Raw genomic sequence first — 57,671 nt, 5'->3', positions numbered from 1 at the left:
CGGCGTCGCGGTGCTGCTGGGTTCCGCGCTGGGCGCGGCGCTGTCCAGTTACCTGACCCAGGCACAGCTCGAAAGCTGGGGCTGGAGGGTGCCGTTTCTGATCGGCACGCTGATCGGACCGGTCGGTTTCTATATTCGCAGCCGGGTTGACGAGACACCTGCCTACAAGGCTGCAAAACCGGTCGAATCGCCACTGCGCGAAGTGATCAAGACCTACCCGCGACAGACCCTGATCAGCTTTTCGCTGGTCGTGCTGTGGACCGTCTGCACCTATGCCATCCTGTTTTATATCCCCTCCTACGCCCAGCGCGTGCTCGGCCTGCCGTCATGGATGGGCTTCAGCGCTGGCATGATGGGCGGCGCGGTACTGATCGTCGCCACACCGATTGTCGGCGCTATGGCCGACCGCAGCGGGCATCGCCCCTGGCTGCTGGGCTCTGCCATTGCCATCTTCCTCAGCGCCTACCCGATGTTTCTGTTCATCAACCAGATGCCGGGGCTGTTTTCACTGTTGATCTTCGAGCTGGTGCTCGGTCTGCTGATTTCCGGTTACATCGGCTCGATCCTCGCAGCCTTCGGTGAATTGCTGCCAACCCACGTGCTGTCCACCGGGCTTTCGGTGGCCTACAACTTCGCCGTCACGATCTTCGGCGGTTTTGCCACCTTCACCATCACCTGGCTGATTGCCTCGACCGGCAGCAACCTGGCGCCGGCCTTCTACATCATGTTCGCCGCCATCGTCAGCGGTATTGGCGCACTGCTTTATCACGACCGTGCGCCCGCGGCACACCAACCCTTGTCTGGAGCTTACCAATGAGTACCACTGAAGCCACACACCTGATCCTGCGCAACGGCCGCCTGCTGGACGTGCAACAAGGACAATTGATTTCAGGCCAGGAGGTCGTGATTGAGGGTGAGCGCATTGTCGCGGTGCGCGCCGAGGGTGAACCGGCCCCGGCGGGCGCTCAGGTCATCGATCTGGGTGGCAGAACACTGATGCCCGGCCTGATCGACTGCCATGTGCACGTGCTGGCTTCCAACGCCAACCTGGGCATGAACGCCCTGCAACCCAACGCAATCATCATGTACCGCGCCTTGCCGATTCTGGCGGCGATGCTCGACCGTGGTTTTACCACCGTGCGCGATGCCGGGGGTGCTGACTGGGCGTTGGCCCGTTCGATTCAGATGGGGCTGATTCCCGGCCCGCGCATCTTCGCATCGGGCAAGGCACTGTCGCAGACCGGTGGCCATGGCGACATGCGCGCACGTGGCGAACTGCTGCTCAACGAGCCCTGCTCCTGCTGCTTCCGCGCCGGGGCCATCGCCCGCGTGGTGGATGGCGTCGACAACGTGCGTCTGGCAGTACGCGAAGAGCTGCAGCAAGGCGCCAACCAGATCAAGATCATGGCCTCGGGCGGTGTGTCCTCGCCAACCGACCCGATTGCCAACACCCAATACAGCGAAGCTGAAATTCGCGCCATCGTCGATGAGGCCGCAGCCGCTAACACCTACGTCATGGCCCACGCCTACACCGCTCGGGCGATTCGCCGTGCCATCGAATGCGGCGTCAGGACCATCGAACATGGCAATCTGGTCGATGCCGACACCGCGCGGCTGATGGCTGAGAAAGGCGCATTTGCGGTACCTACCCAGGTCACTTACGAAATGCTCGCCGAATATGGCGAACGCTTTGGGCTGCCGGCTGACTCGGTCGCGAAGATCGAGGATGTGCGCCAGGCCGGGCGCAATGCCCTGTTACTGTTCGCCGAAGCGGGCGTTCCGATGGGCTATGGTTCGGATTTGCTGGGGGAAATGCATGAGTACCAGACTCATGAATTGAAGATTCGCGCAGAACTGCTGGGTAATCTGGCAGCGCTGCGCAGTGCGACAAGTGTGGCGGCGCAGATCCTTCAGCGTGAAGGCGAACTGGGCTGCATCGCCGCCGGTGCGATAGCCGATCTGCTGGTGGTGGATGGCGACCCGCTGAGCGATATCAGTTGCCTGGTCGGTCAGGGCGAGCACCTAGCGATGATTGTTCAGGGCGGTCATGTGCGCAAGAACACCCTGGTCTGACGCCTGATCAGTGCGTGTCGTCAGTGCGCGTTGTGGTCCCAGATCCAGCTCCACGCACCGGGCAAGCTGACAGGCTCGCCCGCCGCCTTGACCGTGCGGACCAGTGCCGCGCGCTGCAACTGCGCGCTGTCGTCATAGAACGGCTTGTCGGCGAGCCGCACGCCGGTCTGCCCGGCACTGTCGACCAGAATCTGCAGGTACTCCCGCGCATGCCGCGCGGTGTAGCGGTTCAGGTCATGGAAGGTCACCACCACCGGAATCACGCCATCCACCGCAGGCAGCTCGCCGGCGGCAATGCGCTCGCGCACCTGCGAGAGCTGGCTGACCATGTTGGAACGGCGGCGCAGGCTGAAGTTATAGCCCCAGATCTTGCCGTCATTGGCACTCAGGTCAGTGAGCAGTACCTGCAGATGGCGGCGCTGATAGGCGCTGAACGTGCGTTTGTCGTAGTTCCAGAACGGCGGACGCAGCAAGGTGGTCGGCACTCCGGTGATCGAGGCAATGATCGCGCAGCCCTGGGTCAGGGATTGCTCCAGTTCCTCATCGCTCAGCGAACGGTGGTTGGTGTGGTGCGGCGTTGCGGTGTGAAAGCCCAGCAGGTGCCCCTCTTCATGTTGACGATGCATGATCGCCCGGCCCTGATCACTGTTACCCGCACCGGTTGCGCCGGTCTGCACGAAGAACACCGCCTTGATGCCTGGCTGCAGCGGATTGTCGGCCAGGCTGTCGAGCACGGTGATGCTGGGGTTGTAGAACGTCGAAGCACTCGGACCATCGTCAAAGGTCAGCAGAAATCGAACCGGTGGCTGTTGCTGCAGCTGCGCGGCGGTTTTCGCGGTCAGCGAGATCGGCGCACTGATGCAGGCCGACAGGCTTGCAGCGATGGCCAGTACGCAAAAAGCCTTGAGCACGAACTTAATCACGGTAGGGAATCCTGTGGCCGGTCTGCTGAAGCGCACGCATGATCATCCACAGGCGCGGCAAACACAATCACTGCCGCCCGAAGTTTATCGGCACCGAAACAACTCATGCGATTGAAGTCGGCATGGCTTACCGGCATATGCTGGCAGTCGATGGCCTGCCGATGCAGGCTGTGATCAATATCGGGATCGTGCAGGTAGACAAAATCGCTATCGCAATCGGTAACCATCACCCAGTGCGGTGCCTTGGAACGGGTCAGGCGGTAACTGCTGATCAGCACCAGAGGCTTGCCACCGTCGGCCAGCAGGCCTGGCAGGTTCAACGAGCGATTGGGCAGTGTCTGCACTCCTGCGGTTTGCAGCGCATCACAGAATTGCTCGTGAACCAGGCGAATCACCTGTTTCTTGTTGTCACTGCGCACACCGCCCAGAAACAACGGGCCCGAAACCGATACCAGCAGCTTCACCGCGAAGCCCCGTTGAAGAGCCGCCAGCGCAAGCCCCTGAGGGCTGCAACCGCCGTGGCCGGAGGTCATGAACACCGTGGTCGCCTCGCGCCAGATCTGCAATTCTTCGCCACGGCCCATCGAGCGCGCAGGTTGCAGGGCTTTCATGGCCATCAGCAGACAGGCCGGGCCACAGGTGAACTCCAGGGTCTGCTGGTAGTAAGGCACTGAGCGACTGTCCAGCCTGGCGTGTTCAACGATGCGTTTTTCGTAGCGCAAGGCCGGGGCATGGTCCTGGTAATAGTCGTCGACCTGGGCGAAACGCCGATAACCGCTGCGCTCGTAAAGCGCGATGGCAGCGCCGTTATCGGGGCGCACCTCAAGGCGCAGGTAAGCGCAGTCGCGGCCCACGGCCTGCTGCTCGGCACGTTGCAACAACTGTCTGCCCAGTCCCTTGCCCCGCGCTGCATCGGCAATCGCCAGCGAATACAAGCGCCCCAATGAGGTGCCCCGATGAAACAGCACCAGCGCATAGCCGGTGAGCTGTCCGGCCTGCTCGGCGACGATCAGGCTGGCATTGGCGCGGCGGATCATCCAGTGGAAGCTGCGCGCGGTCAGACGGTCGCCGTCAAAACACTGGTTCTCCAAAAGCAGCAAGTCGTCGACATCGGTTTCAACTGCATCTCGAAATATAAAGTCCATCTGCACCGCCGTAAAAGTTGTGTAACGAAACGGGACATTTCAAAAAGCACATGCTTAATAGAAAGGACTTGTTTCCCATCGGATCGATTACACATGTCAGCGGCACAGGTGAAGATGAACGAAGTATCTGCGCAACTTGCGCTTTCAGCAACAACCCGACGTGCAGACCCCACAACACTCTTTGCAGCGCAGAGGCAACTGGTGATTATTGTCGAACGTCTCGAAGACTGGGCATCGTACTTTCCCAGCGAAGACCTGATCAGCGCCCAGGACTACCTGGAAAAACCGCTGAAAGCCACGGCAGGCAGGCGTGTGCAAGTCATCAACCTGTGCCGCAGCTACAAATACCTGGGCCACGGTTATTACTGTTCCCTGCTGGCCGAAGCGCGCCAGCACAATGTCATTCCCTCGGTAAAGACCATCAGCGAGTTGACCCGCAAGTCACTCTACGGCCTGGCCCTCGATGACCTGGACAAGTTGCTGGAAACCGCACTTGAGGATCATCCGTATGACGACACTGAAGGGTTTACCCTGACACTGTACTTCGGCCAGACCACACTTGAGCCGTTGAAGGATCTTGCCCGTCAGTTGTTTGAAGTCTTCCCCTGCCCGATCCTGATGGTGGAGTTTCGCAAGCGCGACAATTGGCATATTGCGGGTATCAAGGCCGGCGCTCTGCCGCGTTTGCGCGAAGATCAGCAGGATGAGTTCGCCACGGCGCTGGAAGGCTTCAGCCGCAACGTCTGGCGCCAGCCCAGTTCCCGGCGCATGGCCCGCTACGACCTGGCGATTCTGCATGACCCACAGGAACAGCTGCCGCCGTCCAACCCTGAGGCGCTGGCCAATTTCATCCGCGTCGGTCAGCGCCTGGGCATCGATGTCGAGCTGATCGAAAAGAAAGACTACGCCCGGCTGGCCGAGTACGACGCGCTGCTGATTCGCGAAACCACCAGCGTCGACAACCACACCTATCGCTTTGCCAAGAAGGCCGAAAGCGAGGGGCTGGTGGTCATGGACGACTCTACCTCGATCCTGCGCTGCACCAACAAGGTGTACCTGACCGACCTGCTCAAAAGCCATGATCTGGGCATGCCGCGAACGGAAATCCTTTACAAGGACCGCCCGGAAGAACTGCAGCACGTGGCCACACGCCTGGGCTTCCCGCTAGTATTGAAGATTCCCGATGGCTGCTTTTCCAGAGGTGTGATCAAGGTCAGCACGCCCGAGGAAATGCATACGGCAACGAACCAGTTGTTCGAGCACTCGGTATTGCTGCTGGCTCAGGAGTTTTTCTACACCGAGTACGACTGGCGTATTGGCATTCTCAATCGCAAACCGATATTCGCCTGCCAGTACTTCATGTCCAAGGGGCATTGGCAGATCTACAACCACAAGGCGATCGGTGCCGAGGTGATTGGCGAATGCCGCACGCTGGCGGTACACGAAGCGCCGCGCGCCGTGGTCGAACTGGCGCTCAAGACCGCCAACCTGATTGGTGACGGCTTGTATGGCGTGGACTTGAAACAGTCAGGCGATCAAGTGGTGGTGATCGAGGTCAACGACAACCCGAACCTGGATGCCGGCATCGAAGACGCTTATCTGCAGGATGATCTGTACAGCCTGGTGCTGGAAGAGTTCGTCCGCCGTCTGGAGCTCAAGCGCCTCGGTCAGGCATGGTGAAACGATGATTCAGGGCCTGAAACTCGACAACAACCAGTTGCTGGCATGTGATCCGCAAAAGGCCCAGGTGCTGTGGTTCAGCAAACCTGATGCAGGGGAACGCAGATTATTGCTGGAGCGATTCCACCTTGATGAGCACGCCGTTGCCTCGGCACTCGACCCGGACGAAATTTCGCGCATCGAGTTTCACCCTGATGCGTTGTTCGTCATCTGGAAACGTCCCGAGAACTATTCGGGCAAGGACAGCTTCTCGTTCGACGTTTCGTCCTTTGGCGTGCTGCTGAGCCGGGACCAACTGGTGCTGATCTGTGATGACGAGCAACCCTTGAGCGCGCTGGGGGCTCACCGCCCGTTGAACCAGCCGCTGGATATCCTTCTGGAACTGCTGTTCAACAACATTCATCACTATCTGGGTCACTTGAAAGTCATCAAGATGGTCGCCCGGGAATTGCAGCAGAAATTCAACTCTTCCCTGGAAAACCGCCATTTGCTGCAGATGTTCAACCTCAGCGAAAGTCTGGTGTATTACATCAACGCCATCCACAGCAACGGTGCGGTCCTGACGCGTCTGCGCAATCATGCGCAAGGCAGGCAATACGCCGCCGACAGCCTGGCGCTGATCGACGACATGATCATCGAGAACGACCAGTGCTACAAACAGGCGGAGATCTATTCCACGGTGTTTGCCGGTCTGATGGATGCGCGTGGCAATCTGGTCAATAACAGCACCAACACCCTGCTGCGCAAACTGACCTTGATCAATGTGGTGTTTCTGCCGTTGAACCTGATTGCCGGGATCGGCGGCATGTCGGAGTTCAGCATGATGACCGCCCCGCTGCACTGGTGGGTGGCTTACCCGGCACTGCTACTGGCCATGCTCGGAATGGGGGCGGTGATGGTCTGGGGGCTGCGCAGAATGGCGCGCGCGGCCTGAGCAGTTATCGCTCCCAATCAGCCTTGGCGATTTGCAGACCGTGCAGGCCGTTATAGGCCGCGCGCTCGGGAGACTGCCAGCCGTCCAGCAGCGACGCGTCGAGGTCATAGATCTCGATGCCCAGCGGCCGGCAGACGCTCAACGGGTCCTGCGCATCAGGCCCCCACATCGGCAGTGACAGGTCGCCACCCGGACAGGTCGACAAGGCGCACAGCAGGTCGATTTCCGCGAAAAACTCCAGATAGTCGCCCTTCTGCGCGGGGCAGGCTTTCATGAAATAAAGGTCGTCATGGTTCAGACCGGTGCACTGAAAGATGTTCAGCACATCGTGCACATCGAACTCGGTCAGCCCGTGCGGCAGCACTGCGCGGGTCAGGTTGGAATGGCAGTGATGGTGAAAGTCTTCGCCGGTCAGCATCTTGTTGACGTAGGGATCACAACGCGTGCCGAGCAGGTCATGCAGGCGGCCGCCGTGCTCGTCGGTTCCGTAACTGGCCAGACTGTCATCGGTGATGGTTACCATTGGCCGCAAAAACGGCAGGTTCGACCACAACCGGTCATGGGTGCTGACATGCGCACCCTGCAACTGCCGCGTGCGCGCAGCCCACAGGCGCTCGCGGGGGTCGTTGGCGTTCCAGACATTGAAATCGCCGACTTGCGGGCCCGACGGTGTGGTGACCCGAAACACCTGACCGGCCTTGACCTTCCAGGCCCGCCCGGTACGAATCGGTACTTCGAACTGTTCGACGAGGGTGCGTTGCTGCGCATTCGTGCGGATGCGCTCATAAAAGGCAATGTCGACTTGCAGCGCCGCGCCTTTGCTGACCTGGTAAGCGGCTGGATAGTCTTTGTACATACTGGGCTTCTCGGTGGCAGGATGTACCGGTTGATACTGCAAATTACAGGCCCGATTACTGGAAATCCCGGCTGCGCACATCCAGCCCGGTGAGCAACGGCGTCAGGTCATACAGGCGCTGGGCAATCAGGTGCCGCACCCCGCTTTTCGATTCCAGTCGCCCGAACACCTGCAGCAATTGCGAGCCCACCAGCACCTTGCGCTGACGCTCGGCCAGGTCGCGCCAGACCACCACGTTGACCATGCCGAACTCATCTTCAAGGGTGACGAAGGTTACGCCACTCGCAGTGCCCGGTCGTTGACGACCAATGACCAGCCCCACCACGCTGAGGGTCCGATCGTTTTCCAGGCTTAACAAGTCTTGTGAGCTGCGAAAGCGCTTGGCAGCCAGTTGCCGACGCAGCAAGGCCAGCGGGTGTGGGCCCAGGGTGGTGCCCAGCGTTGTGTAGTCGGCCACCAGGTCTTCGGCCACGGTCGGCAGTGGCAAGATCACCTGGGTTTCTTCGCTGGGCAGGTCGTCGAACAGCGGGCGCTGGGCCTCAACTCCGGCCACTTCCCAGCGCGCCCGGTGCCGATGGCCGATCAGACCGCGCAAGGCACCGGAATCCGCCAGGGCTTCGGCGGCGCGCGAGTCAAGCTCGGCGCGCAACGTCAGGTCCGTGGCATCGACAAACGGGCGTTTCGCGCGCGCGGCTTCGATGCGCAAGGCATCGTCTTCACGAAAGCTGCGGACCATGCGCAGCCCGAGACGAATCGCCAGATTACGCGTGCGGTCAGGATGATCGAGCGGCTCCAGCGAGCAATCCCAGTCGCTGTAACGCACATCCACCGGGCGAATTTCAATGTGATGGCGGCGTGCGTCCTGCAACAGCTGATCCGGGCTATAGAACCCCATCGGCCAGCTGTTGATCAGTGCGCAGGTGAACGCTGCCGGTTCATGGCACTTGAGCCAGCAACTGGCGTAGGTCAGCAAGGCGAAACTGGCGGCATGGGATTCGGGAAAACCATAACTGCCAAAGCCCTTGATCTGTTCGAAGATCCGGTCGGCAAAGTCCGCTTCATAGCCGTTTTTCAGCATGCCCGTGCGCAGCCGTTCGCGATGCGGCTCGAGGCCGCCGTGACGTTTCCACGCGGCCATCGCGCGACGCAACTCGTCCGCTTCGCCCGGCGTGTAGTCGGCGGCCAGAATGGCCACTTCCATGACCTGCTCCTGGAACAGCGGCACACCCAGGGTGCGCTTGAATACGGATTCAAGCTTGGGCGGATAGGTGACCGCCTCTTCGCCATTGCGCCGCCGCAGGTACGGGTGAACCATATCGCCCTGGATCGGCCCTGGCCGGACGATGGCGACTTCGATGACCAGGTCGTAGAATTTTTCCGGTCTGAGGCGCGGCAGCATGGCCATCTGCGCACGCGACTCGATCTGGAACACGCCAACGGTGTCGGCCCGGCTGATCATTTCGTAGGTTTTCCGGTCGTCGCCCGGAAGACTTGCCAGGGTCCATCGTTGGCCACGGTGCAAATGCACCAGATCGAACGTGCGGCGCAAGGCACTGAGCATGCCCAGTGCAAGAATGTCGACTTTCAGCAGGCCGACCAGATCCAGGTCGTCCTTGTCCCACTGGATGATGGTGCGGTCGGCCATTGCGGCGTTCTCGACCGGCACTAGCGTTTCAAGCGGGTGTTCGGAAATCACGAATCCCCCCGGGTGTTGCGACAGGTGCCGGGGAAAACCGATCAGTTCGCCGGTCAGCGCCAGCACGCGCTTGAGGATCGGCGTGTCGGCATCGAAGCCGTATTCGCGCAAGCGTTCAGGCGACGGCAATGAATCGCTCCAGCGGCTGAAGGCTTCGGCCAGGGCATTGATCTGGTCTGGCGGCAAGCCCAGCACCTTGGCCACGTCACGCATCGCGCCGGAACCGTGATAAGTGCTGGCTACGGCCGTCAGCGCGGCCCTGCCCCGGCCATAGCGCCGAAAGATGTACTGAATGACTTCTTCGCGGCGGTCATGCTCGAAATCCACGTCGATGTCCGGTGGCTCGTTGCGCTCTCTGGAGATGAAGCGCTCGAACAGCAGGTTGCTCTGTTCCGGGTTCAGTTCGGTGATCCCCAGCGCATAACACACTGCCGAGTTGGCCGCCGAGCCGCGTCCCTGACAAAGGATGTGCTGGCTGCGGGCAAACTCGACGATGTCATGCACGGTCAGAAAATAGCTGTCGAACTTCTTTTCCGCGATCAGCGCCAGTTCCTTCTCGACCTGCGCACGGGTGGCCGGTGTCAGCCCGCCCGGCCAGCGCCTGCGAACACCGCGCTCGGTCAGTTCACGTAGCCAGGACGTAGAGGTCTGGCCCTTGGGGACCAGCTCATGCGGGTATTCGTATTTCAAATCGCCCAGGTCGAACGTGCAGCGCCGGGCAATACGCACCGACTCGGCGAGCAGCCAGTCCGGGTAATGCTCGCTGAGCGCATCCAGTGGCCGCAAATGGCGCTCGCCATTGGCAAACAGCAGATGACCTGCCTCGGCCACTGTGGTGTGGTGGCGGATGGCAGTCATGGTGTCCTGCAGGGCACGCCGGCCACGCGCATGCATGTGCACATCGCCACTGGCCACTGCCGGAATACCCAGCGATTGCGCCAACGCCAGCAGGTCGGCCAGCCGCTGCTCGTCATCCGGGCCACGGAGCAGCCCGACACCCAACCACAGGCGCTCGGTAAATCGCTCACGCAACCAGCGTCCGCCCGCCAGACAGGCTTGAGCATCCCCGTCGAGGTCCGGCAGCCAGAGGGCCAGCAACCCGTCCGGCGCAGGCTCGAAGTCTTCGCGCAACACGCGGTATTCACCTTTTTTGGCCCTGCGGCGCGCGACCGTGATCAGTGTGCACAGCGCCTCATAGCCTGCCTGGTTTTCCACCAGCAAGACGACTTTCGGGCCGTTTTCGATGTGCATTTCGCTGCCGACGATCAACGGCAGACCGGTGCTTTTTGACGCCTGCCAGGCGCGTACGATGCCGGCCAGGGTGCACTCATCGGTGATTGCCAGCGCCTTGTAGCCATGGCGCACCGCCCGTTCAAACAGTTCGCGTGCGCTCGAGGCACCCCGCTGAAAGCTGAAGTTGGACAGGCAATGCAGCTCGGCGTATTCGCTGGTCATGCGAACCAGCCATGCAGCAGCAGTTCACCCTGCTCGCCAACCGCGCGATACGCCCAGGCGCGTTGGCCACTGGCGGTTTCGACCAGGTAATAGTCGCGGCGCACATCGCCGCCGTCCCACCACCCGGATTCGATTCGCTCGGGCCCGGCCACTATGCGGGTCGCCTGTACCGGCAGTGGCTGAGGCTCGCGCAGCAGCCAGCCCGGACGCGTGAAGCCTCTGGCAGGCAGGACCGGTTTGCTGCTGCTGTGCGCTTGCCAGGCACATTCGGGACGATAGTCGGCCTGGGCGCGCAAGCCATTGACCGACTCGTCACCCAGACGCGCTCGCAGGCGCTCGCGCAGTTGCTCCCAGGGCAAGGTCTGCTGCACGCGCTCATCGAACAACTGACGGTGCGCCGGGACGAAATCCGGCAAGTCTCGCGCCAGCAGGCGCACGGCACGTACCGGCGACGCGACCAGCACCTGCTCCAGCCTGCCGCGTGCCAGCTCGAAGAGCATCGACGCATCGCGCTCGGCGCTCAGCAGCCCGACTGGTACGACAGTCTCCGGCACGACGGTTTCCGGCCCTGGCACATGCTCGAGGTGCAGGGAAAATCGCTGCACACCGCTGTCGCGTCCGGCCAGGAACAAGACCAGATCGGCGATCAGCCGCTTGAGCGGAAACAACAGGGCCTGATGGGACTCGACATCGAAATTCAGCTCGATGCGTACATCGAAAAAGTCCGGCGGCGTGTAGCACTCCAGCGCCACGGGGCGCTCGCCGAGCAAGGTGTCGAGGTGCTGCAGCACGCTGGCCGGAAACCGCCGTGCCAGCGTATCGCGGGGCAGCGCCAGCACCTGCCGCACACTACGCAGCCCCATGCGTGTCAGGGCGGTAGCGGTTTCGCGGCTCAGCCCGATGCGTTCCAGTGGCATCTGCTCCAGACGGCGACGCAATTCATGCGGACAGTCGATGCTCAGCCCGTCATGCATGTTGGCCAGCATTCGCGCGGCTATCGGGTTGGGCGCGACCACGATGCGATGGCGAAAACCCTGCGTGGTCAGCTCTTCACGCAAACGCGCCTCGAACACCGGCCAGGGGCCGAACAGCTTGAGGCTGGATTCGATTTCCATCAGCAGCACCCTCGGGTACTTGAGGCTGACATTGGAACTGAAACCGTAGGCCCAGGCCGCGAGCAGTTGCTGCAAATGCTCGATATCGGCCGGGTCATGCTCGATCGTGGTGAAGTTCGGCACCAGCGCCTGTGCTGCGGTCAGCGACTGCCCGGCTTTCAGACCCAACGCACGCGCAGCCGGATTGACGCTCTGCAACACGCGACGTTGAGCGCTGCCGCTGATCAGCGCCAGCGGTTCATCGGGGTTGCCGTGACGACGCATGACGCCGTCCAGCGCCAGTTGCGGCAGCAAGACACAGGCCCAAAGCATAAGAACCTCAAGCGTCGGTCGGGAACGGAATGGGGAAAGGCGGCGCAAGTCCGCCTCGGCATTTGAGCACCCGCAACTGTGCGGGACGGGTATCGAGCGCTATGCGCAGGGCCGCAGGTGAAGGGTTGGCGGCGGCCTGCTGCGGGCGACAGGCAAAGGCCAGGGTCTGCCCGGTTTCGGCCGCCACCTGCAAGCGTCGCAGTGCACGGTCATCGACCATGCCGGGCCAGCACACGACCGCGCCACAGCTGCCGGAGCGCAGGCATTGCTCGGCGGCCCACAGGGCATCGCGGGGACTCGCCTCGATCACCACCAACTGGCGCAGATCGACGCCGGCGGACAGCCACGCCTGTGGGTAAGGAATATAAGGCGGTGCGACCAGCACAATGCGCTCGGCGATTGCGGAAAGCCGTGCCAGACTCGGCCATAGCAGGCGCAGTTCGCCGCTGCCATTGGCCGGAATGAGGATTTCAGTCAGGGCCGCAGCAGGCCAGCCGCCGGTGGGCAAGGCAGCGTCCAGCAACGCGTGGCCACTGGGCTGCGGGCTGACCTGTGGCGCGCTCTGCTGACGCCCTTTCCAGACCCTGCGCTCATCCAGCAAGGCGTCCAGGCTGACCACCGCGCCCATCATTCGCGACGCACCAGCCCGCAGAACACGCCTTCGATGGCGAAGTCCTGATCGGGCGTAACGATGATTGGTTCATAGGCCGGGTTGCGCGGCAACAGGCGTATCTGATCGGCGCGGCGTTGCAGGCGTTTGATGGTCACCTCGCCGTCCAGACGGGCAACCACGATCTGCCCGTCACTGGCCTGCGGGTTACGGTGCACGCCAACCAGATCGCCATCGAGAATACCGTCCTCGATCATCGAGTCGCCCTGCACACGCAGCAGGTAGTCCGGCACACGGGTAAAGGTGCTGCGGTCCAGGTGCAGCGTGGTGTGTATATCGAGATCAGGTCCGATCGGTACGCCCGCCGCCACGCGCCCCAGTACCGGGATTTCCAGTAATTCGGGCCGTGGCTCAGTGTTCAGCAGGCGAATGCCCCGTGCCTGATGAGGGACGACTTCGATCAGCCCGGCTTCAGTGAGGGCCACAATGTGTTTGCGCGCCACGCTGCGTGAAGCAAAACCGAAAGCCTCGGAAATTTCCGCCAGGCTCGGTGATTGCCCCTGCTGCGCGATGCGATCGCGGATGAAGGTAAGGATAGCGCTGCGTCGAGGAGATAATGTGCTCATGGAGTACATTTGTACTCCATTCGGCATTGTGTGACTAGCGCGCTTTGTCGGATTCAAGAGGCGCTGTGTTGCATGCCCCACGACAGGCGATGCACACCGCTATGGGCGACATTGTTTGGATTTCAACAACAGTGAAATAAGAAACACCCGGTTTATTGAGCCCGGCAAAGAGGCGAAACTCGACCGTTCTTTCAACGATCAGGAGCACTCATTGTGATCACGCGCCAATTGGGTAACCACGGTCCGCAGGTTTCTGCCCTCGGGCTGGGCTGCATGGGAATGTCGGACTTCTACACCACTGGCATCGACGAAAAGGAATCCATCGCCACCTTGCAACGCGCGCTGGAGCTGGGTGTCAGCTTTTTCGATACGGCGGACATGTACGGCCCGTACACCAACGAAGCCTTGCTTGGCCGTGCCCTCGAAGGCAAGCGTGAAGGTATCTACCTGGCCAGCAAGTTCGGCATCGTGCGTGGTGACGACCCGCATGCACGTGGCGTCAATGGCAGCCCGGCGTACATTCGCCAGTCCATCGACGCCAGTCTGAAGCGGCTGAACACCGATTACCTTGATCTCTATTATCAGCACCGCGTCGACCCCAACGTGCCCATCGAGGACACCATTGGCGCCATGGCCGAACTGGTCAAGGCTGGCAAGGTTCGCCACATAGGCATCTGTGAAGCCAGTGCAGCGACCATCGAAAAGGCCCACGCGGTGCATCCATTGGCGGCCGTGCAGAGCGAGTACTCACTCTGGTCACGCGATCCGGAACAGGATGGCGTGCTTGCCACCTGCCGTCGTCTGGGCATTGCCTTCGTGGCTTACAGCCCGCTCGGTCGGGGGTTCCTGACCGGCGAATTGCGCACCCCGGACGATTTCGCGGCCGATGACTATCGTCGCTTCACCCCACGGTTCCAGGGCGAAAACTTCAATCGCAATCTGCAATTGGTCGAGAAGGTAAAAACACTGGCTACGGCCAGGGGCATCAGCGCATCACAACTGGCGCTGGCCTGGGTGCTTGCCCAGGGCGAGGACATTATTCCGATCCCAGGCACCAAGCAGCGCAAGTACCTGGAAAGCAATGTGGCCGCAGCTTCATTGACGCTGAGTGCCGATGACCTTGTCCAGCTGGAAGCGATTTTCCCGGCCCAGGGGTCGGCATCCGGGGAGCGTTATAACGCGGCGTCGATGAAGTCGCTCAACGGCTGAAAACCGTTGCGGTTCGACATCAGGTCGCTTCAGGGCAGGTCTGGGTGCCGTTGTCGAGGCCCTGCTTTTGATTCTTGTAATCGAGCGTGGCTTTACCATCGACCCATTTCAGGGTGACGACAACCACTGAGTCGAAATCGTCGTTTGTCCAGTCATCCAGCAGATTGATGCTCTTGCCGGACGCCTCTTCAGCAACCTTGTTGATCAGCTCCGGCAGGTAGCCGTGCGACCAGGCGGTGTAGATGACTGCGTTGTGGTACTTGTCCTGCATCAGTTCATCGGCCAGGTCTGCGGTGTCATTGGCACCGAAGTCGAGGTTGACGGGCAGACCCAGTTTGATTGCGCTGGGGCCTACCGTCATCAGCGGACGAACATAGCTGTAGGACTGGTCGCCCTCACCCTCTTCCACATGTCGGCTCGGGTTGGCAGCGAAAATGAAATCAGCCTTGCCGAATTCTCTGGGCAGGACTTCCGACAATTCTATCGCCCGATTGAGCCCCTGGCAGTTCAGTTGACCCAGCCCCATGGCCGGCTTTTCGGCGTGACGAAGGAATACCAGTGTCTGGGTACCATTCTTGGGTTCTGCATGGACGCCTTTGCCCATGGTGAACAAGACCAGGGCAGAAGCCACCAGCACGGAGGGGAAGAAGCACCACGCGAGCCGGTGCTGAAGTCGGGTGAGGGAAGGCATTTTCGGCATATTCATTATTTTCTGAGTCCGGTGCGCATTTGAAAGGGGACAGCCATCTGGCTGGTGCGAATACGCAGGCTTATGCAGCTCGCCCTGGAAATTTCTGCGGATCAGTCAAAAAGGGTCACGCGCGAATCTTAGGCTCTGTACGAAAAGTGGCTGCGCTCGGTGATGCTTCGTTAAAAACAGGCTCGGAATGCTCATTTACAACACGTAGACTCCGCTTCCTCGCCTGTTTTTGCCTCGCCTGACCTTCGCTCGCCGACTTTTCGTACAGAGCCTAGTGCGCACATGTTTCGAAATTAAGAATGTGGACGATTAAGAGTGTCAAAAAACGATTCTGTTGCAATGCCGGCAAAAAAAATCGTCTGACAAACAGAGAAAATGTCAAAAAATCGTCGAAAGAGGAGTCATCAGACCTGACTGTTTGCCTGGCAACAGCCATTCAACAGACCGTTGTCAGATCAACATCACGGACGCCGGAAAGCCGCGTAAAACCCTTGAATTCAAGCACTCTGGTGTTTGGCATAGAGCGTGCAATATTCCTTTTCTGAATTTCACGCCCTGCGAACTGCCTGTTTTGGAATATACCAACCGGTCGCTGCGGCTCTAGTTTTCCTGACCTGGATGCCACTATGCCACAACCCCCCGTTTCTTTTCGGTTGCTGTCTCCCCGCGCGCTGATTCGCTGGATGGCGAGCACCTGTGTATTGGCGTTGAGCCTCAACGGTGCAGTTGAGGCCGCCGAGACCGCGCCTGCCGAAATCCGTCTGGACTACGCCTACTATTCGCCGGTCAGCCTGGCGCTCAAGCATTTTGGCTGGCTGGAGAAAGCCCTGCCGGATGCGAAAGTCACCTGGGTGTTGAGCCAGGGCAGCAACCGCTCGCTGGAGTACCTGAACAGTGGCAGCGTCGACTTCGCTTCGTCGGCCAGCCTGTCTGCGGTGCTGGCCCGAGCCAACGGCAGCCCGATCAAGTCGGTGTATGTCTACAGCCGGGCAGAATGGACGGCGCTGGTAGTGCGCAAGGATTCGCCGCTGCAATCGGTTGCCGAGCTCAAAGGCAAGAAAATAGCCGCCACCAAAGGCACCGACCCTTATCTGTTCACCTTGCGCGCGCTGCAGAAGGCCGGGCTGAAAAAGGATGATGTCGAGCTGCTGCACTTGCAGCATCCCGATGGGCGCACAGCCCTTGAAAAAGGTGACGTAGATGCCTGGGCAGGGCTTGACCCGCACATGGCGGCCAGTGAAGTACAGTCCGGCTCGCGCCTGCTTTACCGCAACAGGGACTTCAACAGCTATGGCGTACTGAGCGTCACGGAAACCTACGCCAAGGAACATCCACAGGCGATCAGGACAGTATTGAGCGCTTATGAACAGGCTCGAGAATGGGCAGTGAAAAACCCTGATGAGCTGGCCAGGCTGCTGGCGACCGAGTCGGGCCTGCCGCTGGAAGTCGCCAGGCTGCAATTGACCCGCACAGACCTGAGCAACCCGCAACTGAGCGCGCAAGACGCCGAGGCGTCCAAGGCCGCAGCGCCGATTCTGGTCGCGGAGGACCTGGTGCGCAAGGGCGTCAATGTCGAGCAGGTCATCGATCAACTGATCACGCCTGAGTTCTCCAAAGCCGTGATCGCCACACCATGACCAGCCGCAACAAGTCGTTGCCTGCCTCAGCGCAGGCAACGGTGCCGGACAAGGCCAAACGAACGCTTTGGCAGCGCTACAGAGCACCACTCAAGGGTCTGGTAGTACCGGCAGTGATCATCGTCCTGCTGGAAATGATCGTCCGCATCGGTTGGCTGCCTGCCTATCAGATGCCAGCACCCAGCGAGATCGTGCTGACTCTGCGCGACCTGGCGGACGGTGCGTTGTGGAAACACATCAGTGCCAGTCTGTTGCGTGTGCTCAGCGGGTTTGCGATCGGCGCGAGCCTGGCCCTGGTGTTTGCCGCGTGGGTGGGGCTCAGTCGTGAGGCAGAGGCGTATCTGGAGCCGACATTCGCCGGCCTTCGCTCCATTCCGAGTCTGGCGTGGGTGCCGCTTCTGCTGCTATGGCTGGGCATTGGCGAGACATCGAAAATCGTGCTGATTGCCATTGGTGCGTTCTTTCCGGTGTATCTAAACGGCGTGGCCGCGATTCGAGGCATTGACCGAAAGCTGGTGGAAGTCGGCCAGATGTATGGTTTGAGCCGCTATCGCCTGACCCGGCGCATTCTTCTGCCCGCCGCCCTGCCCGGCCTGTTTACCGGTTTGCGCAGCGGCATGAGCCTGTCGTGGATGTTTCTGGTGGCCGCCGAGCTGATCGCGGCCACCAAAGGCCTGGGCTACCTGCTCAGTGACGGGCGCGAAACCTCGCGCCCGGACATCGTGCTGGCGGCCATCATCATTCTGGCGACCCTGGGCAAACTCAGCGACGGCCTGCTGGCAAGCCTGGAAAAACGCTTCCTGGCCTGGCGCGATACATTCAACGGGCAAAGCCGTGAGGGTTGATACATGCCGGAATCACTGATGGATATACGCGTCGAGCACAAGGCGTTCGCGGGCAATACCGTGCTGCACGGCATCGATCTGTCGCTGCAGTCAGGTGAAATCGTCAGCCTGCTGGGCCCCAGCGGCTGCGGCAAAAGCACGCTGTTGAGGATTGTCGCCGGACTGGAGCAGGACTTTCGTGGTTCGGTGCAGCGTATTCAGGGCGAAGTGGCGTTCGTGTTTCAAGAGCCGCGCCTGATGCCCTGGCTGACCGTCGCACAGAATATCGGTTTCAGTGACGATGACCGCTACGACCGCCACTGGGTCGGCCAATTGATCGAAGAAGTGGGCCTTTCCGGTTTTGCCGACGCCTTGCCCAAAGCGCTGTCAGGGGGCATGGCGCAGCGCGTGGCTATCGCGCGCGGCCTGTACTCGCACCCGGCGGTGTTGCTGCTGGATGAGCCGTTCAGCGCAGTCGATGCGTTTACCCGGATGAAGCTTCAGGACCTGCTGCTGCAACTGGCCGCGCGCCACGCCATCACCCTGTTGCTGGTGACTCATGATGTCGACGAGGCGTTGTACCTGAGCGACCGCGTGCTGGTGATGGGCAGCCGTCCCGGCACAATCACCCACCAATTGCCGGTCGGGCTGCAGACGCCGAGGGATCGTCGCGATCCACTGCTGGCCCGCTTGAAAGCTCAGGCGCTGACCGAACTGCAGCAGACCCATGTCATCTGAACAGCGTTACTTGTCGGCCCTGAATGTGTCCCAGAGCTTCTCGCGCAACGTATCGATAGTTTCGGGGACCTGAGACATCACGAACAGGCGGCTCAACATATCGGCGTCCGGGTATACCGTGGTATCGGTCCACAGGCCTGGGCCGATAAGCGCGTCTGCCTTTTCATTGCCATTGGCGTAATGCACGGTATTGGTGATATTGGCGATCACTTCGGGGCGCAGCAGGTAATTCAGGAACGCGTAGGCACCCTTGGTATCGGTGACGTCAGCCGGGATGGCGGCCATATCGAACCACATGGGCGCGCCCTCCTTCGGAACGACATAATCGATGGTGAAGCCATTGCCTTCTTTCTGCGCCTGCTCCTGAGCCTGGGAAATATCCCCGGAATAGCCCACCGCGACACAAATCTTGCCCTTCGCGAGGTCGGCGATGTAATCGGCAGAACTGAAATTGCGTATGTACGGCCGCACGCTGTCCAGTACCGCCTTTGCCTGGCGGTAGTCGTCAGGCACTTCGCTGTGTGGCGGCAAGCCAAGGTAATTCAAGGTGATCGGCAGCAGAGCCGGCGCGCTGTCGAGAAATACCACACCGCATTGGGCGAGCTTTTTCATGTTTTCCGGCTTGAGCACCAGATCCCAGGAATCGAGCGGTGCATCCTTGCCGAGGATGGCCTTGACCTTGGTTGTGTCATAGCCGATGCCGGTACTGCCCCACAGATAAGGGAAGCCATGCTGATTACCGGGATCACTGCCCTCCAGCGCCTTGAGCAGGACCGGGTTGAGATTTTTCCAGTTGGGCAACTGCCGCTTGTCGAGGGTTTTGAGCAGCCCGTTCTGGATTTGTCGTCCCATGAAATGAATGGACGGAAAAACCACATCGTGACCGGAGTGGCCAGCCAGCAGCTTTGCGTTCAGCGCCTCATTGGTTTCAAAGGTTTCGTAAGTGGTCTTGAAGCCGGTGGCGACTTCGAAATTCTTCAGGGTGTCCGGCGCTATATAGTCCGTCCAGTTGTAGATATTGACCGTCTCCGCCGCGTGACTGGTCGAGGCCAGCAACATCAGTGCGGCAAGGGAGTTTCTCAGCATGTGCGGTTCCTCGGGTCAATAGCGACAGCTTGCCCCAGACCCGGCACGAAAACCATCTTCGTCACGGCAAATTCATTCCATTGAAAGGACTTGCGGCAGCGGCTCGGCAAATGCATGGAGCGTGCCCATTAATACCTTCTAATGACACCGGTCATATAATTGATTTTTTTGTGCTGCGTCATAAAAAATTTTTCCAGAACGGTGCTGGCAAATGCTATTTTCAGTGTTCGTCAGACCGCTCAGCGATCCTGCTGGAAAGCAACTTGACCGACCGATGATGCGCACCGCTGGTCATCGTCTCGTCATCTCGGCTTTACCGGACGCATTCTGGCTGTCTGCCTACCCATTGGAGCAAGGGAAGTGCTCGATTGATTCAGGTGGGCCATCGTCATGACTAAAGTCACATTCCCCAATGCATGCCAACTGATGCGCTGGCACTTCCACCCCGTTGGCTTTGAAGCCTCGATGGATGCGCCAGGGAGCATGATTGCGCGACTTTTCGACCGTGCCAGCGGTGAAACCGTGGTCGCCATTGCCGGCCTGCCCTGTTCTACGGTGATGAATGCCGCAGACGTGGAGCGCATCATCGAAGCCATCGAGGATGAGCTGGAGTTATTCGGCACTCATACGCAACGACAGATCGCCGGTTTTATCTGACATGAACGCCTCAGCCGACACGAGCCTTGTTGCGCAGGTCTTCGAAGAAAGGCTTGTCGCGGGCAATCCGGTCTGACGCTTTGGGCATCTGAACAGCGTCTCCTGAAGTGGCGCTTTCATCGATATACCAATAACAGTGCCGCGCCGAACGAGTAATGGCGACATAGGCCAGACGCAAGACTTCATCCTTCTGTGCCGTATCGAATGGCTGAAGATCATTCGTATCACCCAGCCCTGCCAACCGGTAAACCTGATTCTTGTAGGGCGAGACGGTCAGATGCTGACAATCGCCCAGCAAAAATACGGCATCCGCCTGCAAGCCCTTGGAACTGTGGTACGTCAGCGTTCTGATGCGACGGTTCTGCGCGCCATTTGCCGAATCGGCGTCAATCAATGCCTGCAGACGCGCCGAGAAGCGCGCCTTCTCGCTGCTCTTGCGGTACAGCAGCAGGATCGAGTCGCCATCGTGGTAATGCTCGGCGACCCGCTCGGCAAGCTCGTCCTCATCGCGATCCAGTACCTTGACCGGCAGCAGCTCCTGAAGCAGGCCGCTGGCGCGGGCCTTCTTGCCCGGAATGGCCGGAGCCGCCCGGACAATATGCTCGGCGGCGTCGATGATGTGCTGATGACTGCGGAAGTTGTCACTGAGCATGACCCTGGTAGTCGCCGGGGAGGAAAACTCCTTTGCGAACTCCATGAAGTACTTCGGCGAACTGCCGCGCCAGCCGTAGATCGATTGCCAATCGTCACCAACACACAGCAGCGACGAGTGCTGAGCGATGCGGCCTGTGTGCAATGCCGGACCACGACGCCTGATTTCGCGCAGGCTTGCGCGTAGCCATGACACGATCTGCGGCGAGACATCCTGGAACTCGTCGATCATCAAATGCGCGAGAGGTCTGAGCATCGGGTCACTGACGTGCTTGAGGTTCTCGGGAGACGTTTCGCCGAACAAGGCAAACATGCGGTTGTAGGTCATGATCGGCGGCGATTGAGCCAGCAGGTGCGTTTCGAAGGCTTTCCAGAACAGACTGAGCGCTTCGAAGAAGAAACGGTCCGGGTCATCGCTGGCAAAACTCATCTCGGACACGGCGCTCGGCACATCCAGCCCGAGGTTCTCGATAAAGCTGGCAGCCGTGACAAAACAGTCCAGCAAGGGTGCCGCACCGAGCTCGCCCTTGACCCGGTAGTCGAATCCGGGCCCCGCGGCGGCTTCCCCTGCCAGCGATTGCAAAACCTCGCTAGCCGACTGGTAGTTATCCATCCATATCAATGGCTTACTGCAGAAAGCTTGAAACAGGGTGCGCTTTATGACGCCTTCTGCCCACACCGGCAATTTGGCGCCGGGCCGCTTGAGTTGCTGATCCTCACTGGCATCAAGACCCAGCACGACCCACGCATCCAGCTCGGCGATATAACCGTGAAATGAAAACGAAAAACCATTTATTTCAACAGCTTGGCGCATGGGTTCAATGCCCTTTATAGGCCAGGCGCCGGCGCGAATCCATAAATCCTCAACCGTGTCGCACCACTCTTCATCGCGTTTCGAGGACAGCTCGGTCACCGCGACGCGTTTTTGCACATCAGGGTGATCGCGGTCCAGCTCCTTGAGCTGCAGGGCCTGGCGATACAGCGGCGCCATGACTTCGCGAAAACGCTCGTTACCGGCGTACAGATCGCGATAGCAGAGATTGAGTTGCTGGCGCTGCGCATCGTTGATACGCAAGTCGAAGGGGTTGCTGTCCACCTCTTCCAGCCCGGACGACTGGCTGCTCAGGTTCTCAAACGCGCGCAGTTGCTCAAACCCCGGCAGGCTGCGCACCAGCGGCAGAATGCGCGAATGGAAGGTGCGTACCAGCTCGCGCGCCTGCTTTTGCTCCAGCACATGCCCCCACAGGGCCATGACGTCGATCAGTTTGCTGATGAAGTCCTTGCGCGACTCACGGGTAAAGGTCACCACCGTCATGGCGTTCAGTTCGAAGCCCAGGTAGTGATGCAGCAGCAGAATCCGCAGGACCAGCGACGTGGACTTGCCCGCGCCTGCCCCGGCAATCACGTAGGTAGACGGCGTATCGCTGAAAATCATCTTCCACTGCGCCGCGCTGGGCTGGGCATGTGCGGGGAGTTTTTCGGCGACGTCGGCCTTGATGCGCTTTTTCAGCTCAGGCGTAAGCGCCAGCCGCCAGTCGTCGAACAAATGATCGTCGACCTTGGGGCCACGATGCCGGGCTGGCCGGGTATCGTTGATGACCAGCACCTGACGGCCCGACTCCTGGCCATCCAGATAACCCTCTTCATAGCCTTCACGCACGCCTTCGATGTGGCCGTTCAGATAACCGTCGGCATGCCCCTGCGACCATGAGGGCGCGTGCTGCGAGCGCAGTCCGGTAAGACCACGCCCCATCAGCCGCGCCAACAGGCGTCGAAAAAACGGCAATTGCCGGGGCGGTACAAGGTCGACATCCAGGTCATGAGGAAGCGCAGAAGGCAGGTCGTCAGGCACGCAGACTCCGGTGGTGGGCTCGCAGGCGAAAAGGTCGCCTATGGTGGCCGGATTTTCGCGCAGGTTCCAGCGAAATGCTTGTCTGTCAGTGTGTTAGCCGATCAACTGCATGTTCCTTGGCAAGTGCCATCAGACTGGCATGACCGACTTGGGTACCAGCGCGCCTGGATGCTGGATCACGATACTGGCCAGGCGATGCCCTGCTTCCGCCGCCTGTAGCGGGTGGGCACCCGTGAGCCGGGCCGCGAGATAGCCGGCACTGAAGGAATCACCCGCAGCCGTGGTATCGACCACACGCTCGACCTTCTGCGCTGCGATTTCGAAACGTTCGCCGCCAGCCTCTACGAGGCAACTCTGCGCGCCACGCTTGACGATGATTTCACCGATGCCGCGCCCGCGATAGGCGGCCAGCAGCTGTTCGCTGTCGGCATAGCCATACAGTGCCTGCTCGTCGTCTTCGGTCAGCAAGGCCAGGTCTACATGCTGCAGACACGCAAGGTAGGCTTCGCGGGCCTGCTCGACACTGGCCCACAGCCGCGGACGATAGTTATTGTCGAAGGCGACCCTGACTCCGCGCTGACGCGCACGCGCCAATGCCTCCAGCAGTCTGGCACGCCCCTGCTCGCCAAGCACTGCCAGGGTGATGCCACTGAAATACAGCACGTCATAGCTGGCCAGCGCTGCCAGGATAGGCTCGGCCGCCGGGGTCATGAAGCAGTCCCGCACGGCAGCTTCGTTGCGCCAGTAGAGAAAGCGCCGCTCACCATTGGCGTCGGTCTGGATGCAGTAGAGTCCCGGCAAGCGTCCGGGCAGGCGCTGCACCTTGCCCAGACCGATGCCCTCGTCCGCCCAGATCCGGCACATCGCATCGCTGAAGCTGTCGTCACCCAGTGCCGTGACGTAGTCGACCTTGGCACGCTCACCCAGCAATCGGGAAAGGTAGACCGCCGTATTGAGCGTGTCGCCGCCGAAGCTCTGGCGCAGGCTGCCATCAGCATGCTGTTGCAGTTCGATCATGCATTCGCCGATCAGGGCGACCCGTGGAAGGCTCATGTGAAGATACTCCTGCAAATACTTATCTAGAAATACGTACTGAAAGGTTCTATCACCCGCAGATCATTATCCACCAGGCAACCTGAACGCCACTTGTCGAACGTCAAACACGGGTGCGAGGTGCCGAAGGAAATGATATCGCCGACCTTCAACTCACATCCGGGTGCGACAGTCATGAATGCGTGCTGGTCCATGACGGCCGTCACCTTGCAGGTGCTCACATCGTCGCCAGCCGATTGCACGCCTGGCTTGTAACGCAGCAGCGGGTTGGGCAACCCGGCGTCGTAGGCCACGTCGCGCTTGCCCATGGCAATCACTGCAAAGCCCGGTTCCGGCATGGATTGCACATGCGCCCAGACTTCCAGGGCCGGGCGCAGCGCTTCGCTCAATTCGGCGCGCCGATCCAGCACGCAACACTGCGCGTCCTTGTAGATGCCGTGGTCATGCACCACATAGCTGCCAGGTCGCAGCACGCTGAGGAAGCGCTCGCGAACAGCCTGGGCGTCGAATGCTTCGGCGATCAGGTCATACCAGGCAGAGCCGGACGCAGTGACGATCGGGCGATCCAGAGCGAAGGCGCCCTTGTCCTGCAGGTCGACAGCCAAGCGCACCAGCGATGCGGCAAAGGCCTTGATGCCTTGGATGGCGTGGTCGCCGTGGATGACGCCCTCGTACCCTTCAATCCCGGTCAATGCCAGCGCCGGTTGAGCCAGAACAGCGTCGGCCAGCGCCAGCACCTGTTCTTCGCTACGGCAGCCGCAGCGCCCGCCGGGTACGCCGTATTCGATCATCACGTTCAAACGCAGGCCACGCGCAGCGAAAAACTCGCCCAGCGCGGCGACATTGTCCGGATGGTCGACCATGCAGTGAAACTCGAACATGGGGTCAGCCAGCATGTCGGCAACGATTGCCATGTTCGGCGCACCGACCAACTGGTTGGCCATCAGCACCCGGCGCACGCCATGCGCATAAGCGGCCTGCGTCTGGACTGCCGTGGCGAGGGTCATGCCCCATGCGCCCGCGTCCAGTTGCCAGCGAAACAGCGCGGGCACCATGCTGGTTTTGCCGTGCGGTGCCAGCTCTGCACCGCTGTCGCTGACAAACTGCTGCATCCAGCGAATATTGTGTTGCAGCGCGTGATTATGAATCACCAGTGCGGGCAGGCTGACATCACTGACCAGGCTGTCACCCGGCTGCGCAGTACCCTTGTCCATTACGGCGGTGCTCATCGGTAATCTCCTGCGTTTATTCATTGATACGCCGAGCCAGGCCATTGGCGCTGTCGATCAGCACCCGCCGGTAGTCGTCGTAGTGGGTCTTGGCGTCGGCACGCGGCGCGACGATGCACAGCGTGGCGATGCACTGACCGTGTTCGTTATTCACGGGGGCGGCGAAGCAATGGGTGAAGGTGTCAGCCACGCTGTTGAAGGAAAAGAAGCCCTCCTCGCCGGCTTTGCGGATTTCCCGAAGAAAGGTCTCCAGCGGCAGACGTTCGCCACCCGGCAGAATGAAATCGTCGGGGTCGATCAGGTCGATGATTTGCTGATCGCTCAAGTGGCTGAGCAAAAGACGCCCGGACGCCGTCCATGGGATGGGCGCGTTTTCGCCGATGTCCGAAGAAATCCTGAAATGACGCTCACCCTCCTTCATCAGCGCCACGGTGTATTTGCGGCCATTGAGCAGGCACATCTGCGCAGTTTCCCGCGTCTGGCTGACGATCTCGCACAGGCAGGCTTCGGCCTCGCGAGTGAAATCGAAGTGCCGCAAGTGTGCCTGCCCCAGGAAATACAACTGACGGCCAAGATAGACATGCCCGTCCTTGCCCACTGTCTCCAGAATCCGCCGTTCCAGCAACGATGCCACCAGCTCGTAAACCGTCGATTTGGGGCTGCCGATCCCGCTGGCAATCTCATTGGGGCGCATGGGCCTGGCCTTTTCCTTGAGAAAATCCAGGATATCGAACGCCCGGTCCAGTCCACGTGCCCGGCGCTTGATAGTGTCTTCGGTCATGAGGCTCATTCCTTGGGAAAGCGGCAAGCCAAAAGCCTCAGGTGATCGGGCTTCTGGCTTGCAACGTGTGGCTGCACGTGCTATTTGCGCTTGTAGGCAATACAGTCGATTTCGACCTTGCAGTCGACCATCATGCTCGCCTGAACGCAAGCGCGTGCCGGTGCATACTCGGGGGTGAAGTACTCACCGAACACCTTGTTGAAACTCCAGAAGTCCCGTGGGTCCTCCAGCCATACGCCGACCCGGATCACATCCTTGAGCGCATAACCGGCCTCCTCAAGAATTGCGATCAGGTTGCGCATGGTCTGATGCGTCTGCTCGACGATGCCGCCGACGATGATCTCGCCATCCTGCGCAGGTACCTGGCCGGAAACGTGTAACCAGCCGTCAGCCTCGACTGCGCGAGCGAATGGGCGTGGCTGGCCGCCTCCTGCTGTGCTGCCAGCGCCATAACGGGTAATAGTCATGAGTTTTTCCTTGTCTTGAAGCATTAAACGTAATGAAGGTTTAAAAACGGATGTTCTTGAGAAACTCGCTCAAGCGCGCCGACTTCGGCTGTTCGAACAAGGCCTTGGGTGGCCCCTGCTCTTCGATGCGGCCCTGATTCATGAACACGATCTGGTCCGACACTTCGTAGGCGAAACGCATTTCGTGCGTCACCAGCAGCATGGTCATGCCCTCCTCGGCCAGATCCTTGATGACGCTCAGCACTTCGCCCACCAGTTCCGGATCGAGTGCCGAAGTGACTTCGTCAAACAACATCAGGCTGGGGTTCATGGCAATGGCACGGGCAATCGCCACACGCTGCTGCTGGCCGCCGGACAACTGACCGGGGAAGTGATTGCGCCGCTCCAGCAGGCCGACCCGGTCCAGCCACTTTTCGGCCAGCGCAACGGCCTGATCCTTGGGCATCTTCTTGACCTTGAGCAAACCCAGGGTGACGTTCTGCAAGGCGCTGAGGTGCGGAAACAGGTTGAATTGCTGGAAGGCCATGCCGGTCATTGCCCGGTGTTGCGCGATCAGACGCTCCGGATGGCGGGTGCGCTTGCCGTCTACGTTGCTGTAACCGATGTCCTGCCCCTCTAGACGGATATGCCCGCCCTGAAACTCTTCCAGCAGGTTGACGCAGCGCAGCAAGGTGGTCTTGCCCGAACCGCTGGAACCGATCAGGGTCACGACATTGCCTTTCTGCATGCGCAGATCGACACCCTTGAGCACCTCCACTGCGCCGTAGGATTTATGCAGGCCCTCGATGCTGAGCAGCGCCGGGCCGGGGTTATGAGTCTGTGTCATGGCAATGCCACCCGTTTTTCGATTTGCCGCCCAAGAAGCTCGATGGCGTAGTTGATGAGAAAGAACAGGAAACCTGCAAACAGGTAAAACTCCAGGGTCATGAACGTGCGCGCAATCACCTGTTGGGTGCTGAGCAGCAGTTCAGCCACACCGATCACCGAAAGCAGCGTTGACGCCTTGACGATCTCGGTCGAGGAGTTGACCCAGGTCGGCAGGATCTGGCGCATGGCCTGAGGCAGCAACACATAGCGCAGCGACTGATTGAAGCGCAGACCGATGGCCTTGCCGGCTTCCAGTTGGCCACGGGGAATGGCCTGCAGGGCGCCACGCACGATTTCCGAAACGTGAGAGCCGCAAAACAGCGTCAGGCCTATTGCGCCGGCCTGAAACGCGCTGATCTGCCAACCCAGCGCCGGCACCATGTAAAAGACCGCCAGCACCAGCACGAACACCGGTGTACCGCGAATCAGATCCACATAGAGGCGGATCGGCAAGCGGGCGAAAAAACCGCCGTAGGTCAGCACCAGACCGGCCAGCATGCCGATCAGCGTACCTGCGGCAATCGCCAGCGCCGAGCACTGGATACTGGTCAGAAAGCCTGACCAGAGTACTTCCCGCGCATTCCACAATTCCTGCAGCCAGCCAGGGGGTTGATACATGACAGCCTCCTAGCGGCGAATCGCCAGACGTTGTTCGAGGGTGCGCAAAAGCAGAGCGATCACGTAGCAGGCCACCACATAGAGTGCAGTGGTCACCAGCCAGGTTTCGATCACCCGGTAGCTTTCGACGTTGATCTTGCGCGCGTAATAGGTCAGCTCCGGCACGGCAATGGCGGCCGCCAGCGAGGTGTCCTTGAACAGCGAAATGAAGTTGTTGGAGAGTGCCGGCAATACATTGCGCAGCATGACCGGCACGATGATGTAGGCCCGCACCTGCCATTCGCCCAGACCGATCGCCAGCCCCGCTTCGCGCTGTCCCTTGTGGATGCTCAGCAGCCCGGCACGGAACACTTCGGTCAGATAGGCACCGGCGTACAGCGACAAGGTGACGATGAATGACGCCAGCTTGTCGAGTCGAATACCCAGCCCGGGCAACGCGAAATAGATCAGCAGGATCAACACCAGAATCGGCGTGTTGCGCACCACGGTCACGTAGATCGACGCGACGATACGCAACGCCTTGTAACGTGACAGCAGCGCAAATGCGTTAGCCAGCCCGATCACACAGCCAATCGCGATCGAGATCAGGGCCAGTTCCAGGCCAAGGCCCAACCCCGCCAGAAGACTGGGGAAGTCGCGCCATACAGCATCAAAATTCAATTGGTAATTCATGCTTGCCCGTACCTGGCAGGGAACGCCCGAGGGCCCGCCCTGCCGCTGAAGGTCAGAGTGGACTTATTTGTATTCCATCGGAAAACCGATTGCAGGCACCGGCAGATCGACACCGAACCATTGCTTGAAAGACGCCGCGTAAGCCGGGAACTCGACACCGGTCATGGCTTCATGCAACGCGGTGTTGACGAAGTTCAGCCAGTCCTGGTCGCCACGCTTGACCGCGCAGGCATAGGTTTGCGGGCTCCAGGCAAAGGCAGGCGAACGGTAGCGGCCAGGGTTCTGCACCATCAGGTATTTGACCGAAGACTGATCGGTGGCCGCTGTATCGGCACGCCCGGAGTTGATCGCCTGGTACATCAGGTCGACGCTGTCGTACTGATCGACCTTGGCCTTGGGCAGTGCCTGGTGCACCAGCTCCTCGGCGTACACGTTTTGCAGTACGGCCACGGTCACATCGTCACCTGCTGCCTTCAGGTCATCGATTTCCTTGTACTTGCTATTGGCAGGCAACAGCAGCGCCACACCCTCGCGGTAGTACGGCAGGGTGAATGCCACCTGCTGTGCACGACTGGCGGTCACGGTGATGAACTGGCAGCTGATGTCGACCTTGTCGGTCAGCAGGTTGGGAATACGTGCATCCGAGGACTGCACGACAAACTCCACCTTGCTCGGATCATTGAACAGGCCCTTGGCGATGATTCTGCCAATGTCGATATCGAAGCCCTGTAACTTGCCGTCCGCGCCCTGGAAGTGCCACGGGGCATTGGTACTGCCCGTCCCTACTACCAGATTGCCACGTTTCAATACTGCATCCAGCTTGCTGCCTTCGGCTGCCTGCACCGTATTGGCCAGCATGAATGAGGCTGAAAGAACAAAGGCACAAGCTTTCACAAAGGAAGGTCCGCGATGCATGACTTAAACTCCGCCGAAGTATTCGTTATTCCGCTATAGCGGATATAGGTATGTAACAACGGAATAGACAGCAGAAAGTGTGCCATAGAGGACGCACGGAGGACACTCCATGAAAAAGTCGAAACAAATCAACAGACTGGAATTTGGGCTTGAAGCGGGACAGCGGGGACGAAGCCCGCAGGTAACGCTACCGATTGTCACATTTGAGTGGTATGGCCCCACTCTTGTGCGCATGCGCTGTTATCGGGCGTGGAGTATCAACGTAAATCAGCCAGAAGCACGAGCACAAAGAGCGTCCAGAACGGCGTTCCCACGCTGGCGTGGGAACGAGAGGTGTCGAATGGGGAAGAGACTCAAAGACAGGTAGCAATGGCCGCAGAGCGCAACGCGGCCTGAGCATCGCCTTGCGGAGCATAGAATTCAACGGCTGTGGTCGGGCCTTTGCCGCGCACGTCGGCGAAGTAGGTCGATTCAGTGGTAAACACGGTGAAGCCGCCGCCGGACAGGTCATGCAGGAACACGTCAGTAGACGTGCCGAACATGGCTTCGTTCTGCCAGGTCACCTGAATGCACTGGGCAACGGCAGCATCCTGCTTGGCGCTCGACAGGACCTTGTAGGGTCCTGCGGCACGTGCAGAACTGGAAGGCGCTGCACACCCGGTCAATACGGTTGCCGCAATCACCGCCGCGCTTGTCAGAAACAGAAACTTCATGTCATGCCTTCGCTGATAAAAAGTCGATTCTAGCACTGCACCGCGCTATCAACCTTCAGCCAATTGCTCTTCGTATTCCTTCACGTATTCGCCGGCCAGACTCTGTTTCTGCTTTTCGTCGAGCAGTTTGCCCGCCATCTGGAAGAACTTCTGCTCTTCTTCCTTCAGGTGGTGATGCACTTTTTCCGACAGCTTTTTCGCAGTGGCCAGCCAGGCTGGACTGGACATTTCGGTTTCATCGAGCTCTTCCATCATCTCGTCCATCTCGTGATGCTCGGAAATGGCGTGACGGCTCAGGTCCACGCCATTGTCGTGGGCCATCAGAGGGATGTAGAAAAACCGTTCTTCGGCCGTTTCGTGGGCCTGCAGTTCTTCCTTGAGCTGTTTGTAGGCCTTCTCGCGTTCGGCGCTGTCGCCGCTGGTCTGGATCAGGGCATCAGCGTAGCTGCGTTGACGATCATGGCTTTCGCGCAGGGCTTCGAAAATATTCAAGGTCATGTCTCCAGGTCGGCTTCCGGGAGCTGGAAGCATCGTGGACTAGACCCCTGGCGAAGATCAGCAGTTCCAACAAATACTTGCAAATGCCTATCGCGCAATAGCGGCAGACTCAAGCCAGTTCGAAAACCACCTCCTGAGCGCCTTCCCACAGTGTCTTCACGCCCAGTTTGCGCAGGTTTTCCTTGCCCTGGGTAATGGTCAGGAAATGGTTGCCCGCCAACTGCCCCATCTTGCTGGCGAAACAGCACGAGCCGTAGGCAAGGATAATCTCGGTTTCGCTGTAACCGCCCGGGTAGAAAAGAATGTCGCCCACCGAAGGATGGCTGGTTGCGTTCTCGAAGCCGATCAATGTGTCATCCAGCTTCAGTTGATAATCATCCAGCGGCACCCAGCAACCCTCGCCGCTCCAGCGCACATGGATGAATTTCTGCCGATAAGGCAGCAGCTTGAGAAACGCTTCCACCGTTTGCGGCGCATCCGGATGGGCTTCGGCGAGAAACTCATATCCGCCCGCGGTAATTTTGATGGTGGTCACTTCGACGACTCCTTAACAGGCAACAAGACTCACTATGATGCTCAAGGATAAACGCGAGCCCGACAAACCGTCACGGAGTTCCGTTGCGCCCGTACAGAAGGTAGCCGGAACGGTGGCTCAGGCGTTCGTAACACGCATTGACGGCGGGCAGGTCGGGATGCTCGAGAGGCGTCTCGAACCAGCGATTGACTGAAAGACCGATGGGGATGTCCGCCAGGGTAAAACGCTCGCCGCAGACATAGGCGCCGGTCTTTTCCAGTTGCCTGTCGAGTATCTGCATGTGCCTGGTCCATTGAGCACAGGACACGGCTATGGCTGCAGGGTCCTGGTGCTCGGTCGAACGTCGTACCAGTGACATGAAGGCATAACTCCATGATCGGTTCAGATCCGAACCTTGCCAGTCGATCCACTGATCGGTGTGTGCCCTGGCGCGTGGATCCAGCGGGTAAACAGGGTCGCCAGCATAACGGTTGGCCAGATAGCGAACGATGCTGTTGGACTCCCAAAGCACGAAGTCATCATCCACGATAACCGGCACCATGGCATTAGGGTTGAGCGCGACGAACGCCTCGGTGTCGGCAGGCTTGAAGTCTGACCCCCAGTCTTCCTGAGTGAAGGGTATCTTCAGCTCCTCACACGTCCAGAGTACTTTTCGTACGTTGATCGAGGAGGTCTTGCCCAGTATGCGCAGCATTCAGCGTCCTTGTTGCACAGCAACGTCGTGTCAGTCAGTAGTCATCAGCGGTTTGGCAAACAGGTGATTCTCATGTGTTTCGCCCTGAAACACATAGTGCGGCGTACCTTTCCATGCATAGCCTTGGCGAGGGTAGAACGCCAAAGCGCGAGGATTGCCAACCCAGACCGTCGCCCATAATAGCGAGGCGTGACGGGTTGTTGCACGCTGCTCGGCAGCATCAAGTAACAGCCGCCCCGCTCCACGCCCGGTGAAACGCTCCTGCACATAGAGACGTTGCAACTCGGCGGCGTTCGACACACCGAGCATTGCGTGGTCGGTGCGCAACGCGACTTGAGCAAAGCCGATCAAATGCCCTTGCAACTCGGCAACGACGATGAACGTTGTCGGCTCGATGAGCTGTTGTGCGAAGTTCGCAGGCGAGAAAGCTTCCAGCGCCTCGCGGGCGATGGACTGTCGAATGCCTTGCGTTGCGTAGGTGTCGAGAAAAACCTGCATACCGAGCGCCGCAAGGCACAACGCATCCGCAGAGGAAGCATCACGCAGGGTGACGGTCATTGAAGGGGGATTATTCATCAGGCGGTTGATTCCAGGCATCAGGCAGACAGATGGCCGAATCATACCTGACACAAGGACCGGCCCGGCAGCAGGGCCGGGCCGTCACTTCAGACGCAGCAGCTCGATATCAGCGGCCGGTCATCAGCGATTGCAGCTTGGACTGGGCTTGTTGAGCGTTCTTGCCCTGCTCGTTCAGCTCTTGCAGCAGTTTGTTGAGCTCGGTCTGGACCACAGGATCCTTGACGGTGATCGTCGAACCCGAGATATCGATCTGCGATTTGTGCGCGTCCACATAATCGGCAACCTTCAGGCCACTGGAAAAGGTGCCCTTTATCTGCGGCAGCACTTCGCGGAAGGTGTTGGCGGGTACGCTGACAGTTCGGTCGTAGGCCTTGTCGTAAACCACCTTCAGGTCTTCCGGCTGCTTGAGTTTCGCGCGGGCGGCGTCTGCCTTGCCCTGCTCGATGGTCAGCTTTTCGCCCACTTCATCAAGGCCCGTCTGCACAGCAGCCAGGTCAGCGCGTCGTTGAATGACATCGCTGACCGAATGAAAAGAGCCTTTCTGCATCAAGCCGGCGAGCGGCTGTACAGCAGAGTCCATGCCTGCGCCAAAGTCGGAGATGACCGCATAGTGCGAGGTGTAGTCACCAAAGGTTTTCTTCTCCTCATCCGTCAGCTTGGGCACATGTACGCCCGGCTTGTCGACAATTCGGGTTTGCAGGAACTGAGTGAACGCAGTGCGCTGCTCGGGCTCCTTGTCTCCGCAGCCAGCCAGGAACAGGGGTAAAGCGACAGCCAGCAGCAAAGCTGGACGGAAAAGGGACTTCATGTCAGTAACCTCCGGGATCATAAGAATGCACGCTCACAGGCCACGCCTGCTGAACACGAGCGTGCTTATAGTCTCGTCATCGCCTCATCTAGTTCCGCGACGGCACTGAAGATACTTGTCGCAATGCCATACTTTGGCAACGCCAGCGCTAAACCCCACTGGTTTGGCGCAGCAAAACCGGGCGTCTGCGCCAAACCGTGCATGGGTCCGACCGGAACAAGGCCCTGCCTGAAAGCCGCTCCAAGAAAGTTCCTTAACATTTCTTCATGAGATGAAACGTTTCAGCCGCTACTCTTCAACGGACCGACAAAGTGACAACAGGAGTCAATCACTATGTTTGCACACGAAGGGCTGGGTCTGATCCTTGTCTCCATCGTCTTTCTGCTTGGAGCGATTGCGATGTTCATTCACCCTTTCCACGCGCTGGGAAGCTGGTTCAGGAGGAAGAAGCAGGAAAGGAAATCCGACTAACCGTCAACACGCACCAGAAATGGCAGGCCTGGTCATCACCGGGCCTTGCAGAAAAACCTCATATGACCGCCTTCGTCCAACTTGGCCCCGCGCAAATCTATCATCCTGACAGCTATTTGGAGCTCGTCTTTCCGCTCGCACATTGAATTGCCATCAAGTAGTGGCCAATAAGTATTAAATTAATATCACCCATCCAACCTTACATCCGAAAACCCTCCAGTGAATAGCGCATTTCGGTAATCAGCGCCCTTGCTATGTAGCCAGTTGTTTCCAGTGTGATACTCTTTCGAGACACTTTGATATTGAATTAATGGCCACCAGCCGATAATGTCGCGCGCATAACGCCCTAACTAATTTGCCACTAGTGCTTACAAGGTTGTCATGACTAGTCAATCAATTAATTCGACGCGCTACGTACGCAATGCTGTTGACGAGCACACGCCTGCACCGACGCGTGTGCTTGATTTCAGCCAATGCAAGGGCACTAAAAAAGGGCCGGTTTTCCTGATTGGCTCTGGGAAATCAGCAAAGGACTTCCCGATCGAAGAGTTCTCGCATATCCCCATGATTACCATGAACGGCGCGTTCTCGATGTTCGCAGGCACGAACATAAAGCCGTTGTTCTACGTCTGCTCCGACAGGGATTTTCCCAACCAGCAGCCTGAGCTGTTCGCCGCCGCCATGCGCTCCAGCGAAAATGTCGGCCTCTGGGAAGATCAGTTTCGCGGCGATATTCCCAGACCTTCCGGACGCGCTTATGCACTGAAGAAATCGCCCAGAGTGTCGAGGGTGGCGGCACTGTGCTCGCGGGAGGATGCACTGGTCAGAAAACTCTCGTTATGGAGTAGCAGAAGCCGGGATATCGGTTTCAGCAAGGATCTGGAATTTGGTTTTTTCGACGCCCGAACTGTCATGTATCTGGCGCTGCAACTGTCTTATCACCTTGGTTTCGACAACGTCTTTCTGGTCGGTTTCGATATGAATCAGTCCGTGGGCCGATTCTATGAATCCTCCAGCGACAATTGCTCACCCTGCGGTCTGGACCAGCATTACGAGTCCAGAATTCTTCCATCACTTGAGCTGATGTCGAAACAGGTCGTCGGTAGCGACTTCCAGGTATTCAATGTCTCCGACAGCTCGCGCGTGCCGCACGAAGTCATTCCCAAGTTGAGCCTTGATGAAGTTCGCCATAAAGTCAGTTGCTCACTTCAACGATAGTATTCAGCTGTCACAGAGTGCTGACAGCAACGCAGCCTGCTTGTCTTGGGCGTCCGCAGTTGCACGCGGCGAACGGCGCTGAAGCAGGCGCCAACCCTGCCCCGACCCGTTAAACTCGGCAATCCCCTGCCGCCCACCATGTCACTGCCGCCCGACCTATGCGACAATGCGCGCCAATGTCTGGCGTGAACCCCCACATTCATATCCCGGCAACGCAGTCGTGGCAGGCTGCCGTTGCTGTAGACGTATGCCCGTTGGGTCAGCTCATGCTCGGACGGAGCGGACTGAACAGCGTCGGTGGGGTCCTGAGCACCACACCCGCTGACGCCAGCGCTCCCCCGGTTATTGCCCACGTTATTGATAGGTAAAGTAATTGATCTCCACAGCTAACATCACGATGCAGTTCGGCCCCAAACCCTTGTTCGAGAATGTCTCGGTCAAGTTTGGCGCTGGTAACCGTTACGGCCTGATTGGCGCGAACGGCTGCGGCAAGTCCACGTTCATGAAAATCCTCGGTGGCGACCTCGAGCCTTCGGGTGGGCAGGTGATGCTGGAGCCGAACGTGCGTCTGGGTAAACTGCGCCAGGATCAGTTCGCCTATGAAGAGTTCACGGTGCTCGACACCGTGATCATGGGTCACGAAGAGCTGTGGAAGGTCAAGGCCGAGCGCGACCGCATCTATTCGCTGCCGGAAATGAGCGAAGACGACGGCATGGCCGTTGCCGAGCTGGAAACCGAGTTTGCCGAAATGGACGGCTACACCGCCGAATCCCGCGCCGGTGAACTGCTGTTGGGTCTGGGTATCGGCATCGAACAGCACAACGGTCCGATGAGCGAAGTCTCGCCGGGCTGGAAGCTGCGCGTTCTGCTGGCGCAGGCACTGTTCTCCGATCCGGAAGTGCTGCTGCTCGACGAACCGACCAACCACCTGGACATCAACACCATTCGCTGGCTGGAAAACATCCTGACCCAGCGTAACAGCCTGATGATCATCATCTCCCACGACCGTCACTTCCTGAACAGCGTGTGCACACACATGGCCGACCTGGATTACGGCGAGTTGCGTCTGTTCCCGGGCAACTATGACGAGTACATGACCGTGGCGACCCAGTCCCGCGAGCAGTTGCTGTCCGACAACGCCAAAAAGAAAGCGCAGATTTCCGAACTGCAATCGTTCGTCAGCCGCTTCTCGGCCAACGCCTCGAAAGCCAAGCAGGCCACGTCCCGAGCCAAGGCGATCGACAAGATCCAGCTGGCCGAGGTCAAGCCCTCCAGCCGTGTCAGCCCTTTCATTCGTTTCGAGCAGACCAAGAAGCTGCACCGCCAGGCGGTCATCGTCGATCGCATGGCCAAAGGCTTCGACGGCAAGACCCTGTTCAAGGACTTCAGCTTCCAGGTCGAAGCCGGCGAGCGTGTGGCCATCATCGGCCCGAACGGCATCGGCAAGACCACTCTGCTGCGCACCCTGGTCAACGAGTTGCAACCAGACGCAGGCACGGTCAAGTGGACCGACGCAGCGGAAATCGGCTATTACGCTCAGGACCATGCTCACGATTTCGAGGATGACTCCACTCTGTTCGACTGGATGGGTCAGTGGACTCAAGGCGGCGAGCAACTGGTACGTGGCACCCTGGGCCGCATGCTGTTCTCCAACGACGAGATCCTCAAGTCGGTGAAGGTGATTTCCGGTGGTGAACAGGGCCGCATGCTGTTCGGCAAGCTGATCCTGCAAAAGCCCAACGTGCTGGTGATGGACGAACCGACCAACCACCTGGACATGGAATCCATCGAGTCGCTGAACCTGGCGCTGGAAAACTATCCAGGCACACTGATTTTCGTCAGTCACGACCGCGAGTTCGTGTCCTCGCTGGCAACCCGCATCATCGAACTCAGCCCAAGTGGCGTGGTCGATTTCAGCGGCACCTATGACGACTACCTGCGTAGCCAGGGCGTTACGTTCTAAGCCTGTCAGCCCGCAATAGTAAAAAGCCCTGTCATATGACAGGGCTTTTTAGTTTCAGCGCGCCTATTCGCTTGGCTGGCTGAGCATTTCAATCCAAAGCGCACCCTTGCCCGAGGGCGCTTCACTGACCCGTTGCAAGGCACCCTTCTCGCCTATGGCGTAACTGCCCACCTTGTCGCTTTTCTCGCCACTCACCAGCAACCAGCGCCCATTGGGTGAAACAGCGATGTTGCGCGGCTGCTTTTCCTGAACGGGGTAATTGTCAACGAACGCCACCTTGCCATTGGTGGGCTCAACCTTGAACACCGACACGCTGCTGCTGGTGCGCTCACTGATGAACAGCCATTTGCCGTTCGGCGCGAGGCGAATATCCGCGGCCCAGATGCGCGGCGTAGGGTCATCCTTGAGATCATTGTTGCGCGCATCGCGAGCCTGTCCCGGCGCCAGATTCAAGCGTTTGGGAATACCGTCTGCCTGACTGGTCTGCTTCAACGCACCGGTTTTCTGATTGATCGCGAAGGCCGTGACCGTGCCACTCATTTCACCGACGACATACAGAAACTTGCCGTCGGACGAAAAGGCCAGGTGGCGCGGGCCGGTATTGTCGGGAACGGCGACATAGCCCTCGCCGATGGGGACAAGCTTGCCGTCCTTGGGCTCCAGGCGGTATTGCAGCACACGATCGACGCCCAGGTTACCGGCGTACACAAACCGGTTGCTCGGATCGGTGCGCACCGAATGTGCGTGCATGCCGGTCTTGTAAGTCTGAATGCTGTCGCTCGGGCGGTGCTGCGCATCGATGGGCTGGACGCTGAGCAAGTCGGCGCCATATGACGCACCAAACAGAAAGCGTCCGCTACGATCGGTAGACAGGTACGCCAGACTCTCGGCCAGCGGCGCCTGGCTCAGCGGTTTGAGGTGTCCGGTGCCAGGCTCGATGCTGAAACTCAGCACTTGATACGGCTTGGCGCGCAACGCCGCAAATAACGCTTTGCCATCAGGCGTGATGGCCATTGGATTGACCTGATCACCCGCTCTGGTTTGCTCGACCAGGCTGAGCGCCCCGCTCTTTTCATCCAGACGGTATTGAGAAATCAGCCCATCGGAGGGGCTGGAAATGTAAGCGAAGGTGGTCGCCTGGGCACTCAGGCCTAATGAACAAGCGACTGCAGCGGCCAGCAACAGAATATTTTTCATGACGAACCTTTTTATTATTGTGATGTGATCAGTCATCCTATGACCATATCCTCACAACGGCAACTGTCTGATAAGCAGCCGCATAATACCGTTAGCCTGCTTTCATTTATCCAAGACGCACGCCATGATGAGGCACTCCCACCGCCCGCCAGCGAAGAGCCCAATGCCTGCCGCACACCCCGGATCCATGACGATCACCCTGCAGATCGTCTCCATCGTTTTCTACACGTTCATCGCCTTCCTGTGCATCGGCCTGCCTATCGCGGTATTACCCGGCTATGTTCATGACCAGTTGGGTTTCAGCCCGCTGATTGCCGGTCTGGCCATCGCCTCGCAGTACCTCGCCACCCTGCTCAGCCGACCTTTCGCCGGCCGTGCCACAGATACCCTGGGCAGCAAGCGCTCTATCGTGTTCGGGCTCTGGGGCATCGTCATCAGTGGCAGCATGACCTTGCTGGCCACACTGCTGCACGACTTTGCCACGCTGAGCCTGTCGATTCTCATCGTCGCGCGGCTGTTCCTCGGTGTCTCTCAGGGGCTTATCGGGGTCGGCACCATCAGTTGGTGCATCGGCAAAATCGGCCCGGAGCATACTGCACGCTCAATCTCGTGGAATGGCATCGCGTCCTATGGGGCGATCGCCATTGGTGCACCGCTTGGCGTAGTGGTCATCGATGGCATTGGCTTCAACAGCCTGGGTATTGCCATGATGGTAATGGCCGGGCTGGCACTGAGGCTGATTCGCGACAAGCCGTCGGTGCCCATCATTGTCGGTGAGCGCCTGCCCTACTGGTCGGTGTTTGGCCGGATCGCACCCTACGGTCTGGGGCTGACCCTATCGTCGATCGGCTATGGCACGCTGACCACCTTCATCACCCTGTTCTACCTGGATCGTGGCTGGGAAGGCGCGGCCTATTGCCTGAGCATGTTCGGTGTGTGCTTTATCCTCGCCCGCCTGCTGTTCATCGGCGCGATCAATCGGCTGGGCGGCTATAACGCGGCCATCCTGTGCATGGTGGTAGAAATCTGTGGACTGCTGATGCTCTGGCTTTCTCCGAGCAGCGGCGTTGCCCTTGCAGGGGCCGGACTGACCGGCGTAGGGCTGTCGCTGGTCTACCCGGCGCTCGGCGTAGAAGCGATCAAGAGCGTGCCCACCCCTAGCCGCGGCGCCGGCCTGAGCGCCTACGCAGTGTTCTTCGACCTGGCACTGGCAATCGCAGGGCCGGCAATGGGCGCAATTGCCTTGGGCCAAGGCTATGACTGGATATTTTTCTATGCAGCCCTGCTATCGGTGTGCGCGCTGGCCCTGACAATCTGGTTGTCGCGGCGCGCCGCTCAAGCGCAATGATCGGCCGCAACAGTACCTTTGCGGCATAAGCTTTTCGCTTGTAGTTCCAATAGTTAGTAGATAAAGCTTAAATCCCGCCGTCGGTCGGTCAACTTCTTGACGCATTCAGCAACGACTTCTTGACTTGATAGTGCGAGCCTCGAAACAGGCTTGCAAAGTGTTCGTCGCCCACCTGGGTAAGACGCCGCTTTGCGTAGCAGTCTGGCGCCTCGATCCCTCTCGATTGCCTCCCTGCTGCCAGCCTGGACGGGAGTGCTGTCATGAAAATCCGTTGTGTCCATTTTTATCAGACCTGCAACGTGCTGCCGGTGGTGATACTGGCAATTATCCCTTCCTGGGCCGAAGGCGCCTGCAGCCTTTCCTCCTTGCCATCGGCGGGTACTCAGGTCTGTGACGGCGGTGGCAGTGGGCCGTTTAGCGCGCTCAGCGGCGACCACGTGCTGATCTTCCCGCAGGGCGGAACGGGCACTGTGTCCGGCAATGTCCTGTTCGGTCCGGGAATGGACAGCGTGGACATGCAGTCGGGGCGCATTCTGGGCAACGTAATCCAAGGGGCGGGGATTGACCGCTTCACCCTCTCTGCGGGTGAGGTCAGCGGCGATCTGAACCAAGGCGATGATCCCGACGACTTTGTCATGAGCGGCGGCACGCTGGGCGCTCTGGCCCAGGGTGATGGGCGGGATACCTTCCTCATGACCGGCGGCACCCTCACCCGCGCGTTCGAGGATGGCGACGTTGCAGTGATGACCGGTGGCAGCATCGGTCGCGTGGACATGAAGCTGGACAACAATGTATTCGAGATGTCCGGTGGCACCATCATCAATAATCTGGTCACCGGCTTTGGCCGGGACACGATTACCTTGTCGGGCGGCATTGTTGGCGGCAATGTCAGCGTCAGTGGCGGTGACGACCTGGTCACCCTCAGTGGCGGCGAGATTCGTGGCGAAGTTCGCACCAGCGTTGGCAATGACAATTTCAACTGGCTGAACGGCGGTTACGCACGCAGCAACGTGTTGATGGCCGATGGCAATGATACGGCGCGCCTCTACAACCTGAGCGAATACTACCTGAGCGCCAACCCGCTGCTCGACGGCGGCCCGGGCAACGACCTGTTGACCTTCGATAACACCGCATCATCACAGCCGGGTCGCTATGCCAACTGGGAAACGGTCAACGTGAGCAACGGCTCGCAGCTGAATCTGGCCGGCACGCTGGTACTCGGCGACAGCGTGAGTGACACCGGCGTTCTGAACATCGATTCCGCCAGTGCGCTGACCTCGACCTCGGGCAGCATTGCGCCGTTCAGCGCCGGTTCCCTTGTCTCACTGGAGAATGCCGGAACGCTGGACGTCAGCGATGCAGGCCGTTCGCTCACTGGCACATTGACGGTGACCGGCAATTACACCGGCCAGAACGGGCGACTGCTGTTGCTATCGGCACTGGGCGATGATGCATCCGCCAGCGACCGACTGGTCGTGGCACAGGGTCGAATCAGCGGTTCTACACGCATGATCGTCAGCAACTCGGGTGGGCTGGGCGCCCTGACCCGCGGCAATGGCATCGAAGTGGTACAAGCCATCAACGGAGCAACCAGCGAAAGCAGTGCCTTTTCGTTGCAAAACCCGCTGTCTGCAGGTGCTTATCAGTATTACCTGTTCAAGGGCGGCGCGACTGCCGGCTCTGAGAACAGCTGGTTCCTGCGCTCCGCGGTGATTGCCCCGTCAGCTCCTGCTCCTGCTCCTGCTGAGCCCACCCCAGAACCTGCGCAGCCGACTCCACTGCCAACGCCTGTTCCTGTTCCTGTTCCTGTTCCTGAGCCTACACCTACACCTACACCTACACCTCAGCCTGAGCCTGCTCCCGAGCCTGCTCCCGAGCCTGCTCCCGAACCTGCACCACAACCTGTACCTGACCCTCCCCCAAACCCTGCACCCGAGCCCGAGCCCGAGCCGAACAGCCCACCCCCTGTCACGCCAGCAGCCACACTGCCAGTCCCCGCGATAGGAACCCCGCCACTGCCTGAACCCGTTCGCGGAGCCGCGCCCATCGCGCTGTACCGGCCCGAGGTCGCCAACTACTCCGTGGTGGCTCCCGCCGCTGCGGTCCTGGCCCTGAGCTCACTGGGCACCTTTCATGAACGTCAGGGGGATCAAGCCCTGCTAACGCAAAACGGCACGACGCCAGCGGGTTGGGCACGCGTGTTCGGCAGCGACTTCAGGCAACGCTGGCCGGGAGACGTGAGTCCTGGCCTGGACGCTTCATTCAAGGGTTATCAGATAGGCCATGACCTGTATGTTTGGCAACAGGACAGCGGGCAGACTCAGCGCGTCGGCCTGTTCGTCGCGCATAACCGTCTGGACGGCAAGGTGAAGGGTTTTGCAGAGGGTTTCAGCGACTACCGGACAGGGCATCTGAAACTGCAGGGCGAGAGCCTGGGCGCCTACTGGACGCTGACCACACCGAATGGCGGATACGTCGACGCAGTGGCGATGGGCACACGCCTGGATGGCCGCAGCCGCTCTGTCAGGGGCATCGGTGTCGACACTGAAGGCCACGTCATGAGCCTGTCTGTCGAGACAGGTTATCCGCTGCCGCTGTCACAGCGCTGGGTTGCAGAGCCCCAGTTACAGTTCATCTACCAACGCGTAGACCTGCAGGATCAGGATGACGGCATTGCCCATCTCGGGTTCGACAGTCAGGCTTACACCACAGGGCGCATCGGCGTGCGTTTCAAGGGACACTATCAAGTGAGCAGCGTACCGATAGAGCCTTATCTGCGCGCCAACCTCTGGCACACCAAAGACGGCCATGACACGCTGACCTTCGATCACGCAGAGCAGATAAGAACCGCGCATCGGTCAACGACGGGCAGTATTGGCGCAGGGATGGTAGCGACATTGAGCAGCAACGCCAGCCTGCACTGGAGCGCTGATTACCTGGGCGATCTGGGCGAGCATGGAGCGGAGGGAGTGAACACCAGCCTGGGGTTCAGGCTGGTGTGGTAGGGCGACCGTCAGCGCGGGGACGCGACTTGGTCAGTCTTTCTTCGGTTTGAGGATGAGCACCGCGAGTGGTGGCAGATTCAGCACCAGCGAATCCTCCATCCCATGCGCCGGCTCGGCTTCAGTCATGACCTCGCCACCATTGCCAAAGTTGGAGCCTGCATAGGTTTCCGCGTCACTGTTCAGCAACTCCGTCCATGCACCTCGCATCGGTGCGCCAAGGCGGTAGTCCATGCGCGGCACTGGAGTCATGTTGGCGACCACCAGCAGCGGCTCGCCGTCGTAACTCCAGCGCAGGTACGCAAACACGCTGTTGGCACTGTCATCGCCGACCAGCCACTGGAAGCCGGCAGGGTCTGCATCGCGCTCGTGAAGCGCTTTTTCCTCTCGATAGAGGCGGTTCAGATCGCCGACCAGGTTCTTCACGCCCACGTGCTCGGCATATTGCATCAAGTACCAGTCCAGCTCCCTGTCGTGATTCCACTCGCGCCATTGGCCGAATTCGCAGCCCATGAACAGCAGCTTCTTGCCGGGGTGCGTCCACATGAAGGACAGATAAGCGCGCAGGTTGGCGAATTTCTGCCAGCGGTCACCCGGCATCTTGTCGATCAGCGAATGTTTGCCGTGTACCACTTCGTCGTGGGAAATAGGCAGTACAAAACGCTCGGACCACGCATACACCAGGCTGAAGGTCAGCATGCCATGGTGATGCCCACGGTTGATCGGGTCCTCTTCCATGTAATGCAGCGAGTCATGCATCCAGCCCATGTTCCACTTGTAATTGAAGCCAAGCCCACCCTGCTGGGTCGGCTCGCTGACACCCGGCCAGGCGGTCGACTCTTCGGCAATCATCATGGTCCCAGGGGCTTCCAGTGCAACCACGTCGTTCAAATGACGCAGGAAGTCGATGGCCTCGAGGTTTTCGCGGCCGCCGAAGCGATTCGTCACCCATTCGCCTGCATTACGCGAATAGTCGCGGTACAGCATCGACGCTACCGCATCCACGCGCAGACCGTCGATGTGGTAATGCTTGAGCCAGTGCAGTGCCGAGGCCAGCATGAAGCCATGAACCTCGGTGCGTCCCAGGTTGTAGATCAGGGTGTTCCAGTCCTGATGGAAGCCTTCCTTAGGGTCGGCGTACTCGTACAGGCAAGTACCGTCGAACTGCGCCAGACCATGAGTATCGGTCGGGAAATGCGCCGGAACCCAGTCAAGAATGACGCCGATTTCAGCGCGGTGACAGGCGTCGACGAAGAAGGCGAAATCTTCCGGCGAACCGTAACGGGCAGTGGGCGCGAACTGGGCCAGCAGTTGATAGCCCCATGAACCACCGAACGGGTGCTCCATGATCGGCATCAGCTCGATGTGCGTGAAGCCAAGTTCCTTGACGTAAGGAATCAGTCGATCAGCCAGTTCACGCCAGTTGTACTGCCGCCATTGATTGTCGTCGACCTGCTCCATTTGCCAGGAGCCGGCGTGCAACTCGTAGATTGATAACGGTGCAGTGACTTCGTGACGGTCTGCCCTTGATTGCAGCCACTCCTGGTCACTCCACTCGAACTGCAACGGCGCAGAGATCTTCGACGCGGTATCGGGCGGTAGTGTGGTGGCCAGGGCCATCGGGTCGCTTTTCAGCGGCAGAATCCCGTGAGCACCGAGAATCTCGTACTTGTAGACCTCACCGGGCTGCAGACGCGGGACGAAAATCTCCCATACCCCGGTCGGGTGGCGCATGCGCATAGGATGGCGACGGCCATCCCAGCTGTTGAAGCTGCCAACCACAGAAACACGACGCGCATTGGGCGCCCAGACCGCAAAACGCACACCGTCCACGCCATCGACGCTGGTGACCTGCGCGCCCAGACAGCTGCTCAGGTCGCGATGATTACCCTCGGCAAACAGGTAGAGGTCCATCTCGCCCAGCAGCGGGCCAAAGCTGTAGGGGTCCTCGGTGATCTGTTCACCACCGGCCCAGTTGATTTTCAGCAGGTAAGGCTGCGGATGCTCGAGGTGGCCGACGAAAAACCCCGGCACTTCGCTCATTTCCATCTCGCCCAGTTCGCGACCGTCATCCCTGGCCAGCAGGCGGACACTCAAGGCTGCGGGCAGATAGGCGCGGACGTACTGCCCGCTGCCGCCATCGCCATGCGGGCCGAGGATAGAGAACGGGTCACGGTGTTCAGCACGGATCAGCGCGTCGAGGTCCACAGCAGCGGGAATCGCGCGGTGGCGCGTGCCGGCTTTATCAGGCGCATTCATATTGACTCTCCATCAGACGGTTGCAGCAGTCCACGCAAGCCTTGCAAGGGAACGGCCAGCCAGGCTGGACGGTTCTCGGCTTCGTAGATCACTTCATAAGCAGCTTTTTCAAGGGTGAACAGCTCGAGTGCAGCGTCCTCCCCTTTCGCATCTTTCCAGGCATGGGCAATGCCGGTGGTCGCCGAGCGATAACCCTCGATAAAGGTTTCCCGCGCTTGCGCCAGGTAGGTATCGGCCACACGTTTGCGCGCCTCGGCCGCCTCGGGCGACGTGTCGACGCTTTGCGCACTGCGTACAGCCATCGCCGCAGCGTAGTCGAAGGAGCGCAGGACACCGCTGACATCCTTGAACGGGCTGTGCTTGGCACGGCGCTCTTCAAGTGCGCGGGCCGGCTCACCCTCGAAATCGATCAGGTAGGCATCACCTTTGACCACCAGCACTTGCCCCAGATGCAGATCGCCATGCACACGAATGCGCAGGCCACCGGCGGAGCGCTTGGCCAGGCCTTCGACGCGCTGACGGATCTGCTTGCGCTGCGCGAGCAAGTCCTTGACCAGTTGCTGATCGTCCTTCTCCAGCTCGCCCATGCGCTGTTCCAGCAATTGCAGGGCGCGCTCGAGCTGAGCGTTGACGCTGGCCCCGGAGGCCTTACTGTCCTGGCTGCTGGTGACCTCAACGGCAAAATCCGCATTGTCAGTGGGCGACGCGAGGATCTGATGCATCTCACCCAGGCGCTGACCAAGACTGCGCGAGAAGTCCGCGAGTTCGAGCAATGCGTTGTAATGCTGTTCCTGGCCGGAAACACCATGTGCCAGCTCGTCGCGTACCGCACGCTCGAGATTGTTCTGGGTCCACTCCCACGCATCGCCCTGATTGCTCAAATACCCTTGGGCGATCATCAGTAGATTGGGCTGACCGTCATTGCCGACGCGTACCAGAGAGCCCAGCAGCGGTGAAATGTTCTTGAAGCCGGCCTGGGTCAGGAACGCGCCCATTTCCAGCTCGGGATGTGTCCCGGCGCTGACTTTGCGAATCAGCTTGAGTACCAGGCTGCTGCCCACCACTACCGAACTGTTCGATTGCTCGGCAGACAGGTAGCGCACTTCCGACTCGGCGTTCAGGCCGAGGGGCGCCAGCTGTGAGCTTTGCTCGAAACGCAACTCGCCGTCGGCACAGGGTATGACCGTATCCGACTGCATGCCCTGAATCACGGCACGGATGAAGGTTTCCAGGGTGAATGCATCCGTGATCAACCCGACATCGCGGTTGCGACGTACTCGGGCCAGTGCCAGCTGCTGCGGCAATGCACTGCTGATATCGTCTTCGGCCAGCAAGCCGAACGGCAGTTGATAGCGATCGGTCTGCCCGCCGGCAGTGACTTCAATCTCGCTGAGCAGTACCGGATGCGCTTCATCGCCGAAGCGCACGGCGTAGGCAATGCTGACCTTCTCGATTGCCTTGTCCTTGCCCGCGAACCAGCGCCGTTTAGGCAGGTAAACCGCCAGCGAAGTGTTTTCCATGGTGCTGCGCAGTGGCTCTTCGAGCAACTCTTCCAGACGCTTCTTGAGCACCAGAGTCGGGAAGTCCGGCATGCTCTGCGCGGGTTCAACGTGCCAACTGGGCATTTGATTCTCCGAAGCCAGTAAAAACCAGTAAAAGCCGTACGGCGGCAGCGTCAGCAGGTAGCTTAACTGGCCGATAGGCGGGAATGCGCTGCCGCCGAGCATTTCCACCGGCACCGTGCCTGCATAGGCAGACAACTCAAGCTCTGCAGCCTGGGCGGCGCTGGAAACGTTGGCGACACACAACACCACTTCACTGTGTCCGTCAGGTGCTGTGTATTCGCGGGTATAAGCAAGAATGCGGCGGTTCGACGGCGAGAGCATTTTCAGCGTGCCACGCCCGAAGGCCTTCTGCTGTTTGCGCACGGCGAGCATGCGCCGGTTCCAGTTCAGCAGCGAATGCGGGTCACGTTCCTGGATTTCGACGTTGACCGACTGAAAGCCATACATCGGGTCCATGATCGGTGGCAACACCAGACTGGCCGGATCGGCACGCGAAAAACCGCCGTTGCGGTCGATGGACCACTGCATGGGCGTGCGCACACCGTCCCGGTCGCCCAGGTAGATGTTATCGCCCATGCCGATCTCGTCGCCGTAATACAGCGTCGGTGTGCCGGGCATCGACAACAGCATGCTGTTGAGCAACTCGACCCTGCGACGATCGCGATCCACCAATGGCGCCAGCCGCCGACGGATGCCCAGGTTGATCCGTGCGCGGCGGTCGGCCGCGTAGTAATTCCACAGATAGTCACGCTCACGATCGGTGACCATTTCCAAGGTCAGCTCATCGTGGTTGCGCAGGAAAATCGCCCATTGGCAGTTTTCCGGGATTTCCGGCGTCTGCCGCAAAATATCGGTGATCGGAAAACGATCTTCCTGGGCCAGCGCCATGTACATGCGTGGCATCAATGGAAAGTGAAAAGCCATGTGGCATTCATCGCCATCCGGGCCTTTGCTGTCGCCAAAATACAGCTGGGTGTCTTCCGGCCATTGATTGGCCTCGGCCAGCAGCATCCGGTCCGGGTAGTTCGCGTCGATCTCGGCACGAATGCGCTTGAGCACCTGATGGGTTTCCGGCAGGTTCTCGTTGTTGGTACCGTCCCGCTCGATGAGGTACGGGATGGCATCCAGACGCAAACCGTCGATACCCAGATCCAGCCAGAAGCGCATGACTTCCAGAACCGCATCCAGCACGTGCGGATTGTCGAAATTCAGGTCCGGCTGGTGGGAGTAGAAACGGTGCCAGAAGTACTGGCCGGCAACCGGGTCCCAGGTCCAGTTGGACGTTTCGGTATCGAGAAAGATGATCCGCGTACCGTCGTACTTCTGATCAGTGTCCGACCACACATAGAAATCCCGCGCCTTGGAACCGGGCTTGGCATTGCGGGCCTTCTGAAACCACGGATGCTGGTCGGACGTGTGGTTGATAACCAGCTCGCTGATCACTCGCAGGCCGCGCTTGTGTGCCTGGGCGATGAAACGCTTGGCGTCGGCCATGGTGCCGTAGTCGCTGTGCACGTCGCGGTATTCGGAAATGTCGTAGCCATCGTCCCGGCGCGGCGACGGATAGAACGGCAACAACCAGATGGTGTTGACGCCCAGCGCAGCAATGTAGTCGAGCTTTTCGATCAAGCCTGCGAAATCGCCGATTCCGTCGTTATTGGAATCAAAGAACGATTTCACGTGAACCTGATAAATCACCGCATCCTTGTACCAGAGCGGGTCTTTGATAAATGTCGCGTCACCGGGCTTTTTGGCCATTATTGACTCCTCGGGAGTGTTATTGCGCGGCCTGGATACGCCAGATTCCAAACGGTTGAGCTGGATCGAGACGCGTGTGCTGGTACTTGCCGTACCAGGTCCAGCGGTGACCGGTCATCAGGTCTTCACCCGACGTAGCGGCGTCATCTGGCAGGCCCATTTCCCACAGCGGCAACTCGAAATCCGCTTCCTGTGCGTTGTATGGGTCGAGGTTGATGGCAACCAGAATGAAGTTGCTGCCGTCCGCCGAGCGCTTGCCGAAATACAGGATGTTGTCGTTCCACGCGTTGTACAGCTTCAAACCCAAGTGCGTTTGCAGCGCAGGGTTCTGCCGACGAATGCGGTTGAGTTGAGCGATTTCGGCAATGATGTTGCCCGGTGCCGCGTAATCGCGAACCCGAATCTCGTACTTCTCCGAGTCCAGATACTCTTCCTTGCCGGGAATCGGTGCCGCTTCGCAGAGTTCGAACCCCGAATACATACCCCACAGCCCGGACCCCATAGTGGCCAGTGCCGCCCGGATCAGAAAGCCGGGACGCCCGGACTCGTGCAGGAAGCGCGGGTTGATGTCAGGCGTGTTGACAAAGAAATTCGGACGATAACAGTCGCGCCAAGGGACTTCATTGAGCTGGGTGAAATACTCGGACAGTTCCGCCTTGGTGTTGCGCCAGGTGAAATAGGTGTAACTCTGGCTGTAACCGACCTTGCCCAGCCGCGCCATCATTGCCGGCTTGGTAAAGGCTTCGGCCAGGAACATTACCTCAGGGTGCTGACTGCGTACTTCGCCGATCATCCACTGCCAGAACGGCAGCGGTTTGGTGTGCGGGTTGTCGACACGGAAGATTTTCACGCCTTCGTTGACCCAGCCCAGAACGATGTCGCGCAACTCCGTCCACAGGCCGGGGATGGCGTCTGGTGCGTAGAAGTCGACGTTGACGATGTCCTGATACTTTTTCGGCGGGTTTTCCGCATAACGGATCGTACCGTCCGGACGCCAAGAGAACCAGCCCGGATGCTGCTTGAGCCACGGGTGATCCTGGGAACACTGGATGGCGAAATCCAGCGCGATTTCCAGGCCATGGTCGGCTGCAGCTTTCACGAGGTTACGGAAATCTTCACGACTGCCCAGCTGTGGGTGAATGGCTTCATGGCCCCCATCCTCGCTGCCGATTGCATAAGGGCTGCCCGGATCATCGGGGCCTGCGGTCAGGGAGTTGTTCGGGCCCTTGCGGTGGGCGCGGCCGATAGGATGAATCGGCGGAAAATACAGCACGTCAAAGCCCATGTCGCGAATGGTCGGCAGACGCGAATGCACATCGTTGAACGTACCGTGGCGCGCCGGATCGTCGGTCATCGAACGGGGAAACAGCTCGTACCAGCTGGCAAACTGTGCCAGCTCACGCTCGACGTCCAGTGGGAACTCGACGCTGCGGCTGAGGAAGGCCTGATTGTCGGCCAGCTTCATCAGGCTGGCGGTTTCGCTGTGCAACAGCAGCGCGACTTTCTCGTCTTTATCGCCCTGTTCAAGCTGGCCCAGGAGACTTTCGATCTGCTGACGCTGCTCGTTCTGGCTGCGCTCGGCGGCGTGCACCAGATGAATGCGGCCCTCTTCCAGCTCCAGATCGACAGGAACGCCGGCGCCGAACTTCTTCTCCAGCTCATAACGATAGCTGCCGAACTGATCAATCCAGGCTTCCAGGCGAAACACATGGCGGCTGACCGAGGTCGGGGTGAATTCACCGACCCAGCTGTCATTGCCCAGCTCGCGCATTGGCGCGCTGTGCCAATGTTCTTCATCGGCAGCACGCCAGCGGATATTGACCGCCATCTTGTCGTGCCCATCGGCATAGACCTTGCTGGTCACGGTAACCGGTTGCCCGATGATCGCCTTGGCCGCGAACAGACCACCGTCGATCACCGGCAACGTGTCTTCAATCACGATGCGGGGTAATTGCAGCGCCTGGGTCAGTGATAGCGGAAGGGTTGCTTGCGGGACATCGGTGGCCAGGGAATCCGGACCGTATGGCTGTTCATTCATCGAGCATCACTCCTCACGCCCCAGGGACGCTCCTGTGCATTCCATGCAATGGAAAAATTGACGGTATGGCAGCGTACGATCGCACTGTGCTGGCGACTCGTCTATTTCCGCTGACTAGGTTCCGAGCGGTCAACGAGGGTAAAGTTCAAAGGTTTTGAGGATGTTTGCTGGTCGTGCGCAGAGATAAAGCAGTCATCGAGCGGATCAACGGGGCGACTGTGGCGGGAAGTAAATCAATTGAATCATCGGCCACGCCGGGCGGTCGTAAACAGGGTCGACAAGGAGGCAGCAACCATGACCTTACCCAACCCGGTAGAAGTACCCGATCCAAACATCGATGACCCCGCCCTGCCCAAGCCAGTGCCCGAACAGGAGCCGCCGCCATCCACACCGCCGCCCAATGAAACGCCAGTCGGCGACCCGCCCGCTAACGCGCCCCCGGTCACGGTGTGACGACTCAGTAAACGGGATCTGAAGGCGTCTGCCCGACCATAGACGCCTTCAGCGCCCTCCCGCCACATCGATGAACGTTCCCGTGGCGTAGGACGCATTGTCCGACAGCAACCAGAGAATGGCTTCCGCCACTTCCTCGGCCGTACCGCCACGGCCCATGGGCAATGCCCCCTCAAGCTTGCTGACGCGAAACGGATCGCCGCTCAAGGCGTGAAAGTCGGTGAAGATGAAACCCGGACGTACCGCATTGACGCGCACGTTTTCCGCTGCGACTTCCCTGGACAGCCCGATGGTAAAGGTGTCCAGCGCACCTTTCGATGCCGCATAGTCGACGTACTCGCCTGCCGAACCGAGGCGTGCCGCGAGCGACGATACGTTGACGATGCTGCCGCCTTGCCCCCCGTGTGCCGGCAACATGCGCAACAAGGCGTGTTTGCTGCACAGCATCGGGCCAACGACGTTGTTCATCATCATCTTCAACAGGCGAAATTCCGACATGTCCTCGACTCTCGAAGCCTGCGCCAGGGTGCCCGCGTTATTGACCAAATGGGTGACACGACCGAGTTCGGAGTCGACCCTGGCAAACAGCCGCATGATCTCGTCTTCATTGCTGACGTCGGCCTGCACGGTGATCGCCTTGGCGCCCATCGCTCTCACCTGGCCTGCGGTCTTTTCGGCAGCGGTATGATCCGACAGGTAGTTGATGCAGATCCGATAACCCTGTGAGGCGGCCAGACGCGCTGTGGCAGCGCCGATCCCGCGCGAACCACCGGTGATAATGAGGACTTTTTCCATGGAGTGTCTCGTTTTTTCAAAGGCCGACATCAGGACCCAGTCAACCTTCGCAGGTTAACCAACCGGTTCGGATCGTGACAGCCTTTACCGTCAAGCGCCATCTGCGCGCTTCAGAAAGCCGCTTGCCCGGTATCGGACGCATCCACTGCAGCTTTCGCTTCGGCGGCGCGGATTTCTTCGAGAAACTGCTGGGCCGGCAACGGATAACCCAGCAGGAAGCCTTGCAGCGAGTGACACCCCAAATGAGTCAGGAAGCGCTGCTGAACAGCGGTTTCAACGCCTTCGGCGACTATTCGCAGATTCAACGCCTGCCCTACCGCGACGATGGCCGAAACGATGGCGGCGTCGTCGGTGTCATGTTCCAGGTCGCGGACGAAGCCCCGATCAATCTTGATTTCGTTGGCGGGCAGTCGCTTCAGGTACATCAGGCTGGAGTAACCGGTGCCGAAATCATCGATCGACAGGTCCACGCCCATTTCCGAAAGCCTTCTCAACACCGCCAGGCTGGCATCCGCATCGTGCATGGCAGTGGTCTCGGTGATTTCCAGAGTCAGGCAGTTAGCCGGCAACTGATGCCGGGCCAGCGTGTCCGCCACTGCCGTGACCAGACCGGAATGGCAGAACTGCAAGGCTGAAAGGTTGACTGCAATACGCCAGTGCGAGTAACCCTGGGTGTACCACTCACGCATTTGCCGACAGGCTTCATCCAGTACCCACTCGCCGATCTGAATGATCAGGCCGGTTTTCTCCGCCATGGAAATGAACAGGTCCGGCCCCAGAACACCCTGTTCCGGGTGGTTCCAGCGCAGCAACGCTTCTGCGCCTACGGGCAGCCCGGTCACGGCGTCGAACTTGGGCTGGTAATAGATACAGAACTGCCGATGTTTGATCGCCCTGTGCAAATCCTGCGACATCTGCAGCTGATTGCGGGCGTTGCTGTTCATCGACGCATCGAAAAAGCTGTAGCCGTTCTTGCCGGCAGCCTTGGTGTGGTACATGGCCGCGTCGGCATTGATCAGAAGTTCATGCTGGGTGCTGCCGTTGCCCGGGTACATGCAGATGCCGATGCTCAGAGATATCTGCAACTGATGTTCGCCAATGTTGAACGGCGTGCCGACTTCGCTGACCTGTCGTCTTGCTACGGCCAATGCATCTTCAGCATGTTGAAGCTCCACCAGCAGGACAAACTCGTCGCCGCCGACCCTGGCCAGCGTATCGCGTCGATGCAGACTGTTGCGAAGACGCAAAGCGACCTGCCGCAACAGCAAGTCGCCGATATGGTGGCCGAACGCATCATTGACCGGCTTGAAGCCATCGAGGTCCATGAACATCAGCGCAAAGCAACCACCCGTCTCAACTGCCCTTTTCATGGCCCGATCGATGCGTTCCGTCAACAGCGCCCGGTTTGGCAAGCCGGTCAGGTTGTCGTGCAGGGCCAGGTGGGTCAGTTCCAGATTGGCCTCCGTCAGGGAATCGGCCAGCACGGCGGTACGTGTTTCCAGATGGGAGTCGAGAATACAGCTGAACAGTGCAATTCCCAGAATCGACAGGCTGGCGACCAGTACGATTCGGTCCAGCCCGTTACTGCTCAGCCCTTGCGGCAGCGCACCGCAAAAGCTGCCATCGGCAAAATTCGCAGCGGCCATGCCGGTGTAATGCATGCCGATGACAGCCAGCCCCAGCAACAGCGCCGCCGAGGCGCGTAGCAGGTAGACCCTGGGGCGCTGCTGGCGAAGATGGAAGGCTATGCGCAATGCTGCCGCAGACGCAGCGATAGCAATGACCACAGAAAGCACGAACAGCCACGGCGTATATTGAATGCCAGGCTGCATGCGCATTGCAGCCATGCCGGTGTAGTGCATGGCGCTGATGCCAAGTCCCAGCAACACCGCACCCAGGCTCAGTTGCAGCGCGGGCAATCTTGGCTGGGTGGCGAGCCACAGGGCGAACCCTGAAAAGCCGATGGCGATCAACAGCGAAAGCAGCACCAGTGGCACGTCGTAGCCCAGGTCGATGGGCAATACGAACGCCAGCATACCGATGAAATGTGTCGACCAGGTGCCAACGCCCATCGCGATAGCGCCGCCCGCAGTCCATAAGTGGACAGCACGGCCCCTGGCCGAAACGATGCGGCCCACCAGATCGAGGGCCGTATACGCGGCAAGAATAGCGACGAGAATCGAGATAACGACGAGTGAAGGGATGTAGCTGCCAATCAACATAAACGCACCTGGAAACCAATGAGCGCGTCCATGCCGATCTTGTGCGGGTGATTGTACGCATTAGCGGCCAAATGTCGCGGCAGCCGGTCGAAAAGATGGCGAGTAGCTATTATTTTTTCGATTAATGCGAACAGTTCACTGGAAAACTGCTTTTTGAACCCGAAATACTCATTCCTGGAGCGTCAAACCTGTCTCGGCATTCCAGCCTCCGCCCAGTGCGGCGATCAATTGAACGCTGGCAATCAACCTGCTTTGCAGCACGCTGAGCACACTGCGCTCGTTGCTCAATGCGGTGGCCTGAACATTGACGACGTCCAGGTAACCAATCAGCCCGGCCTTGTATTGATTGTTGGTCAGGCGCAGCGAATCACGAGCCGAGACCAGCGCTTCCTGGCGTACCGCAGCTTCCTGCTCGTATACCTTGAGCTGAACCAGATAGTTCTCGACCTCCTGAAAACCGTTCAGCACGGTCTGCCGGTACTGGGCGACAGTCTGGTCATACACGGCTTCGGTACGATCGACTTCGGCCGAGCGCCTGCCACCGTCGAACAGGGTCAGCGCCAGTTGCGGGCCCACCGACCAGAAGCGGTTAGGCAGGCTGATCCAGTTGGCAAAGGTACTGCTGCTGTAACCGCCGCTCATGCTCAACGTGAAATCCGGATAGTAAGCGGCCTTGGCCACGCCAATGTTGGCATTGGCACCCATCACCGAGCGCTCGGCGGCGGCAATGTCAGGGCGGCGTTCAAGCAACTGCGAAGGCAGGCCTGGCGGAATCTGCGGCAACTGCGGAATCGAGGTGCTGGCGGGCAGATTGAAGTCTGCCGGCGCCATCCCCATCAGTACGGCGATGGCATTCTCATACTGCGCACGCTGCCAGGCCAGATCGATCAGGTCGGCCTGGGTGCTTTTCAACTGCGTCTGCGCCTGCGCGACAGCGTCACTTCCGGAAATACCGGCGCGGTACTGGTTCTGCGTCAGGGTCAGGGAGCGCTGGTAGGCATCCACCGTGGATTCCAGCAGGCGTTTCTGTTCATCGATCACGCGCAATTGCAGGTAATTCTGTACCAGCTCCGATTGCAGACTCAGGCGCATCGCCGCCAGGTCGGCAAGACTTGCCTGAGCATTGGCGGTGTCCGCCTCCAGCCCGCGACGCAGCTTGCCCCAGACGTCGGCCTCCCAGCTGACGCCCAGCTGCGCGTTGTAACTGTTGCGAATCCCGGAGGCACTCGTGCCGCTATTCGACGTGCCTGTGCCCTGCCCCGAGCGGGTTTTGCCGGTTGTCAGGTCAAGCGTAGGCAGGAAGGCAGCCCTGGAGCTGCGCACCAGTGTCTGTGCCTGTCGATACTGCGCATCGTACTGGGCGACGGTCTGGTTGGACGTGTTCAGGCGCTCGACCAGCGCGTTCAGTTGCGGGTCCTTGTACACCTCCCACCACGCACCTTTGGCCATCCCGTCACTCGGCGTCGCCGTACGCCAGCCCTGCGCAGCCTTGAACTGCGCGGGTGCGGCCATGGACGGCTTCTGGTAATCCGGACCCACAGCGCAGGCGCTGAGCAGCACGACGCAAAGCCCCAGCGCGAATGGACGAATCAGCCCTGTCGGGCGGGAGGTGAATACCAGGCGTTCGGTCATAGCGGAGTTTCCAGAGCAGCATCGGTACGCACGCCACGCCATTTGTTGTAACGATGGCGCAGACGGTCGAGATAAAGGTAAACCACAGGGGTGGTATAGAGGGTCAGGACCTGGCTGAAGATCAGGCCGCCGATGATGGTCAAGCCCAGCGGCTTGCGCATTTCCGCGCCTTCGGCGGTGCTCAGCAGCAATGGCAAGGCCCCCAGGATGGCGGCCATCGTAGTCATCAGAATGGGCCGCAGGCGCTGCAGGCAGGCGCTACGGATTGACTCTTGCGGCGTCATTCCCTGTTCGCGCTCCAGATGCAGGGCAAGGTCGATCATCATGATCGCGTTTTTCTTGACCACACCAATCAGCAGGAACAGGCCCAACAGGGAGATCAGACTGAACTCGCTGCCCAGCACATAGATCGTCAGCAATGCGCCAACCCCTGCGGACGGAAGCGTCGAGAGGATCGTCAGCGGATGAATGTAGCTTTCATAGAGGATTCCCAGCACCAGGTACACCGCAAGCAACGCACCGAGGATCATCCACGGCTGACTCTTTTGCGTGGAGGCGAAGGCGTTGGCGGTCCCGGCCATTTTGGAAATGATGTCGGACGGCAGCCCGATGGCGGCAATCGCCCGCTCTATCGCCACAGTGGCTTTGTCGAGGCTGGCGCCTTCGGCCAGATCGAAGGAAATGTTTTCGGCCGCGAACTGACCGTCATGCGATACCCGGTCGTTGGCCAGACTGCGCTCGTAATGGGCGATGCTCGACAGCGGTACACGCTGCCCGTCTGCGGTAATGACCTGGACCTGCTCCAGCGTCACCGGGTCCTGGGCGTATTTTGGATTGACCTCCATCACCACCTTGTACTGGTTGAGGCTGTCATAGATGGTCGATACCTGGCGCTGGCTGTAAGCGTTGTTGAGCACCGCCGTGACCATGTTCATATCGATACCCAGCCGCTTGGCCGTGTCACGGTTGACCACCAGGGTCACCTGCTGTGCTCCGCGCCCTTCCCGTGCGTCGATGGCGGTCAGCTCGGGTACCGACTTGAGCGCTGCGACGATTTTCGGGTACCACAGACGCAGGCTGCCCAGGTCAGCGCTCTGCACGATGTATTGATACTGTGAACTGGTCTGCTCGCGACCGCCGCCCAGTTGCAGGTCCTGATCCGGGGCCAGGAACAGCCTGCCGCCCGGCACATGCGGCATGTTCTTGCGCAGGCGCTCGACCACTTTCTCGGCAGACAGCTTGCGCTCGGAAATCGGCTTGAGGCGCACGATCATGAAGGCGTTATTGGTGCCACCGCTGCCACCGATAAAACCGGCAACGCTTTCCACCGCAGGGTCAGCGAGAATCGACAGGCGGAAAGTCTCCATTTTAGGCTGCATGACCGAAAACGAAAGGCCGTCGTCACCGCGTACGAAACCCATCAGTTGCCCGGTGTCCTGTTGCGGCAGAAAGGTCTTGGGCACCACCACATACAACGCGATATTGACCACCACCGTGACCAGCAGACTGAGCAGCGTCAGACGTCGATGCCGCATCACCCAGCCCAGCGAGCGGTCGTAGCCTGCCACCATTCGATCGTTGACCCGCTCGCTCCAGCGCTGAAAGGCGTTTTCCCCATGGGCTTCGCGCGGCTTCAACCAGCGCGCGCACAACATCGGCGTCAGGGTCAGGGACACGATCAGCGAGACGATGATCGCCACCGACAAGGTGATGGAAAACTCGCGAAACAGACTTTCGACCAGACCGCCCATGAACAGGATGGAAATGAACACCGCGACCAGCGAGACGTTCATCGACAGCAAGGTGAACCCCACCTCCTTGGCGCCCAGAAAAGCCGCTTTCATGGGGTCGAGGCCGTTGTGAATATGCCGGGATATGTTTTCCAGCACGACGATGGCGTCGTCCACCACCAGACCGGTGGCGAGGATCAACGCCATCAGTGACAGGTTGTTCAGCGAGAAGCCGAACAGGTGCATGATCGCAAAGGTGCCGACCAGCGATACCGGAACCGCCAGGGTGGGGATCAGCGAGGCGCGAAAACTGCCGAGAAAGAGGAACACCACCATCACCACCAGCACGACGGCAATCAGCAGGGTCATTTCGGCTTCATGCAGCGTCGCCTTGATCACCGGCGAGCGGTCCATCGCGATATTGAGGCTGACACTGGCCGGCAGCACCGCTCGCAGCGCAGGCAACTGCGCCTTGATCTGCGCCACGGTTTCAATGATGTTGGCCCCCGCCTGGCGGTTGACGACGAGCAGCACGGCACGGTCATTGTTGTAGAACCCGCTGTTGTAACGGTCTTCCACGGCGTCGCTGACTTTCGCCACGTCCTTCAGGCGCAACGTCGCTCCGTCCTTGTAGCGAATGATCAGCGGCGCATAATCCTCGGCGGTTTCCAGCTGGTCGTTGGCCTGCACCTGCCAGTTATGCTGGTCGTCCTCCACAAAGCCCTTCGGCCGTCTTACGTTGGTGCTGGTGATCGCAGTACGCACGTCGTCGAGCGATACACCGTACTGGGAGAGCATCTGCGGCTCCAGTT

General features: G+C 59.6%; 47 protein-coding genes (2 of these 47 only partly in view). 15 read left to right on the top strand and 32 right to left on the bottom strand.

Annotated features, from left to right (window positions below):
* Nucleotides 1-817: the 3' portion of an MFS transporter gene (locus JOE39_RS06540; RefSeq protein ID WP_032661678.1), read on the top strand. 494 nt of this gene lie to the left of the window's left edge; the window shows 817 of its 1,311 coding nt (coding positions 495-1,311); its start codon lies beyond the left edge, outside the window; it ends in the stop codon at nucleotides 815-817.
* Nucleotides 814-2,073: an amidohydrolase family protein gene (locus JOE39_RS06535; protein ID WP_016568113.1), complete on the top strand. Its 1,260-nt coding sequence runs from the start codon at nucleotides 814-816 to the stop codon at nucleotides 2,071-2,073. The genes JOE39_RS06540 and JOE39_RS06535 overlap by 4 nt, the downstream gene beginning before the upstream one ends.
* A 20-nt stretch (nucleotides 2,074-2,093) precedes the next feature.
* Here the strand turns inward: JOE39_RS06535 and JOE39_RS06530 are convergent, their stop codons facing one another.
* Together JOE39_RS06530 and JOE39_RS06525 are read right to left on the bottom strand one after the other, a co-directional pair.
* Nucleotides 2,094-2,996, bottom strand: a complete 903-nt coding sequence (locus JOE39_RS06530) for a polysaccharide deacetylase family protein (RefSeq protein WP_003395541.1) — start codon at nucleotides 2,994-2,996, stop codon at nucleotides 2,094-2,096.
* Complete coding sequence (locus tag JOE39_RS06525) at nucleotides 2,993-4,141, bottom strand: GNAT family N-acetyltransferase/peptidase C39 family protein (RefSeq protein ID WP_017279432.1); 1,149 nt, start codon at nucleotides 4,139-4,141, stop codon at nucleotides 2,993-2,995. The genes JOE39_RS06530 and JOE39_RS06525 overlap by 4 nt, the downstream gene beginning before the upstream one ends.
* 93 nt (nucleotides 4,142-4,234) lie before the next feature.
* On the opposite strand from JOE39_RS06525, the gene JOE39_RS06520 reads away from it, so the two are divergent.
* Together JOE39_RS06520 and JOE39_RS06515 are read left to right on the top strand one after the other, a co-directional pair.
* Nucleotides 4,235-5,821 (top strand): RimK family alpha-L-glutamate ligase, encoded by a 1,587-nt coding sequence (locus JOE39_RS06520; protein ID WP_017279433.1) that lies wholly within the window; start codon nucleotides 4,235-4,237, stop codon nucleotides 5,819-5,821.
* 4 nt (nucleotides 5,822-5,825) lie between these two features.
* Nucleotides 5,826-6,755 (top strand): magnesium transporter CorA family protein, encoded by a 930-nt coding sequence (locus tag JOE39_RS06515; protein WP_003410363.1) that lies wholly within the window; start codon nucleotides 5,826-5,828, stop codon nucleotides 6,753-6,755.
* 4 nt (nucleotides 6,756-6,759) lie between these two features.
* Here JOE39_RS06515 and JOE39_RS06510 read toward each other — a convergent pair whose 3' ends face one another.
* Genes JOE39_RS06510 through lexA form a run of 5 tightly spaced genes read right to left on the bottom strand, consistent with a single transcriptional unit; the run spans nucleotide 6,760 to nucleotide 13,434 of the window.
* Entirely contained in the window at nucleotides 6,760-7,611 is an 852-nt protein-coding gene (locus JOE39_RS06510) for a DUF1989 domain-containing protein (RefSeq protein ID WP_057445434.1), read from the bottom strand.
* A gap of 55 nt (nucleotides 7,612-7,666) precedes the next feature.
* Nucleotides 7,667-10,762, bottom strand: a complete 3,096-nt coding sequence (locus JOE39_RS06505; RefSeq protein ID WP_210077668.1) for an error-prone DNA polymerase — start codon at nucleotides 10,760-10,762, stop codon at nucleotides 7,667-7,669.
* The gene (locus tag JOE39_RS06500) at nucleotides 10,759-12,189 is read right to left on the bottom strand and encodes a DNA polymerase Y family protein (protein WP_029573439.1); all 1,431 of its coding nucleotides are present in this window, start codon (nucleotides 12,187-12,189) and stop codon (nucleotides 10,759-10,761) included. Before JOE39_RS06500 ends, JOE39_RS06505 begins: the two co-directional genes overlap by 4 nt.
* A gap of 7 nt (nucleotides 12,190-12,196) precedes the next feature.
* A complete protein-coding gene (imuA, locus tag JOE39_RS06495) occupies nucleotides 12,197-12,817 on the bottom strand; it encodes a translesion DNA synthesis-associated protein ImuA (RefSeq protein ID WP_024663571.1) in 621 nt (206 codons plus the stop codon).
* Nucleotides 12,817-13,434: a transcriptional repressor LexA gene (gene lexA / locus JOE39_RS06490; RefSeq protein ID WP_004417811.1), complete on the bottom strand. Its 618-nt coding sequence runs from the start codon at nucleotides 13,432-13,434 to the stop codon at nucleotides 12,817-12,819. Before lexA ends, imuA begins: the two co-directional genes overlap by 1 nt.
* 204 nt (nucleotides 13,435-13,638) lie before the next feature.
* Here lexA and JOE39_RS06485 point away from each other — a divergent pair, with 204 nt between their 5' ends.
* On the top strand, nucleotides 13,639-14,634 hold the full coding sequence (locus JOE39_RS06485; protein ID WP_017279438.1) for an aldo/keto reductase: 996 nt from the start codon (nucleotides 13,639-13,641) through the stop codon (nucleotides 14,632-14,634).
* 19 nt (nucleotides 14,635-14,653) lie between these two features.
* Here JOE39_RS06485 and JOE39_RS06480 read toward each other — a convergent pair whose 3' ends face one another.
* A complete protein-coding gene (locus JOE39_RS06480) occupies nucleotides 14,654-15,340 on the bottom strand; it encodes a hypothetical protein (RefSeq protein WP_010411880.1) in 687 nt (228 codons plus the stop codon).
* Between the two features lie 620 nt (nucleotides 15,341-15,960).
* On the opposite strand from JOE39_RS06480, the gene JOE39_RS06475 reads away from it, so the two are divergent.
* The 3 genes from JOE39_RS06475 to JOE39_RS06465 are packed head-to-tail and all read left to right on the top strand — an operon-like array spanning nucleotide 15,961 to nucleotide 18,533.
* A complete protein-coding gene (locus JOE39_RS06475) occupies nucleotides 15,961-16,971 on the top strand; it encodes an aliphatic sulfonate ABC transporter substrate-binding protein (RefSeq protein WP_057445433.1) in 1,011 nt (336 codons plus the stop codon).
* Nucleotides 16,968-17,816, top strand: a complete 849-nt coding sequence (locus tag JOE39_RS06470; RefSeq protein ID WP_017279441.1) for an ABC transporter permease — start codon at nucleotides 16,968-16,970, stop codon at nucleotides 17,814-17,816. Before JOE39_RS06475 ends, JOE39_RS06470 begins: the two co-directional genes overlap by 4 nt.
* A 3-nt stretch (nucleotides 17,817-17,819) precedes the next feature.
* Complete coding sequence (locus JOE39_RS06465) at nucleotides 17,820-18,533, top strand: ABC transporter ATP-binding protein (RefSeq protein WP_017279442.1); 714 nt, start codon at nucleotides 17,820-17,822, stop codon at nucleotides 18,531-18,533.
* 6 nt (nucleotides 18,534-18,539) lie between these two features.
* Here the strand turns inward: JOE39_RS06465 and JOE39_RS06460 are convergent, their stop codons facing one another.
* On the bottom strand, nucleotides 18,540-19,619 hold the full coding sequence (locus tag JOE39_RS06460) for a polyamine ABC transporter substrate-binding protein (RefSeq protein WP_017279443.1): 1,080 nt from the start codon (nucleotides 19,617-19,619) through the stop codon (nucleotides 18,540-18,542).
* 390 nt (nucleotides 19,620-20,009) lie between these two features.
* Here JOE39_RS06460 and JOE39_RS06455 point away from each other — a divergent pair, with 390 nt between their 5' ends.
* Complete coding sequence (locus tag JOE39_RS06455; RefSeq protein ID WP_003319126.1) at nucleotides 20,010-20,276, top strand: DUF1652 domain-containing protein; 267 nt, start codon at nucleotides 20,010-20,012, stop codon at nucleotides 20,274-20,276.
* 10 nt (nucleotides 20,277-20,286) lie between these two features.
* On the opposite strand, the gene JOE39_RS06450 is transcribed toward JOE39_RS06455, so the two are convergent.
* From JOE39_RS06450 to JOE39_RS06380, 15 genes are all read right to left on the bottom strand, one after another.
* Complete coding sequence (locus tag JOE39_RS06450; protein ID WP_210077670.1) at nucleotides 20,287-22,779, bottom strand: UvrD-helicase domain-containing protein; 2,493 nt, start codon at nucleotides 22,777-22,779, stop codon at nucleotides 20,287-20,289.
* Between the two features lie 129 nt (nucleotides 22,780-22,908).
* Complete coding sequence (locus JOE39_RS06445) at nucleotides 22,909-23,832, bottom strand: sugar kinase (RefSeq protein ID WP_210077672.1); 924 nt, start codon at nucleotides 23,830-23,832, stop codon at nucleotides 22,909-22,911.
* 26 nt (nucleotides 23,833-23,858) lie between these two features.
* Nucleotides 23,859-25,061, bottom strand: a complete 1,203-nt coding sequence (locus tag JOE39_RS06440) for an amino acid deaminase (RefSeq protein ID WP_210077674.1) — start codon at nucleotides 25,059-25,061, stop codon at nucleotides 23,859-23,861.
* Nucleotides 25,062-25,077: 16 nt separating this feature from the next.
* On the bottom strand, nucleotides 25,078-25,842 hold the full coding sequence (locus tag JOE39_RS06435) for an IclR family transcriptional regulator (protein ID WP_003317643.1): 765 nt from the start codon (nucleotides 25,840-25,842) through the stop codon (nucleotides 25,078-25,080).
* 80 nt (nucleotides 25,843-25,922) lie between these two features.
* On the bottom strand, nucleotides 25,923-26,309 hold the full coding sequence (locus JOE39_RS06430) for a RidA family protein (RefSeq protein ID WP_210077676.1): 387 nt from the start codon (nucleotides 26,307-26,309) through the stop codon (nucleotides 25,923-25,925).
* Between the two features lie 40 nt (nucleotides 26,310-26,349).
* Nucleotides 26,350-27,135 (bottom strand): amino acid ABC transporter ATP-binding protein, encoded by a 786-nt coding sequence (locus JOE39_RS06425; protein WP_003345505.1) that lies wholly within the window; start codon nucleotides 27,133-27,135, stop codon nucleotides 26,350-26,352.
* Nucleotides 27,132-27,794: an amino acid ABC transporter permease gene (locus JOE39_RS06420; protein ID WP_003304383.1), complete on the bottom strand. Its 663-nt coding sequence runs from the start codon at nucleotides 27,792-27,794 to the stop codon at nucleotides 27,132-27,134. Before JOE39_RS06420 ends, JOE39_RS06425 begins: the two co-directional genes overlap by 4 nt.
* A gap of 9 nt (nucleotides 27,795-27,803) precedes the next feature.
* Nucleotides 27,804-28,466, bottom strand: coding sequence for an amino acid ABC transporter permease (locus tag JOE39_RS06415; protein ID WP_003345502.1), 663 nt, complete (start codon nucleotides 28,464-28,466; stop codon nucleotides 27,804-27,806).
* 63 nt (nucleotides 28,467-28,529) lie between these two features.
* Nucleotides 28,530-29,381, bottom strand: coding sequence for a transporter substrate-binding domain-containing protein (locus tag JOE39_RS06410; protein WP_003416527.1), 852 nt, complete (start codon nucleotides 29,379-29,381; stop codon nucleotides 28,530-28,532).
* A gap of 353 nt (nucleotides 29,382-29,734) precedes the next feature.
* On the bottom strand, nucleotides 29,735-30,094 hold the full coding sequence (locus tag JOE39_RS26265) for a hypothetical protein (RefSeq protein ID WP_003395591.1): 360 nt from the start codon (nucleotides 30,092-30,094) through the stop codon (nucleotides 29,735-29,737).
* A gap of 48 nt (nucleotides 30,095-30,142) precedes the next feature.
* Nucleotides 30,143-30,586, bottom strand: coding sequence for a hemerythrin domain-containing protein (locus JOE39_RS06400; RefSeq protein WP_003369485.1), 444 nt, complete (start codon nucleotides 30,584-30,586; stop codon nucleotides 30,143-30,145).
* Nucleotides 30,587-30,701: 115 nt separating this feature from the next.
* On the bottom strand, nucleotides 30,702-31,127 hold the full coding sequence (locus tag JOE39_RS06395) for a DUF3830 family protein (protein ID WP_003420688.1): 426 nt from the start codon (nucleotides 31,125-31,127) through the stop codon (nucleotides 30,702-30,704).
* 70 nt (nucleotides 31,128-31,197) lie between these two features.
* Complete coding sequence (locus tag JOE39_RS06390) at nucleotides 31,198-31,821, bottom strand: glutathione S-transferase (protein WP_210077678.1); 624 nt, start codon at nucleotides 31,819-31,821, stop codon at nucleotides 31,198-31,200.
* Between the two features lie 30 nt (nucleotides 31,822-31,851).
* Entirely contained in the window at nucleotides 31,852-32,397 is a 546-nt protein-coding gene (locus JOE39_RS06385) for a GNAT family N-acetyltransferase (RefSeq protein WP_004417828.1), read from the bottom strand.
* Nucleotides 32,398-32,506: 109 nt separating this feature from the next.
* On the bottom strand, nucleotides 32,507-33,208 hold the full coding sequence (locus tag JOE39_RS06380) for a DUF3053 domain-containing protein (protein WP_003410332.1): 702 nt from the start codon (nucleotides 33,206-33,208) through the stop codon (nucleotides 32,507-32,509).
* A gap of 333 nt (nucleotides 33,209-33,541) precedes the next feature.
* Here JOE39_RS06380 and JOE39_RS06375 point away from each other — a divergent pair, with 333 nt between their 5' ends.
* The 3 genes from JOE39_RS06375 to JOE39_RS06365 all read left to right on the top strand — a co-directional run bounded on the left by JOE39_RS06375 (nucleotide 33,542) and on the right by JOE39_RS06365 (nucleotide 36,860).
* Nucleotides 33,542-33,679 carry a hypothetical protein gene (locus JOE39_RS06375; protein ID WP_003369471.1) on the top strand — a complete coding sequence of 46 codons (138 nt, stop codon included), beginning with the start codon at nucleotides 33,542-33,544 and terminating at the stop codon, nucleotides 33,677-33,679.
* 381 nt (nucleotides 33,680-34,060) lie between these two features.
* Nucleotides 34,061-34,897: a lipopolysaccharide biosynthesis protein gene (locus JOE39_RS06370; RefSeq protein WP_210077680.1), complete on the top strand. Its 837-nt coding sequence runs from the start codon at nucleotides 34,061-34,063 to the stop codon at nucleotides 34,895-34,897.
* 373 nt (nucleotides 34,898-35,270) lie between these two features.
* Nucleotides 35,271-36,860: an ABC-F family ATPase gene (locus tag JOE39_RS06365; RefSeq protein WP_003395611.1), complete on the top strand. Its 1,590-nt coding sequence runs from the start codon at nucleotides 35,271-35,273 to the stop codon at nucleotides 36,858-36,860.
* Nucleotides 36,861-36,923: 63 nt separating this feature from the next.
* Here the strand turns inward: JOE39_RS06365 and JOE39_RS06360 are convergent, their stop codons facing one another.
* A complete protein-coding gene (locus JOE39_RS06360) occupies nucleotides 36,924-38,057 on the bottom strand; it encodes a lactonase family protein (RefSeq protein WP_210077682.1) in 1,134 nt (377 codons plus the stop codon).
* 163 nt (nucleotides 38,058-38,220) lie between these two features.
* Here JOE39_RS06360 and JOE39_RS06355 point away from each other — a divergent pair, with 163 nt between their 5' ends.
* Together JOE39_RS06355 and JOE39_RS06350 are read left to right on the top strand one after the other, a co-directional pair.
* On the top strand, nucleotides 38,221-39,405 hold the full coding sequence (locus JOE39_RS06355; RefSeq protein WP_210077684.1) for an MFS transporter: 1,185 nt from the start codon (nucleotides 38,221-38,223) through the stop codon (nucleotides 39,403-39,405).
* 260 nt (nucleotides 39,406-39,665) lie between these two features.
* Nucleotides 39,666-42,410 (top strand): autotransporter outer membrane beta-barrel domain-containing protein, encoded by a 2,745-nt coding sequence (locus tag JOE39_RS06350; RefSeq protein ID WP_210077686.1) that lies wholly within the window; start codon nucleotides 39,666-39,668, stop codon nucleotides 42,408-42,410.
* Between the two features lie 30 nt (nucleotides 42,411-42,440).
* On the opposite strand, the gene glgB is transcribed toward JOE39_RS06350, so the two are convergent.
* From glgB to JOE39_RS06335, 3 genes are read right to left on the bottom strand one after another with little or no spacing between them, the layout of a single operon-like run.
* Complete coding sequence (gene glgB, locus JOE39_RS06345) at nucleotides 42,441-44,666, bottom strand: 1,4-alpha-glucan branching protein GlgB (RefSeq protein ID WP_210077688.1); 2,226 nt, start codon at nucleotides 44,664-44,666, stop codon at nucleotides 42,441-42,443.
* Nucleotides 44,663-47,989, bottom strand: a complete 3,327-nt coding sequence (gene treS, locus JOE39_RS06340; RefSeq protein WP_057445431.1) for a maltose alpha-D-glucosyltransferase — start codon at nucleotides 47,987-47,989, stop codon at nucleotides 44,663-44,665. The genes glgB and treS overlap by 4 nt, the downstream gene beginning before the upstream one ends.
* A 19-nt stretch (nucleotides 47,990-48,008) precedes the next feature.
* Nucleotides 48,009-50,027: an alpha-1,4-glucan--maltose-1-phosphate maltosyltransferase gene (locus tag JOE39_RS06335; RefSeq protein WP_016568091.1), complete on the bottom strand. Its 2,019-nt coding sequence runs from the start codon at nucleotides 50,025-50,027 to the stop codon at nucleotides 48,009-48,011.
* Between the two features lie 294 nt (nucleotides 50,028-50,321).
* Here JOE39_RS06335 and JOE39_RS06330 point away from each other — a divergent pair, with 294 nt between their 5' ends.
* Nucleotides 50,322-50,480: a hypothetical protein gene (locus JOE39_RS06330; RefSeq protein WP_074996882.1), complete on the top strand. Its 159-nt coding sequence runs from the start codon at nucleotides 50,322-50,324 to the stop codon at nucleotides 50,478-50,480.
* Nucleotides 50,481-50,528: 48 nt separating this feature from the next.
* On the opposite strand, the gene JOE39_RS06325 is transcribed toward JOE39_RS06330, so the two are convergent.
* The 4 genes from JOE39_RS06325 to JOE39_RS06310 form a co-directional block, all read right to left on the bottom strand.
* A complete protein-coding gene (locus JOE39_RS06325) occupies nucleotides 50,529-51,275 on the bottom strand; it encodes an SDR family oxidoreductase (protein WP_003317617.1) in 747 nt (248 codons plus the stop codon).
* A gap of 110 nt (nucleotides 51,276-51,385) precedes the next feature.
* A complete protein-coding gene (locus tag JOE39_RS06320) occupies nucleotides 51,386-53,497 on the bottom strand; it encodes a bifunctional diguanylate cyclase/phosphodiesterase (protein WP_024665495.1) in 2,112 nt (703 codons plus the stop codon).
* 168 nt (nucleotides 53,498-53,665) lie between these two features.
* On the bottom strand, nucleotides 53,666-55,129 hold the full coding sequence (locus JOE39_RS06315; protein WP_057406704.1) for an efflux transporter outer membrane subunit: 1,464 nt from the start codon (nucleotides 55,127-55,129) through the stop codon (nucleotides 53,666-53,668).
* A protein-coding gene (locus JOE39_RS06310) for an efflux RND transporter permease subunit (RefSeq protein ID WP_004417843.1) crosses the window boundary here: on the bottom strand, nucleotides 55,126-57,671 show its 3' portion. 562 nt of this gene lie beyond the right edge of the window; the window shows 2,546 of its 3,108 coding nt (coding positions 563-3,108); its start codon lies off the right edge, out of view — the gene reads right to left on this strand; the stop codon is at nucleotides 55,126-55,128. The genes JOE39_RS06315 and JOE39_RS06310 overlap by 4 nt, the downstream gene beginning before the upstream one ends.

Source organism: Pseudomonas sp. PvP100 (assembly GCF_017833055.1).
Taxonomy (GTDB): Bacteria; Pseudomonadota; Gammaproteobacteria; order Pseudomonadales; family Pseudomonadaceae; genus Aquipseudomonas; species Aquipseudomonas syringae.
Note: the sequence above shows the minus strand (reverse complement) of the source record. Positions and strands in the feature narration are given on the sequence as shown.

Excerpts from the sequence above, each read along its gene's own strand:
- JOE39_RS06535 (WP_016568113.1), top strand. The coding sequence starts at position 814 with ATGAGTACCACTGAAGCCACACACCTGATCCTGCGCAACGGCCGCCTG.
- JOE39_RS06525 (WP_017279432.1), bottom strand. The coding sequence starts at position 4,141 with ATGGACTTTATATTTCGAGATGCAGTTGAAACCGATGTCGACGACTTG.
- JOE39_RS06520 (WP_017279433.1), top strand. The coding sequence starts at position 4,235 with ATGTCAGCGGCACAGGTGAAGATGAACGAAGTATCTGCGCAACTTGCG.
- JOE39_RS06515 (WP_003410363.1), top strand. The coding sequence starts at position 5,826 with ATGATTCAGGGCCTGAAACTCGACAACAACCAGTTGCTGGCATGTGAT.
- JOE39_RS06510 (WP_057445434.1), bottom strand. The coding sequence starts at position 7,611 with ATGTACAAAGACTATCCAGCCGCTTACCAGGTCAGCAAAGGCGCGGCG.
- JOE39_RS06505 (WP_210077668.1), bottom strand. The coding sequence starts at position 10,762 with ATGACCAGCGAATACGCCGAGCTGCATTGCCTGTCCAACTTCAGCTTT.
- JOE39_RS06500 (WP_029573439.1), bottom strand. The coding sequence starts at position 12,189 with ATGCTTTGGGCCTGTGTCTTGCTGCCGCAACTGGCGCTGGACGGCGTC.
- imuA (WP_024663571.1), bottom strand. The coding sequence starts at position 12,817 with ATGGGCGCGGTGGTCAGCCTGGACGCCTTGCTGGATGAGCGCAGGGTC.
- lexA (WP_004417811.1), bottom strand. The coding sequence starts at position 13,434 with ATGTACTCCATGAGCACATTATCTCCTCGACGCAGCGCTATCCTTACC.
- JOE39_RS06480 (WP_010411880.1), bottom strand. The coding sequence starts at position 15,340 with ATGAATATGCCGAAAATGCCTTCCCTCACCCGACTTCAGCACCGGCTC.
- JOE39_RS06475 (WP_057445433.1), top strand. The coding sequence starts at position 15,961 with ATGCCACAACCCCCCGTTTCTTTTCGGTTGCTGTCTCCCCGCGCGCTG.
- JOE39_RS06470 (WP_017279441.1), top strand. The coding sequence starts at position 16,968 with ATGACCAGCCGCAACAAGTCGTTGCCTGCCTCAGCGCAGGCAACGGTG.
- JOE39_RS06465 (WP_017279442.1), top strand. The coding sequence starts at position 17,820 with ATGCCGGAATCACTGATGGATATACGCGTCGAGCACAAGGCGTTCGCG.
- JOE39_RS06460 (WP_017279443.1), bottom strand. The coding sequence starts at position 19,619 with ATGCTGAGAAACTCCCTTGCCGCACTGATGTTGCTGGCCTCGACCAGT.
- JOE39_RS06455 (WP_003319126.1), top strand. The coding sequence starts at position 20,010 with ATGACTAAAGTCACATTCCCCAATGCATGCCAACTGATGCGCTGGCAC.
- JOE39_RS06445 (WP_210077672.1), bottom strand. The coding sequence starts at position 23,832 with ATGAGCCTTCCACGGGTCGCCCTGATCGGCGAATGCATGATCGAACTG.
- JOE39_RS06440 (WP_210077674.1), bottom strand. The coding sequence starts at position 25,061 with ATGAGCACCGCCGTAATGGACAAGGGTACTGCGCAGCCGGGTGACAGC.
- JOE39_RS06435 (WP_003317643.1), bottom strand. The coding sequence starts at position 25,842 with ATGACCGAAGACACTATCAAGCGCCGGGCACGTGGACTGGACCGGGCG.
- JOE39_RS06430 (WP_210077676.1), bottom strand. The coding sequence starts at position 26,309 with ATGACTATTACCCGTTATGGCGCTGGCAGCACAGCAGGAGGCGGCCAG.
- JOE39_RS06425 (WP_003345505.1), bottom strand. The coding sequence starts at position 27,135 with ATGACACAGACTCATAACCCCGGCCCGGCGCTGCTCAGCATCGAGGGC.
- JOE39_RS06420 (WP_003304383.1), bottom strand. The coding sequence starts at position 27,794 with ATGTATCAACCCCCTGGCTGGCTGCAGGAATTGTGGAATGCGCGGGAA.
- JOE39_RS06415 (WP_003345502.1), bottom strand. The coding sequence starts at position 28,466 with ATGAATTACCAATTGAATTTTGATGCTGTATGGCGCGACTTCCCCAGT.
- JOE39_RS06410 (WP_003416527.1), bottom strand. The coding sequence starts at position 29,381 with ATGCATCGCGGACCTTCCTTTGTGAAAGCTTGTGCCTTTGTTCTTTCA.
- JOE39_RS26265 (WP_003395591.1), bottom strand. The coding sequence starts at position 30,094 with ATGAAGTTTCTGTTTCTGACAAGCGCGGCGGTGATTGCGGCAACCGTA.
- JOE39_RS06390 (WP_210077678.1), bottom strand. The coding sequence starts at position 31,821 with ATGCTGCGCATACTGGGCAAGACCTCCTCGATCAACGTACGAAAAGTA.
- JOE39_RS06385 (WP_004417828.1), bottom strand. The coding sequence starts at position 32,397 with ATGAATAATCCCCCTTCAATGACCGTCACCCTGCGTGATGCTTCCTCT.
- JOE39_RS06380 (WP_003410332.1), bottom strand. The coding sequence starts at position 33,208 with ATGAAGTCCCTTTTCCGTCCAGCTTTGCTGCTGGCTGTCGCTTTACCC.
- JOE39_RS06375 (WP_003369471.1), top strand. The coding sequence starts at position 33,542 with ATGTTTGCACACGAAGGGCTGGGTCTGATCCTTGTCTCCATCGTCTTT.
- JOE39_RS06370 (WP_210077680.1), top strand. The coding sequence starts at position 34,061 with ATGACTAGTCAATCAATTAATTCGACGCGCTACGTACGCAATGCTGTT.
- JOE39_RS06360 (WP_210077682.1), bottom strand. The coding sequence starts at position 38,057 with ATGAAAAATATTCTGTTGCTGGCCGCTGCAGTCGCTTGTTCATTAGGC.
- JOE39_RS06355 (WP_210077684.1), top strand. The coding sequence starts at position 38,221 with ATGCCTGCCGCACACCCCGGATCCATGACGATCACCCTGCAGATCGTC.
- JOE39_RS06350 (WP_210077686.1), top strand. The coding sequence starts at position 39,666 with ATGAAAATCCGTTGTGTCCATTTTTATCAGACCTGCAACGTGCTGCCG.
- glgB (WP_210077688.1), bottom strand. The coding sequence starts at position 44,666 with ATGAATGCGCCTGATAAAGCCGGCACGCGCCACCGCGCGATTCCCGCT.
- treS (WP_057445431.1), bottom strand. The coding sequence starts at position 47,989 with ATGGCCAAAAAGCCCGGTGACGCGACATTTATCAAAGACCCGCTCTGG.
- JOE39_RS06335 (WP_016568091.1), bottom strand. The coding sequence starts at position 50,027 with ATGAATGAACAGCCATACGGTCCGGATTCCCTGGCCACCGATGTCCCG.
- JOE39_RS06330 (WP_074996882.1), top strand. The coding sequence starts at position 50,322 with ATGACCTTACCCAACCCGGTAGAAGTACCCGATCCAAACATCGATGAC.
- JOE39_RS06325 (WP_003317617.1), bottom strand. The coding sequence starts at position 51,275 with ATGGAAAAAGTCCTCATTATCACCGGTGGTTCGCGCGGGATCGGCGCT.
- JOE39_RS06320 (WP_024665495.1), bottom strand. The coding sequence starts at position 53,497 with ATGTTGATTGGCAGCTACATCCCTTCACTCGTCGTTATCTCGATTCTC.
- JOE39_RS06315 (WP_057406704.1), bottom strand. The coding sequence starts at position 55,129 with ATGACCGAACGCCTGGTATTCACCTCCCGCCCGACAGGGCTGATTCGT.